Below are 56,204 nucleotides of genomic sequence, written 5' to 3' on the forward strand. Positions count from 1 at the left end.
GAGCTTGCGGCCTTATTTCATCATAGCCGTCCCGGCGATCATGACCCAATTGGCCACGCCGGTCGGAAACTACGTGATGACTGCTGTCATGGCGCAATTTGGCGACGACGCAATGGCCGGATGGGCGGTGGTCGGGCGGCTGACCGTGGTGGCCTTTGGCGGCATCTTTTCGCTGGCAGGGGCCATTGGTGGCATTTTCGGTCAAAACTTTGGCGCACGGAATTACGAGCGGGTGCGGTGCACCTATCGCGACGCGGTGATCTTTGGCCTGATCTATACGATTGTAACCTGGGCCATACTGGCCCTGAGCGGACCCATGATCGGGCGGGCGTTTGCGCTGGAGGGGCTGTCGATGCAGGTCCTGACGGCCTTTACCACGATGGGGGCAGGCGGGTTTGTGTTTGCCGGCCTGTTGTTCGTGTCGAATTCCGCCTTTAACGCATTGGGCAAACCACGCCGCGCCACGGCGACCAATTGGATACGGGACGGGCTGCTAACCTTGCCGATCGCAATTGGATTGGCGGCCTGGTTCGGCGCAACGGGTGTGATCTATGCCCAAGCGGTGTGCTCGATGCTTGTGGGGCTGGCTGCGTGCTTGTGGGGGTGGCATTATGTGACCTGTCTGAACCGGCAGGCCCTGCCGCCGCTTGACCTTGCCCCGCCGCGTCCTTACGCGAATGCTGACAGATTTCGGAGACGCTGATGCCTACCTTTACTGCTTTGACCACCCTGCCCGGAAAAGCCCCCGCTGAAAAGCTGGGCGAAGCCATGGAGCGCCTGATCCCGGAACCCACCGGAATCGGAGTGTTCGAGGTCGAAGATGGATCAGGTCTGTGGGAGGTCGGTGCCTATTTCACCGAAACCCCTGACGACACCGCGTTGGCGGTTCTGGCGGCTGCCTTTGGGGCCAAACCCTTTGTGGTGTCCGAATTGCCCGAAACCGATTGGGTCGCCCATGTAAAGCGCGAATTGGCTCCCGTGGAGGCCGGTCGGTTCTTTGTCTATGGCAGCCATGATGCTGACAAGGTGCCCGCCGACAAGATCCCGTTGCTGATCGAGGCGGCCATGGCATTTGGCACCGGGCACCACGGCACGACATTGGGCTGCCTCCTCGCGCTCGATCATCTGATCGACCAGGGGTTCAAGGCCGACAGGCTGGCCGACATCGGATGTGGTACAGCTGTTCTGGCCATGGCTGGTGCGCGGGTGTGGGATGGGACGTTCCTTGCGTCCGACATCGACCAGGTCGCCGTCGATGTCGCGGTGGCGAATTTGGACGCCAATGGTATGGCCGGAGCCGTGCAATGTCTGGAGGCGGCAGGCTTTGATCACCCGGATCTGCAAGCCCATGCACCTTATGATCTGGTCTTTGCCAATATTCTGAAAGGCCCACTGGTCGCATTGGCACCGGACCTCACTGCGCATCTGCGCCCGGGGGGATATGCCATTTTGTCAGGGATTCTGAACGAACAGGCCGAAGACGTGACAAATGTCTATATTCAGAATGGAAACAATCTTGTCCGTTCTCAGGAAATTGGTGATTGGACGACGCTGCTTTTGCAGAAGAAGGCATGATTTAGGCAAGTTTTAGGGGCATTTTAGGCACTTGCCCCATTTCTGCCACAATTCAATCTCAGTTTTATGCATCCACTGGTGGGGGCCAGTTTGGAGGCTGCCATGAGCGAGGAAGCTCTTCAGTTCAAAAATCGCTTGCGTCGTCTGGAACGCAAGCACACTGCAATGTCCAACGGGTATCGCGCTCAGCTGCGATCCGATGGCCTGATCATGATGACGCCTCAGCGCAAGAAGTCTGCGATTTCCGGCCGGGCTGTCATTATGTTTGTTCTGGCGTTTCTGGCATTCAAGGGATTCTTGATCGCCAATATCGGGATTGAGGGATATCAGGATCGAGTTGATCGCCTGCGATCCGGAAATGCGGTGGAAGCTGCCGGATCCTGGGTCATGCAGATTGACCCCGCATCAGAGCTGATCGCTGAAAAGATTGGACCCGTGCTGCGCTGAGCCCTGCGACGTACATGTTTTGTACGGACTGACACAAGGGATCGCACAATTTGTGCGGTCCCTTGTCTGTGTTTGCCCGGTTTCTTGTCGGGCAAGACGCGCCGATGCACCCTGATCCAGGCACCTTTCGGGCGCTTCTACGTGATTTGAAATCAGGTGCCCAAGGCGGTTCGAGCGGACTTGGCTCGTGGCAATGAAAAACGCCGCACAACTTGCGTTGTACGGCGCTCTGAATAACCCCGAGGGAGGAATTGGGGTCAGGAATGTATCCTGCTCAGAAAACCCGGTTCGATTGCGAAACATAGTCGATATCGCCGCGGATCATGCCGATATCTTCCAGTTCGCGATCCGTCAGGTCAGACAGTGCGTTGCGTGTGACGCGGGCGTCATTCCATTCAACAATCGCCGCTGCAATTGCCGAGAAAGTCGCGCCGATACGACCGGCGAAGCCCAACGAGCCATAAGTACGAGTAGTGTCGAATGCAGCCATATCCTCTGTCCTTTTATTTGAGTTTCAGTTTTGCGTTTCGATGAGGGGCATGTAGGGCTGTCTTTTGGCATGAGCAAGGGATGAATATGCAAGGGTCATATGCATTTTCAGCATAGCTCGGACCCTATAATATTAAGGCTGAAACACTTGTGATCGCGGCACAGGGAAAATGTCGTTTTCGCGCTCGGAATGGGTCGAATCCAGACCTCTTGCAGAGCTGTTTGCTACAAAATGGATCACGGCAAAAGCTTTGGACATGTTCGCGTTTTGTGCTATTGGGTCGAAAACAATCGAAAAAAACTGGCGGGCGGGGTCTTGTATGCGAATTTTGGGCATTGATCCGGGGTTGAGAACCCTGGGATGGGGCGTCATCGAATCGCGCGGAAGCAAACTGAGCCATGTCGCCAACGGGCTGTGCAAGTCGGATGGGGACGATTTGGGCGAACGCCTGTTGTCGCTTTATAACCAAGTGAAAGAGGTGATCGACGCCTATCAGCCCGATCAGGCCGCGATTGAACAGACATTCGTCAACAAAGATGGCGCTGGCACCCTGAAGTTGGGTCAGGCGCGCGGGGTGGCCTTGCTGACATTGGCGCAGGCCGGATTGCCCGTCGGAGAATACGCCCCCAATCGGGTCAAGAAAACGGTTGTCGGCGTCGGCCACGCGGAAAAGGAACAGGTCCTGCATATGGTCAAGCTGCAATTGCCCGGGTGTGAACCAAAGGGGCCCGATGCCTCGGATGCGCTCGCCATTGCGATTTGCCACGCCTATTATGGGGCGGTTCAAACGATGCGGATCAAGGAGGTCGGGGCATGATTGGCAAGCTCATCGGTCGGCTGGACTACCGGACGCAGGACCATGTGCTGATTGATGTGCGTGGGGTCGGCTATATCGTCTATTGCTCGGATCGCACCATGGCGAGCTTGCCCGGGGTGGGCGAAGCTGTAGCGCTCTATACGGATATGGTGGTGCGCGAAGATCTGATGCAGCTGTACGGTTTCACGTCGCTGGTCGAAAAGGAATGGCACAGGCTGCTCTGTTCGGTGCAGGGGGTTGGGGCCAAGGTGTCTTTGGCCATTCTCGGGACATTGGGCACCGACGGGGTCAGTCGCGCCATCGCATTGGGCGACTGGGCGACCGTCAAGGCGGCCAAAGGCGTTGGTCCCAAAACCGCGCAACGGATCGTGCTGGATCTCAAGGACAAGGCACCGGGTGTGATGGCGATGGGCGGGACAGTTGCCGAAGCCCTGGATGGGCCGGAATTGTCCGTTGTCGAGGATTTCGACGCACCCAAACCCACAAAGGTTTCCCAGCCACGCAAGCCATCAAAGCAGGCGCAGGACGCCCAGGCACAGGCGGGTGCCTTGTCGGCTCTGTCCAACCTCGGGTATGGACCCAGCGAGGCAGCGGCGGCCGTGGCAGAGGCGGCGGCGACAGAGACTGATGCTGGCGAGACGGATCTGATCAAGGCGGCGCTGAAATTGTTGGCACCCAAGTCGTGAGCTGCACATGCTCCATCCCGGCGTCCATCCCGGCCAGCGTGCGCGCAGGAGATGAGAGATGATTGACGCAGATCCCGCCCTGAGGCCAGCCCCTTTGCCCGAAGACAATGACCGTGCCTTGCGACCTCAGGGGTTGGACGAGTTCATTGGCCAGGCCGAAGCGCGATCGAACCTGCGGGTGTTCGTGCAATCAGCACGACAGCGTGGCGAGGCCATGGACCATACTTTGTTTTACGGCCCGCCAGGGTTGGGCAAGACCACTTTGGCCCAGATCATGGCGCGTGAATTGGGGGTGAATTTCCGCATGACCTCGGGGCCGGTTCTGGCCAAGGCGGGGGATCTGGCGGCCATCCTGACCAACCTGGAGGCGCGGGACGTTCTGTTTATCGACGAAATTCACCGCCTGAACCCGGTGGTCGAAGAGGTGCTTTATCCAGCGATGGAGGATTTCGAGCTGGACCTGGTGATTGGCGAAGGTCCGGCGGCACGGACCGTGCGAATTGAACTGCAGCCCTTTACGCTGGTCGGGGCCACAACGCGGATGGGCCTGTTGACCACGCCGTTGCGGGACAGGTTCGGCATTCCGACGCGGCTCCAGTTCTATACGGTGGACGAACTGCACGAAATCGTGCGCCGCAATGCCCGCAAGCTGGGCGCACCGGCGGATGATGATGGCGCGCGTGAGATCGCCCGCCGCGCCCGCGGCACACCCCGGATTGCCGGGCGGTTGCTACGTCGCGTGGTCGATTTTGCTGTGGTCGAAGGCGACGGGACGATCACCCGTGCTCTGGCGGACAGTTCGCTGAGTCGACTGGGTGTGGATCATTTGGGGCTGGACGGGGCCGACCGGAGGTATCTGCATCTGATCGCTGAAAACTATGCCGGGGGACCCGTTGGGGTGGAAACCATCGCTGCGGCCCTATCTGAAAGCCGGGACGCCATCGAGGAAGTGATTGAACCCTTTCTGTTGCAGCAGGGGTTGGTTCAACGCACGCCGCGGGGGCGGATGCTGGGGCAGAAAGCCTGGGATCACATGGGGCTGCCCATGCCACGCAAGTCGCGGGACCTGTTCGAGTAGCGCAACGCGATGCACCCGTGTGCGGCCCTGCCTCTTGTCGGGAGCGGGCTTTGCAGGCATAGACGCGGCACATTTTTGCCAACAGCCGGACGATCCGCATGACACCTGAGAATATCGAACGCTTGTTCACTGGCCGCGATGGGAGTTATCGGTTTGCCCGCTGGGGGCGCCCGATTGCCCCGATTGCCTTTGGCGTCGAAGAGCAGACGCTGGGCGTTGTCAAAGGTGCTCTGGAAGCGCTGGTGGGTATGGCAGGTCATGAGCTGACGGACATGGACCCCGAATTGGGGTCGAACCTGATGTTCTTTTTCTTTCGGGACTGGGACGAACTGCTGGATGTGCCGGACCTGGGGCGTCTCATTCCGGGGTTGGGACCTTTGGTCGACCGGCTCAAGGCCGCGGATGCGAGCCAGTATCGGGCCTTTCGGTTTGACGATCACGGTGCCATTCAGGCGGCCTTTGTGTTCCTGCGGATGACTGGGCCATTGGCGGAGATGCCCGCGGAAACGCTGGCCTTGACCCAGGCGGTTCAGGTTCTGTTGGTGTGGGGCGATGCGGCGTTCTCCGAAAGCTCGCCTCTGGCCATCCTGCCCGACAGCGGGGCGACCGTGTTGCGTCCAGACATCGCCAATGTGATTGTCGCGGCCTATGATCCGATTATGCCGTCTGTGGCTCAGGACAAAAGCCACGCGCTCAGGCTGTTTGCGCGGGTGCAGGCCGCACAGAGTGGCGGTGATTGATCCCTGCCGATCCGGCTGTCATGCCAGAGGAGAGACATATGCCCCATGAGTTCCCGGTGAGCGTCTACTATGAAGACACCGACATGGGCGGTATTGTCTATCATGCGAACTATCTGCGTTTCATTGAACGGGCGCGCAGTCATTGGGTGCGCTCCATTGGGCAGGATCAGAACGCGCTGCGCGAGGCTGGATTGATCTTTGCCGTTTCCCGGATCGAAGCTGATTATCTAGCACCGGCCCGGTTTGAGGATGCATTGATCGTCGAAACCACAGTCGCTGCGGTGTCACCCGCCCGGCTGACCCTGCACCAAACCGTGCGCCGTGATGGCACGGATCTGTTTCGGGCTGTGGTCACGGTCATCTGCATGACGCTGGCGGGAAAACCTCAGCGTCTCCCGGCAGAGATTCGCGCATTCCTGTAACAAAACCCGGTTTTGCGGCGGATTGATTGGCTTTCCCCGTTGATCTGCGATAGTTTAAGGCCAACCAAGACCGCATCGAGACGGTCGACAGGCAAAAGAGCAGGCAGATGGAAGCAGAAACTCTGGCTTTGGCACAGGAGATTGATTTCTCCATGTGGGGGCTTTTCGCGCGGGCCACTTTGACGGTCAAGCTGGTCATGGTGGTGTTGGTTGTGGCCTCGACCTGGTCCTGGGGTATCATCATCCAGAAACTCTTGAATTATCACTCGGCCCGGGCCGAGGCGGACAAATTCGACCGGTCCTTTTGGTCGGGCGAGCCTCTGGATGGTCTGTTCGACCAGATTGGCACCCAACCTTCGGGATCGTCTGAAAAGATCTTTGCCGCGGGGATGATCGAATGGCGGCGCAGCCACCGCAACGACGGCGGGTTGATTGCAGGTGCCCAGGCGCGCATCGACCGGTCGATGGATGTCGCAATCAACAAGGAATCCGAAGCGCTGCAAAAGGGGCTGCCGGTGTTGGCCACCGTGGGGTCCACAGCGCCGTTCATCGGCTTGTTCGGTACTGTTTGGGGGATCATGTCGGCCTTTATCGAAATTGCCGAACAGCAAAACACCAATCTGGCCGTTGTGGCACCTGGGATTGCCGAGGCGTTGCTGGCCACAGGGTTGGGGCTGCTCGCAGCGATTCCGGCTGTCATCTTTTATAATAAACTGAGCGCCGACAGTGATCGGATCGTCGCAGGCTATGAGGCCTTTGCGGACGAGTTCGCCACGATCCTCAGCCGCCAGCTGGACGCCTGAGCCATGGGGGCCGGGGTTCAGCAGAACGCTCCCGAGGCGCGACGCCGTGGACGCAGGCGCCACCGATCGCGGCCCATGGCCGAGATCAATGTGACCCCCTTTGTTGACGTGATGCTGGTGTTGCTCATCATCTTTATGGTGGCTGCTCCGTTGATGACGGTTGGGGTTCCGGTCGAGCTGCCCAAAACGGCGGCTGGTGCCCTTCCGGGCGATGATGAGGAACCTTTGACCGTGACCATTACCGCAACCGGGGATGTGCAGATCCAGACAACATCCGTAAACCCCGCCGAACTGGTGGGCAAGCTGCGCGCCATTGCGGCTGAGCGTAGTTCGGACCGGGTGTATTTGCGCGCGGATGGGGGGATCGCCTATGAACAGGTCATGCAGGTGATGGGTGCGCTGAATGCAGGTGGATTTACGAATGTGGGGCTGGTGACGGACACTGGTGGTCCAAAATTGGATGCTGGCACAACCGGCCAGGGTGAGTGAGGCAGCCGCGTGCAGACCGGCAGCAAAATTTCCGTGGCGATCCACCTGGGACTGGTGGGGTGGGCGCTCTTTGGCGGGACGTTTGACAGCGAGCCGTTGCCATTTGATGTACAGGAGGTTGCGGTGATTTCGGCCCAGGAGTTCGAAGCGTTGAGCGCACGACCTGCCACGCCAGAGCTGTCGAACGATCCTGCTGCTTTGGTGCAGCCAACGCCCGTCCCTGACGCACCGACACCGGACCCGGTGGAAGACGTGGCCCCTGTGGTCAAACCGCCGGAACCGACGGCACCTCCGGTCGCGGAACAGACGCCACCGACTCCGCAACTGCCCGATCCGTTGCCGGAACCCGACGTTGCCGACACCACGTCAGTGATTGCAAGCTTGCCCGAGCCAACACCAGAACCCGAGCCTTTGGCCCCCTTGGTGGCCAAACGCCCCAAAACCCGTCCGGCGGACCGGGTTGCGCCCGTGCCCGTCGCCCCGCCGCCGCCCGAGGCCGTCCCAGACCCGGTTCAACAGCCCGAAATTGCGGCAACAGAAGGTGCGGACGCCGAGCGTGAGGTTCAGGAGGCGACAGCCCCCGAAGAAGCCAGCGACCGGATCGAGACCGAAGCCAATCGCGAGGAAGAAACCCAGACCGCGGCTTTGGCCCCGGCACGGTCCTTGCGTCCTCCGTCGAACCGACCGGAACGTCCGACAGAGCGGCCCGCCCAGCCTGCCCAGCGTGACGCTGTCGCAGACGCATTGGCCGAGGCATTGACGGGTGCGCAGACCAGTCCCCAGACCGATGCAACCGAACAGGCGGACATTCCGACCGGTCCTCCGCTGAGTGCGGGAGAGAAAGACGCATTGCGGGTGGCCGTTTCAAGCTGCTGGAATGTGGGGTCCCTGTCCTCGGAGGCGTTGAACACCACGGTCGTTCTTGCCGTGTCTATGAGCCAGCAGGGCAAGCCGGATGTCGGATCCATCCGAATGCTGTCGAGCGAAGGCGGTTCGGCAGCGGCGGCCAAACAGGCCTATGAGGCCGCCCGGCGCGCGGTCATTCGCTGCGGGGCCAAGGGGTACAATTTGCCAGCCGATAAATATGCGCAATGGCGCGACATCGAAATGACATTCAATCCGGAAAGGATGCGGATCAAATGAAGAAAATTCTGTCCTGCCTCCTCTTGGGGCTTTCTCTTGTGGCCCCGGCCGTTCAGGCACAGACTGGTCCCTTGCGGCTGGAAATCACCGAAGGCGTGATCGAACCCTTGCCCTATGCGGTCCCTGACTTCACCGCCTCGGGGTCTGGCGGGGCCGAGATCGCCAACCAACTGACACGGGTGGTTGCCGCTGATCTGTCTGGCACCGGATTGTTCCGCGAAGTACCGGTGGATGCACATATCAGCCGGATCACGGATTTCAACGCTCCGGTGCGTTATGCGGATTGGAAAGCGATCAACGCACAGGCGCTGATCACCGGTTCGGCGCAAGTTACAGGCAATCAGCTGACGGTTCAGTTCCGTGTTTATGACGTGTTTTCCGGTGCCGAGTTGGGCAATGGACTGCAGTTTGCTGGCACAACTGCCGGATGGCGCCGGATGGCGCATAAGGTGGCGGATGCTGTTTACAGCCGGATCACCGGCGAGGGCGGCTATTTCGACAGCCGCGTGGTGTTCGTTTCGGAAAGCGGACCCAAGAACGAACGTCGCAAGCGGCTGGCGATCATGGATTACGATGGGGCCAACGTGCAGTATCTGACAGACAGTTCAGCCATCGTGCTGGCACCGCGGTTTTCGCCCACCGGCGATCGGGTTCTTTATACCAGTTACGAAAGCGGCTTTCCCCAGGTGCATGTTCTGGATGTGGGCAAGGTGCAGCGCCGGGTCATTTCTTCGCGCGAGGGCGTCATGAGCTTTGCGCCACGGTTTGCGCCGGATGGGCGCACAGTCGTCTATTCGGAAACTCAGGGCGGCAATTCGGATATCTTCACCATGGATATCAATGGCGGCAGCCGCAAACAGTTGACCAGCGCCCCCTCGATCGAAACCGCACCATCGTTCTCTCCGGACGGGCAGCAGATTGTTTTTGAAAGCGACCGCTCCGGGACACAGCAATTGTATGTCATGCCCGTCGGCGGCGGCGAGGCGAAGCGGATCAGCTTTGGCAAGGGGCGCTATGGCACCCCGGTCTGGTCCCCGCGCGGTGATCTGATTGCCTTTACCAAACAAAGCAAAGGCCGGTTCCACATCGGTGTCATGCGTGTGGACGGCAGCGAAGAGCGCCTGTTGACCGCATCGTTTCTGGACGAAGGTCCAACTTGGTCTCCGAATGGGCGGGTGATCATGTTTGCACGTGAAACTCAGGGTGCCAGCGGGCGGGCCCTGTTGTATTCTGTCGACATCAGCGGGCGAAACCTGCGTCCTGTCCGAACTCCTGACGGAGGGTCAGACCCTGCCTGGTCACCCTTGCAAAAGTGAGAAAACAGCGAATACTGACGGTATGTTTCTCGCAATGAATAGACGCAAAATTAATACCTGGCGGCAAAATAGGGCTATGAGCATGAAACTCTCAACGAAACTGATGATGATTTGTGCCGGACTGGCGCTGTCGGCCTGTACCAATGCGGCGGGCTGGAACGATGATGATGGGGCCAATGCGGTGGATTTGAACCAGCCTGGATTGGTAAACGATATCACCAGCCCGGCCTATTTTCAGCAGGCCATTGGGGACAGGGTGCTGTTTGCCGTGGACCAATCCACTCTGAATGCAGAAGCGCAGACACTGTTGGCCGCGCAGGCACAATGGTTGATCGACAACCCGTCCTATACGGCGACCATCGAAGGACATGCCGATGAGCAGGGTACGCGGGAATACAACCTTGCGCTTGGGGCTCGTCGCGCGAACGCGGCGCGCGAATATCTGGTGACGCGCGGGGTTGCTGGCAATCGGGTCAAGACATTGTCGTACGGCAAGGAACGCCCGATCGAAATTTGCAGCGAAGAAAGCTGTTATTCCCGAAACCGTCGCGCGGTTACGGTTCTGGCTGCCGGTTTGACAGGATAAGACCATGCGCACACTCGCTTTGGCTGTGATTTTTTCGGTTTTTTCTGCCGGGACAGCGGTTCAGGCCCAGGATCAGCAGACACTGGCGGATATCCGCCAGGAGTTGACGGTGCTGCATGTGGAGATTCAGCGGCTCAAGCGGGAATTATCGACCACGGGCGCGCCTTCGACCAATCTGTCCGGCACCAGCGTGCTGGAACGGGTCAATGCCATCGAAACCGAATTGCAGCGCCTGACATCGCAGACCGAACAGTTGGATTATCGGATCAAGCGGGTGGTCGCTGATGGCACCAATCGGATCGGAGATCTGGAATTCCGTCTGGTCGAACTGGAAGGCGGAGACGTCAGCACGTTGGGGGAAACATCAACCCTGGGGGGCGTCACTGACGCACCATCTGGGACGACGGTTGCACCACCGACGGGTGGCACCACAGGCGGCGAACTGGCCGTCGGAGAAAAAGCTGATTTCGACGCGGCCCGTGCGGCCCTGGAAAACGGCGACTACCAGACGGCCGTTTCCGGTTTCGCGGCTTTTGATCAGGCCTATCCCGGCAGCCCGCTGGCGGCCACAGCGCATCTTTTGCGCGGGCAGGCGCTGGACGGTATTGGCGACACCCGCGAAGCGGCCCGCGCCTATCTGGCCAGTTTCACCCGCGATTCAACCGGAGCGACCGCGCCACAGGCTTTGGTCGAATTGGGGGCAGCCTTGGGACGGTTGGGACAAACCGAACAGGCCTGCGTGACTTTGGGGGAAGTGCGGGTCCGGTTCCCGGTGTCCGACGCGGTTGCAAAGGCTGACCAGGAATTGACCGCACTGGGCTGTTCTTGACCATCCCCGACGCCGATATCCTTTCGGCGGTCCGGGCGCAGTTCAAGGGCGTCCTGCCTGACCAGTTGGGCGTGGCGCTGTCGGGTGGCGGCGATTCAACGGCCCTGCTGCACATCCTGCATCAATGTCTGAAACCCGAAGGCACGGTGATGTTTGCCGCGACCGTGAACCATGGTCTGCGCGAAGGTGCCGAAGCCGAAGCCCGCCAGGCGGCGGTTTTATGCGACTCTCTGGGGATCGAACATACGTTGTTGTATTGGCGGGGCTGGGATCTGCAAGGCAACTTGCAGGATCAGGCACGCCGTGCCCGGTATCGGCTGTTGACGGATTGGGCCAAGAGCAAAGGCATCCCGGTTTTGGCATTTGGTCACACTGCGGACGATCAGGCGGAAACGGTTCTGATGCGCATGGCGCGCGCGTCTGGTGTGACGGGTCTGTCTGGGATGCCGGTGCAACGGACCGTGGATGGCGTCACCGTGTTCCGGCCGTTGCTGGGGATCAGCCGAAAGATGCTGCGCCATTATCTGGAGCAACACGACATTGGCTGGTCTGAGGATCCATCGAACGACGATCTGCGATTTGAACGGGTTCGCATTCGCAAGGCGATGGAGGTCCTGGAGCCCCTCGGTCTGACCGCCATGTCGATTTCGCAGGTGGCTGAAAACGTCAGCAAGGCGCGCGAGGCGCTGGATTGGTACACGTTTCTGGCGGCCCGCGACATGACCGTTGTCACCGCAGGCAGCCTCATGCTGGACATGCGCAAGTTTCGGACCCTGCCGGTAGAAACTGCACGGCGTCTGTTGGTGCGAACGATGAACTGGATCAGCGGTGCCGACTACCCGCCACGCCGGACCGCGGTCGGCGATGCGCTCGAAGCGATTCGCGGCGGGCAATCGCTGACGTTGCATGGTTGCCGGGTTTTGAGCCGCGGAAACCACAGTTGGATTTGTCGCGAATTGCAGGCCGTGCGCGATCTCGCGGTGCCGGCGGGCCTGAAATGGGACGGGCGTTGGCACCTGCATGGCGGGGATGTCACAGGGTGCGAAATCCGCCCATTGGGCGAATTAGGGCTCCGAGAATGCAAGGAATGGCGTGAAATGGGCCTTCCACGTGAAGTTTTAATGGTGTCACCGGCCCTGTGGAAAGGCACCGAATTGGTCGCCGCACCCTTGGCTGGATGGGCCAACGGGTGGGATGCGCAACTGGACGGAGGGCACGAAGAGTTCTTTGCATCGCTTTTATCGCATTGAACCTGCCCCAATCATCTCTATTTTAGTTGTCTGAGCCAAGCTGACTGTTGATCAGCCTCGAATTTGGGAGAGTTTCCTTTGGGCAACGTACGAAATATCGCCTTCTGGGTTGTGTTGTTTCTGTTGATCCTTGCCTTGTTCAACCTGTTCAGCGGGTCGGGCAGCACATTGCAGAGCCGCGAAATCACATACTCGGATTTTGTGAACTCGGTGAATGAAGGCGAAGTGACGCAGGTGACGCTGGACGGCGAACAGATCCGGTTCCGCGGATCCGATGGTCAGGACTATGTCACGATCAAACCGGGAGACGCCGAAGTCACCGATCTGTTGATCGGAAAGAGCATTCCGATCCGCGCAGAAAAACAGCAGCAATCGGGGTTCCAGTCCTTCCTGGTCACCTTGTTGCCCTTCCTTCTGTTGATCGGTGTCTGGGTCTACTTCATGAACCGGATGCAAGGCGGCGGCAAAGGCGGTGCCATGGGCTTTGGTAAATCCAAGGCCAAGATGCTGACCGAAAAACATGGCCGCGTCACCTTTGACGATGTTGCCGGTATCGATGAAGCCAAGGAAGAGCTGGAAGAGATCGTAGAATTCTTGCGCAACCCGCAGAAATTCAGCCGCCTGGGCGGCAAGATCCCCAAGGGCGCATTGCTGGTTGGTCCTCCGGGTACGGGTAAGACGCTGCTGGCCCGCGCCATTGCAGGCGAGGCGGGTGTGCCGTTCTTCACCATTTCAGGGTCTGACTTTGTCGAAATGTTCGTGGGTGTCGGCGCGTCTCGTGTGCGCGACATGTTCGAACAGGCGAAAAAGAACGCGCCCTGCATCGTCTTCATCGACGAAATCGATGCCGTGGGTCGTCATCGTGGTGCCGGTTATGGCGGTGGCAACGACGAACGCGAACAGACGCTGAACCAGCTGTTGGTCGAAATGGACGGTTTTGAGGCCAACGAAGGCGTCATCATCCTGGCCGCGACCAACCGCAAGGACGTGCTTGACCCTGCGCTGCTGCGTCCGGGCCGGTTCGACCGCAACGTCACCGTTGGCAACCCCGACATCAAGGGCCGCGAAAAGATTTTGGGCGTGCATGCGCGCAAGACCCCGCTGGGCCCTGACGTCGATCTGCGCATCATCGCGCGTGGTACGCCGGGTTTCTCTGGTGCCGATCTGGCCAACCTGGTGAACGAAGCCGCTCTGATGGCTGCCCGCGTCGGTCGCCGCTTTGTCACTATGGAAGACTTTGAGCAGGCCAAGGACAAGGTGATGATGGGGGCCGAACGCCGGTCCATGGTGCTGACACAGGACCAAAAGGAAAAAACCGCCTATCACGAAGCCGGTCATGCGGTTGTTGGTCTGAAGTTGCCGGAATGCGATCCGGTCTACAAGGCGACGATCATTCCACGCGGCGGTGCCCTGGGGATGGTGGTCAGCCTGCCAGAGATGGACCGTCTAAACTATCAAAAGGCCGAATGTGAACAGAAACTGGCCATGACCATGGCGGGCAAGGCGGCGGAAATCATCAAATATGGTGAAGAAAACGTCTCGAACGGCCCTGCCGGTGACATCATGCAGGCCAGCCAACTGGCGCGGGCCATGGTGATGCGTTGGGGCATGTCGGACAAGGTCGGAAACATCGACTATGCCGAAGCGCACGATGGATACAGCGGCAATACTGCCGGTTTCTCCGTCTCGGCCCACACCAAGGAAATGATCGAGGAAGAGGTCAAGGGATTTATCCAGAATGGATATGACCGTGCCTTTAAGATCCTGACCGATCATCACGACGAATGGGAACGACTGGCCGAGGGCCTGTTGGAATATGAAACCCTGACCGGTGATGAAATCAAACGGGTGATGAAGGGTGAACCGCCTCACGAAAGTGACGATGAGGATGGGTCGGACGAGGGAAGCGCACCATCGGTGACGGCAATCCCGAAAACCAAACCCAAGAAATCTCCACCCGAAGGCGGGATGGAACCAGAACCCACGGCCTAAGCTGCCTCAGTGAAGGACCAAGGCCCGGAGACTCCATGTCGCCGGGCCTTTTTTTGTGATTGTAGCTGCAGTTTGCCGCGGACAGGTCTGTCTGGATGGAACGAGCTGTGGCAAAGGTGAACGGAGGACACAGCCATGCCCACATTGATCGAAACCGAATACACCGGTGAAATTGTCTGGCTGGGCCACGTGGCGCAGGGGGAAAGCCTTCGCTCCGTGCCGCGCGACAGTCTGACGTTGGGCTTTGACGGCGTCGCGCGCGAACAGCACGAGGGCTTGACAGCACCGTCCTGTGTGCGGGTGCGAAACCTGCACCCCGAAGGCACCAAAATTGCCAATGTTCGGCAATTGTCGATTCTGTCCCAGGAGGAATTGGACGTCATTGCCGCCGAGATGGAGATGGAAACATTGGACCCGTCGTATTTGGGGGCCACAATGGTGGTGCGCGGAATTCCCGATTTCACCCATATTCCGCCGTCCTCACGTTTGCAGGGCCCGGATGGCTGTACGCTGGTGGCGGATATGGAAAACCGTCCCTGCATCTTTCCAGGCCGCGAAGTTGAGGCCGACTCGCCCGGGCATGGACCAAAATTCAAACCCGCAGCGACGGGTCGGCGAGGAATCACCGCCTGGGTACAACGTCCCGGGGCGTTGAAACGGGGGGACAAGATCCGGCTTTTTGTTCCGGACCAACGCGCCTGGGCCCCCTGAACCCCTCTTAGGTTTCCGATCTGAAACAGCATCTGACCACTACGCCGCTTCACGGCGTAGAAATGTCGGAAATCACGCGCTTGCGACACGCAATGGCGGATACACACTGGGCCAGTGTCGGCAATGGTATGCCGAAATTCCGTCAACACGACAGATCAGGGATCTACCCATGAGCTATAAGAGCGACATTGAGATTGCGCGCGAGGCGCAGAAGAAGCCTATTCAGGAGATTGGTTTAAAGATCGGGATTGGGCATGAGGATTTGTTGCCTTATGGTCATGACAAGGCGAAGGTATCGCAGTCTTTCATCAACTCTGTTCAGGGCAATGATGATGGCAAGCTGATCCTGGTGACGGCGATCAACCCGACGCCTGCGGGCGAGGGCAAGACCACGACGACAGTTGGTCTGGGTGATGGTCTGAACAAGATCGGCAAGAACGCGATGATCTGTATTCGCGAGGCGTCCCTGGGTCCGAACTTTGGCATGAAGGGTGGTGCCGCAGGCGGTGGTTACGCTCAGGTTGTGCCGATGGAGGAGATGAACCTCCACTTTACCGGTGACTTCCACGCGATCACCTCGGCGCATTCTCTGCTGAGCGCGATGATCGACAACCACATCTATTGGGGCAACGAATGCGAGATCGACACCCGTCGCGTCGCATGGCGTCGTGTTGTCGACATGAACGACCGTGCCCTGCGGGTGATCACCGCGTCTTTGGGCGGCGTGTCCAACGGGTTCCCGCGCGAAGCCGGTTTTGACATCACTGTTGCGTCCGAAGTCATGGCGATCCTGTGCCTGGCCAACGACCTGAAAGACCTGGAAAAGCGTCTGGGCGACATCATCGTTGCCTATCGTCGTGACAAGACCCCGGTTTACTGCCGCGACATCAAGGCCGAAGGCGCGATGACCGTTCTGCTCAAGGACGCGATGCAGCCGAACCTGGTGCAGACCCTGGAAAACAACCCGGCGTTTGTACACGGCGGTCCGTTCGCCAACATCGCCCATGGCTGTAACTCGGTCATTGCCACCAAGACGGCGCTGAAAATCAGCGACTATGTGGTGACCGAAGCCGGTTTTGGTGCTGATCTGGGTGCTGAAAAGTTCATGAACATCAAATGCCGCAAGGCAGGCATCGCACCGTCCGCGGTTGTGCTGGTTGCCACCGTGCGCGCGATGAAGATGAACGGCGGCGTGGCCAAGGCCGATCTGGGCGCTGAAAACGTCGAGGCCGTGAACGCGGGCTGTGCCAACCTGGGCCGTCACATCGAGAACATCAAATCCTTTGGTGTGCCGGTTGTGGTTGCGATCAACCATTTTGTCACCGACACCGATGCCGAAGTTGCTGCGGTCAAAGCCTATGCCGAAACCCATGGTGTCGAGGCGGTTCTGTCGCGTCACTGGGAGCTGGGGTCCGAAGGGTCTGCTGATCTGGCGCGCAAAGTTGTTGAAATCGTTGATGCGGGTCAGGCCAATTTTGCCCCGATCTATCCCGATGAGATGTCTTTGTTCGACAAGATCGACACCATCGCCAAGCGGATCTACCGCGCGGACGAAGTGCTGGCCGACAACAAGATCCGCAACCAGCTGAAGGAATGGGAAGAGGCCGGATACGGCAATCTGCCGGTCTGCATGGCGAAAACCCAATATTCCTTCTCGACGGATCCGAGCTTGCGCGGTGCGCCTGTGGGCCATTCGGTTCCGGTGCGCGAAGTGCGCCTGAGCGCGGGTGCGGGCTTTATCGTTGCGGTCTGTGGTGAGATCATGACGATGCCGGGTCTGCCGCGCAAACCGGCGTCCGAAAGCATCCGCTTGAACGACGACGGCCAGATCGAAGGCTTGTTCTAAGACGGAAATTGCGACATTCAGCGGCCCGGGGAAACCCGGGCCTTTCTGAGTTTTACCCTATGTTTGGGGGCGCAGTGCACATCGGATTGCGCCACCACAAAGACCGGCCCGTTCCCCTTCTGTTAAGACGAAGCAAATTCTGGGGCCGGGGCTATGACAACCATGACGACGATGACGACATCAAAACTGCCACAGGCCAGACCACCCCAAGAGTGTGCCGACATGGGTGCCTTGCGGGCGCAGATTGACCGGTTGGATGGCGATTTGATCGCGATGCTGGCGCTGCGGGCGGGCTATATTGACCGGGCGATTGCGCTCAAGTCCGACAATGGCTGGCCTGCGCGTATTCCGGATCGGGTCGAGGAAGTGGTCGCCAATGCCCGCGCCGCGGCAGAGACCAAAGGTCTGGACCCGGATCTGGTCGAAGATCTGTGGCGGCGGCTGGTGGAGTGGTCGATTGCCCGCGAGGCGCAGGTGATCCGGGAAGTCTGAAGGATACGAGATTAGGCGGATCTTTACCTGTCCGCTGCACAAAGGAAGAGAGAGCAATGGCTGCAAATATCATTGATGGGAAGGCCTTCGCGGCCACCGTACGGGAAAAAGTGGCGGGCCACGTGTCGCGCCTGAAGGAAGAACACGGGATCACGCCGGGTCTGGCGGTTGTGCTGGTGGGTGAAGATCCGGCCTCCCAGGTCTATGTGCGCTCGAAGGGCAAGATGACCGTCGAGGTCGGTATGAATTCGATCGAGCACAAGCTGGACGCGGACACATCAGAGGCGGATCTGCTGGCGTTGGTGGATCAGCTGAACAATGATCCGGCGATCCACGGCATCCTGGTGCAGCTGCCGCTGCCCAAGCATCTGAACGAAGACCTGGTGATCAATTCGATCAGCCCGGCCAAGGATGTGGACGGGTTCCACATCTCGAACGTGGGCCTGTTGGGCACCGGTCAGAAATCGATGGTGCCCTGCACGCCGCTGGGCTCGTTGATGATGCTGCGCGACTATCACGGCAGCCTGTCGGGCATGAACGCGGTTGTGATCGGGCGCTCGAACATCGTTGGCAAACCGATGGCGCAGCTGCTGCTGGGTGACAGCTGTACGGTGACCATCGCGCACAGCCGCACCAAGGATCTGCCGGACGTGGTGCGCGGCGCCGATATCGTGGTGGCGGCCGTGGGCCGTCCCGAAATGGTACAGGGCGACTGGATCAAGGAAGGCGCCACCGTGATCGACGTGGGCATCAACCGCATCCCGGCACCGGAAAAGGGTGCCAATGAAGACGGAAGCCCCAAGATGAAGCTGGTCGGCGACGTGGATTACGCCTCGGCCGCACAGCGCGCCGGTGCCATCACCCCGGTCCCCGGCGGCGTCGGCCCCATGACCATCGCCTGCCTGCTGGCCAACACCGTCACAGCCGCCTGCCGCGCCAACAACCTGCCCGAACCAGAAGGCCTCACAGCCTGATCCGCGGAAAACCAACAAACAAACCATCAAAGGCGGCCCACCTAAAGGGCCGCCTTTGTTGGTTCTACGGGGAGTAGAGGCAAAACTGGAGAATTGGGGGTAATCAGACCGGAATCATCGTGCCCTGCAAAACGGCGATCAAAACCTCCCGATCCCCGGAACGGGCAAACACGTCGGCCGACACGACAACAAGACGACGACCGCGTTTGAGAACTTTTCCTCGCGCGACCAGCCTGTCGCCTTGCCCCGGCGCGAGCAGATTGATCTTGATCTCTGCCGTCATTACCTCGCTGTCTTCTTCCATCACCGAGAGCGCCGCATAGCCTGCGGCAGTGTCCCCCAGGGCGAAAGTCAGGGCCGCATGAGCGACTCCGTGTTGTTGACGACTGCTCTCCAAAATGGGAGCTGACAAGGTGACAACGCCCTTTTCAATCATGTCGATTTCAGCACCCAGAGTTTGCATCATACTTTGTTTTTGAAAACTCTGCCGGATTCTGGATTCTATTGTTTCGGACATTCCATCGCACGCATTCTGTTAAGTTTACTGGATGTTTACAGGCTTTTGCGATCTGTTGTAATCAATAATGGGAATTGTTGTTTTTGATTGCCTAGTTAGACGTGAACGGCATCCAAAGACTTTTGCGTAAATTGAGAAATGAGTTTAGCGTCTGTATGCTGAAAAAGTTAAGCAATTTGACCCTGTCTGCCCCACTCATTGTAAATCTGTTGAGCTATGTGTCATTGGCGCTTTTATTGGCTTATTCGGGGCCCTTTGGAACTTTGAAGCTGGGTCATTTCGGCTATCGATTGGTTTTTTGGGGAACCATTGTCATTGGCGCGGTTTTGGTCGGGCGGTTTTGTCGGCATGTCATTGATCGCATGTCACCCAAAGTTGGTGCATTGCAGCGTGATGCGCTGGTGGTTCTGGCGATGACTGTTCTGGTAACCCCGTTGTTGTGGGGGCTTATTCGGATAATGGCTGGCAATACGCTGATGGTGTCTTTGCTGGGATCGGCGCAATATGTTGTTTTTGTAACGGCAGGGTTTTGCGTATTTCGGAGATCCTTGCCAGGGTCGGAATTGCAATGGTATTTCCCGGTGCGCCCCGAGAGGCAGTTGCAGGAAGACATCAGGCCCCGGATCGCGCGGCGATTGCCTGATGCGTTCGTTTACCCCGTATTGCGTCTGACCGTTGATGATCACATGGTTGAAGTGGTCGGACCGGAAGGGACTCATAAATTGCGCATGCGGTTTGCGGATGCCATCGAAGAGATGGAACCGATCGAGGGCGTCTATACCCACCGATCACATTGGATCACACGGACTGCGATTGCCCGAAGCGTTCGGGAAGATGGTCAGGTGCGGGTGCAATTGGTGAATGGTGATCTGGTGCCCGTCAGCCGAAAACACCGCAAGCAGCTGGAAGAGGCACAGCTACTATAACAGGGGTGACAACATCGGGCACCTCAATTGCATTGGTTGGGTGTGAGTGATGCCTGATTCAATTGTGTCATCCACGAACAGGCAGTTCTGCCAGATGTGGCGGATCACGGTTTATTTTGAAAAGTGGTTGCAGGTGAACCCACGCAACCTGGACCCATGCATCCTGATCTGGTCAGGGTATAAGTCCAGAAGAGCGTCTGTTCCGGGCGAGGCATGTCATCAGGGACGGCGAGGCATTGGGATCGGCAGGGGAGAAGACCCTGTCAGGATCGCAAGCGCAGGCTCTTGCATCAGTTGGACCAGCGGGTCGTCAGTACAACGCAATCCCCCGGTATATGTGCCATAGGCCGGCAGAATGACACGGGCCGTGTCCACCAGAAACGCGGGACGGGCGGTGCCGCGCAATTTTGCTTTGGGATGATAATGGCCAGAGACTTCGCCTTGCGCGTCCGGGTCGGCGATATGTCGAAACACCAAGGGTGCAAGCTTTAGGTCCTGAAGATGGGCCCCGCCAAGTTCAACTGGACCGGGGTCGTGATTGCCTTGGATCCAGATCCAACGCCGCCCTGCCTGTAAGCCGGTCAACTGCATCCGCGCCGTATCGGACAGAGACTGTGCCGACGCGAGATCATCAAAGCTGTCGCCTAGACACACCACTGTGGCAGCATCGGTTTTGGTGATGTCCTGGGACAACCGGTCCAGAGTGTCACGGGTTTCATACGGCGGCAGAACCGGACCGCCGCGTCGGGCCAGGCGTTCCGCCTTTCCAAGGTGGAGGTCCGAGACGCACAGCAAACGCTGATCTGGCCACCACAAGGCACCAGTACCCAGGGCGCACAGGGGCACCCCAGCCAGAGAAAATTGAATGCTGTTCTTGATGTGTTCCATTGTTCCAGTCATGACCGAACCCCGGTTTGGCCGCAAGAGTCAAACCAGAAGATCCTTCAAGCCGGATTTTTGCATCAATTCTTCGGCTTCCTGTGCCATCAATTGCTCGGCCCCGGTCGCTTTGATCGGAACCTTGCCGTGTTCCAGTAACAAGGGGGCCGCCAGCGGAGTGACGCGGGAAACCCGTTTGAGAGTGATGCGACCACCCAGCGTTTCGATCATTGATTCTATTCGACCGAAATCGACCAACCCGCTTAGGGCTTCGGTCCGGGTGATTGACAGCATCAGGTGGTCGGGGTCGTATTTGTGCAGCGTGTCATACAGGATGTCCGACGAAAACGTCGCCTGGCGGCCAGATTTTCGTTGTCCGGCGATATTGCGTTCGATCAGCCCCGCAATGGTCGCACAATTGCGAAAGGTGCGTTTCATGACGGCGTTGCCGGCCAGCCAGCCGTCCAGCCCGTCGCGCAGGGCCTGGATGTCAAACAGCGGCATTGGGTCGATCAGGCGGTCCAGCCCCCAGATGAGTGTGGCATAGTCGGTGGCGACAAATCCCAGCGGCCGCAGGCCCATTTCTTCCATGCGTTTGGTCAGGAGCAGCCCCAGGGTTTGCTGTGCATTGCGCCCTGCAAACCCGTAAACACAACAATGTTCGCGTCCGTTGTGCGGGAAGCTTTCGATCAGCAATTCACCAGTTCGCGGCAATTGGGAAACGGTTTGCTGCAAGGTCAACCATTGGCTGGTGTGGTCTGGCAGGTTGGGCCATTTCGACTGCGCCAGCAATTGCAGGATGCGGTCGCTCAGCTGCGTCGACGTGGCAAATTTGGTCCCGGAAAATACCGCGATCTTGGGCTTTTTATCGGCCCTGCGCGACACTTCGACGGTCATCTCCCGCAGCCCCTCATATCGCACCACACGCCCGCCGATCAGAAAGGTGTCCCCGGCGGTCAGAGAGGCGGCAAAGCCCTCTTCGACTTCGCCCAGGGGCTTGCCGCCCCGACTGTGTTTTAGCCGCACCTTGAGTGTGTCGATGTCCTGAATGGTGCCCAGGTTCATCCGCAGCCTTGCAGCGGCACGAGGGTCACGCAGCTGCCACGTCCCGTCCGGGCGTTGTTGCAGCCTGTTCCACTGATCATAGGCACGCAGGGCATATCCACCCGTGGCGCAGAAATCGAGGCAGGCGTCAAAGTCTTTGCGTTCCAGGTCGGCATACGCGCCAACTGTGGTGACTTCGCCAAACAAGGCGTCGGCGTCAAAGGGGCCGGCACAGGCGGCGATCAGAATATGCTGGCACAACACATCCAGCGGACCCGGACCACGGGTGGCACCGTCCAGATCACCCGCCAGCACCGCTTCCAGCGCGGCACGGCATTCGACGACTTCGAATCGGTTCGCGGGTACCAGCAGCGCCTTGGAGGGCGCGTTGTAGCGGTGGTTGGCCCGGCCTATGCGCTGAACCAGCCGTTTGACATTTTTGGGCGCACCAATCTGGATCACCAGATCCACATCGCCCCAATCGATCCCCAGGTCCAGGGAGCCGGTACAAACAATGGCCCGCAGATCGCCCCGGACCATCGCGGCTTCGACCCGGTCGCGTTGTACCCGGTCAAGGCTGCCATGATGGATCCCGATGGGCAGTGCGTTATCGTTGGCCAGCCAGAGGTTGTGAAAGAAGATTTCAGCCTGTGCGCGGGTATTGTGAAAAATCAGGGTCGTCTTGTGCTGCTGGATCTGTTCCATCACGGCCGGAATCGCATGGGCTGCACCGCCCCCGGCCCAGGGAGGGGCGGCGTCCGTTTCCAGCATGGCAATGTCGGGGGGCGGGCCTGGATCGGCCAGCAGGATGTTGCAGGGATCGGGGTGTCGCGCCAGATAGCTGGCGATCGCCTGAGGGTCATCAACCGTGGCCGACAGACCGACCCGGCGCAGGGTGGGGCAAAGAGCCTGTAGCCGCGACAGGGCCAGCATCAGCTGATCGCCTCGTTTGTTCTCGGCAAGCGCGTGCACCTCATCGACGATGATGCGCTCCAACCCCGCAAAGGTCCGGGCCGCGTCTTCGTAGGAAACCAGCAGTGCCAAACTTTCGGGCGTGGTCAGCAGTATATGTGGCGGATCGGCGCGTTGGCGTTTTTTGCGGCTGGACGGAGTATCCCCGGTACGGTCATCAATCCGAATTGGCAGCCCAATGTCCTCGACCGGGGCGCGCAGGTTGCGTTTGATGTCGGCGGCCAGGGCCTTGAGCGGCGAGACATACAGCGTGTGCAACCCCGTGTGTGTGCCATCGGCCAATTCGGCCAACGTGGGCAGAAACCCGGCCATCGTCTTGCCGCCGCCAGTTGGGGCAATCAAAAGGGTAGAGGGGTCAGTTGCCCGGTCTAGCATGGCAATCTGATGAGAATGCAGCGCCCATCCCTTGGAGCGGAACCAATCGTGAATCGGGGCGGGTAGGGTGGTCATGACTCCAATCTAATCGGTTGCTGCAGATAGGGAAATTAATTTGCAAAAACCGCGACGGAAACCGTGATCATCGGCGTTTAGCGAATGTACAACATTTGATTTCAGGAGCAGATCATGTCTTCGTTACGATCCTGGGCCACCCCTTTGACAATCGGTAGTTTTCTCATCATGGGGGCCACTGGCGTTCTGATGTTTTTCCACATTGAAACCGGATTGAACGGCTTTATCCATGAATGGGCCGGCTGGGCCATGGTGGCGGGCGTTGGAGCCCATCTGGCGATGAATTGGCGGGCCTTCAAAATCTATTTCAAACGACCGCTCGCCAAAGGGATCATGGGGGTGAGTGCCGTGGTGCTATTGGCATCTTTTGTGCCGGTTTCGAGCGGCGGAAGCCCGGTTCAGGTGGTAATGCAGGCGATTGGTCAGGCGGATGTGGAAACAGTGATCGCGTTGAGCGGGCAAGAGCTGGAAACGGGTCTGGCGCGGTTGGCCGACGCCGGATTCTCCACCCAGGCAGACACACGCGTCCAAGAGCTGACCGGTGGCGACCGCGGTCAACAGATGCAGATCATCGAGGTGCTGTTTTCCGAGTAGAGATCTGGGGGCTTAGGCCCCTTATTTGACGATGTCTTCGTCTTTGACGAACATGTTCGCCCATGCACGATCGATAAGGTCGGGGTTCATTTGGTTGGGTATACCTTCAAATTCGCAAATTGAAATCATCTGATCGATCAGGAAGATCGGCTGATAGTTTGCATAAATGTTGTCAATGGTCGGGTATTTCTTCTTTAGGAGATGCACCAATGTCGCTTCGTCCAAGGGGACGCCCTTTTTGCGCGCGACCAGGGCAAAGATCTTGAGAAAGTTTTCCTGGCTGGGGCCGTCGATCTTGATCTTGAAGAAGATCCGGCGCAACGCGGCCTGGTCAAAAATCTTGTTGGGGTGAAAGTTGGTAGAGAAAATCACCAGCGTATCAAAGGGAACTTCGAATTTTTCACCCGATTGCAGTCCCAGGATGTCTTTGCTTTCTTCCAGCGGAACAATCCACCGGTTGATCAGTGCCTGGGGTGGCTCGGCCTGACGACCGAGGTCATCCACGATAAAGATGCCCCCTGTTGATTTCAGCTGGAGCGGTGCCTGATACGTTCGGGCAGTTGGGTTATACACTAGATCCAGCATCGACAATGACAGCTCACCGCCGGTGATCACCGTGGGGCGTTCACATTTCACGTACCGGGTGTCGAACCGCTTGCGACGACGAAGTTGGGTCGGATCGTCGGCCTCTTCTTCGATGGCGGTATGGACGATCGGGTCATAGACGGTGATCACCTGACCTGCGTATTCGATGGCGCGGGGCACATAGACAAAGTCGCCCAAAGCATCGCGAATGCCATTGGAGATCGAAGATTTGCCATTTCCGGGCGGGCCATACATCAAGATCGAACGGCCGGCGCTGACTGCGGGGCCTAGGTGATCCAGCAGGCTGTTGGGCAGCACCAGATGCCCCATGGCATTGTTCAATTGTGCCCGGCTGACCTGGATATTGCGAATTGACTGGCGTTTAACCTGTTCGCGGTAGACCTCCAGCGGCACCGGCATGGCTCCGAAATACTCGGATTGACCCAACGCATCCAGCGCGCGGGCCTTGCCGACGTCGGTCAATTGATAACCCATCTCGTTCCCGGAGGTGGCGCTGAGTGTGCCAGTGGCTTCGAGAAGCTTCTGGCTGCGGGCCAGATCGACGAGCTCCTGTGTAACCGGAATTGGCAAACAGATTGCGCTGGCGATTTCGGAAACCAGATCCAGATTCTTGCGGAAAATAGTTTTCAGCAGAATGTCCCGCATCATCACAATGGGCAATTGCATCTGGCTCAGACCCTTGGGGGGGGGGGGCTCCATTACGGGGGATGCTTGCATATTCATGGCGGGGGTCGATCTCTTGCAACAGGAAGGCGGACGTATCCACGGTTGCAGTGATCATGCAGGGGCAGTGTGGCAAGAGATGGGCAGAAGTCGGGGCGTGACGTGGCAATGGGGACTGATCTTTTGCCGCGTGTTTCAAGGGCCAAGGTGCCAAGGCGTTTACAAACGTCTTCCCTGGTCAACTTCCAAACTGGGTTCCCAGGATGAGATAAAGCGCCAGGGTTCCACCAAGGCTGAGCCCCATGGGAAACTTCCACCCCATGTCCCAGCTTTGCCAGTTGGGAGCGATTTGGCGGAGCGGCGTGTATTTGACCAGCCGATGGGTCACAAATGCGGCAAGCAGGTTGGCGGCAAACAGAGCCAACAGCAGCCGCAGATCGCCCGGCGCAATCAGCGGTGCCGCAGCTGCGGCGAATTTGGCATCACCGGCACCAATGGCCCCTCCGGCATTCAAAAGAATGCCAATGATCAACACGACAATCATTTGCAGAACCCGTGCGCCGTATACCGGCAGCGGCAGGACAAAAAGCCCGACAATCAGGAAAATGCCAGCCAGGACCAGAACGGCCTGATTTGTGATCCGCATTTCGCGCAGGTCGGTAAAGGCCACGTAAAAGCAGATCGGCAGCACAAATGGCAGGAACCACCAGGCCTCAGATGTCGTCAACGCCATCGGGATCAGCCAGCGTCGAGAGCGCGCAGGCTGCGAACCGCTTCTTCAAAGTGCTGCGGGTGGGTGCCGATGGCTTCGCGCAACAGACCTTTGCCGGTTGTGATGTCCCCCTGTTTGACGGCGGACAAAGCCAGGGTGTGCAACAATTGCGCCCGTTCGATCTGATCCATTGGGATCACGGGAAGAGTGTAATTTCGTTGGGCACCACGGGCCAGAACAAGGTTGTTCTTGGCCGTGAACAGGCTTTGATCCTGGCGGATGGCCTCGCCAAACAGGCGTTCGGCGTCCGTATAGTCGCCCCGCGTCAGCTTGGAATAGCCCCAATTGTTCATTACACCTGCTGGGCGTGTGGTCAGGCCAACCGCGATTTCGTAAAAGCTGTCGGCCCGTTTCCATTCCCGGTTGGCATCGGCGACCATGGCCTCCAGCCGGTAACGTTTGAAGGTCTCGTGGGTGGGGGGCACCTGGTCCAATGTTTTTTCCGCGTCGTCCCAATCCCCATTCCGGATCAGGGCGTCTGCATAGTCAACGCTATCATCTGGTGTGGCACCGTCCATTCGGGTCACTTTGGACCAGGCCGATACGGCTTCGGTGTGTCGTTTGGCGCGGACCAGGGATTTTCCCAACCCTCGTTGCAGGTCGATACGACCTGGGCTGGATTTGGTCGCCCGAGCAAAATAGTCCACCGCCTCATTTGGGTCGGCGACGGTCAGCATCACGTCATTCAGGTTGGTTTCATCAATGACGTTTACATCCTGCAAGGCGCGTTCAACGGCCTCTTCTCCCTTGTCGGCACATGCAGACAAGGTCATGGCACACGCCAGACATGTGGATACCAGAATAGAGTGGCGCATTTTTGCGTCCTTTACTGCTCTTGCCTCTCGTCACTGGCTTTTTCGAATCAGGAAATCGCTGTTTCCCCGATGCACCAGCTTGTAATCTTTTTGTTGTCCACCAGTATTATCAGGATTTTCCAATTTTGCGAGCGTTAAGCGCAAATTCTCGCGGATTGAGTCACTTTCGCCATTGTCCAATGCATAGGCCTTGCGAAAAATCTGTTCCGCTTCGGCGATTTTTCCGCGCTCCATCAGGACAACCCCCAGATTGTTCCAGGCACCTGGCCATTCGGGCGCGGCAACAACGGCACGTCGCAGCAGGTCTTCGGCCTGTCCCAGACGGCCCAACCCCAGATTGGCCGACCCCATGCCAGTCAGGATTTCCGGCGTCGATCCCTGTACCAATGCGGCGCGGGTAAAGGCGTCTATGGCAAGCTCATACTGCCCGGCCGCCATCAACCGATGGCCGACGTCTGTGCCGTCGACAGCCTCCTTGGAGAGATCGACACCGGGGGCATAGGGGCCATTTTCGGCCTGTGACAACGACCCGGAATCACAACCAGCCACCAAAGCAAGAGCAATGGTGGCTGCCAAATATTTGCGCGTGATCGCGGGGATCGCCCACTGTCGGGCGTGTCCCGAATACGTCATCTGTTAATTGCTCATGTTGCCCAGGTTCGCGATGCCGTTTGCCGAAGGACCAACCAGAATGATCAGCAAGGGCGGAACCGTCAGCATCATTGTGGCAAGGGTCATTTTGGTTGGCAACTTGTTTGCGGCCTCTTCGGCCCGCATCACGCGTTTGTCACGCATTTCCCCGGCGTAAATCCGCAGTGCGTCGGCTATCGAAGTCCCAAAGGCTGCCGATTGGATCATCACTGTTACAAAGGATGAAATGTCTGTCACGCCGCAACGGGTGCCCATGTCGCGCAGAACCTTGTCCTTGTCTTTGCCTGCTTTCATTTCGTAGGCGACGATTTCGAATTCGTCGGCCAACGAGGGATAAGAGGCCCGGAGTTCCTTGGCGACGCGCACAATGGATTGGTCCAGAGATTGACCGGCCTCTACACAGACCAGCATCATATCCAGGGAATCAGGAAAACCCGAAGTGATCTCTTCCTTGCGCGCTTCACCGCGACGCGTGACCCAATATTTTGGCAACATGTATCCCGCACCGCCAGGGCCAAGCACATACATCAGCTTGTCTTGGGTGGTCATATCGTCACCGGCACCCATCGCAAACACATAGGCCAGCCCGAGCACCAGCCCCAGGATCCCGAGGGCGAATTGAGCAAAGTGGAAAAACCGCACTGCATCTTTGGATTGATACCCGGCCTGGCGCAGCTTGAGCTGAACAGCAGACAATTCGTCGGCGTCCTGTGGTTCCAGAAAAGTCGCGAACTTTTGCAATTGTTCATTGCGACCGCCCTGACGCAAGCGTTCCTTTTGCGGTTTTGCCTGTGTGTCGGGGTTGATATTCTTCTTGAGCTTCTTCAGCGGGTCTTCGGGCTGGTTCAGCAACAACAAAACGGCGACCAGCACCATGAACAGCCCCAGCACTCCAACTACAATCAGGGGACCAAAGTCGCCCAATTGACTGGTAATCAGGTCGTTGATGGCATTCAGAAATTCCATGATGTGCCTCTCATTATACCTTGATGTTGGTCAAAGTGCGCATAACGAACAGATTGGCCGTCAGCAGGATGCCCACAACAAAGCAGGCAGGAATGAAATACGGGTGATCCAGCACTTCGTCGTAATAGTTCGGATCCTGTACCAGAATTACGATCAGTGACAGCAAGGGAAAGGCGGACAGGAATTTTCCGGACCATTGTGCTTCGGCCGTAATCGCCTTGACCCTGCGGAACAGGCGGAACCGGGCCCGGATCACTTTGGACAAACCGTCCAGAACCTCGGCGAGGTTACCACCGGATTGCTGCTGGATCGTCACGGCAACCGAAAGGAACCGCAAATCCTGCATGTCCAGACGTTCTGCCATTTCTTTCAGCGCTTCGCCCACGTCGCGGCCATAGGCGCTTTCATCCGCGATCATGCCGAATTCGGTGGCCAGCGGGTCCTCGGCTTCCTTGGCAACGATCTGGATGGCCGAGGAGAAAGGATGTCCAACCCGCAGCGATCGCACCATCAATTCCACGGCGTCGGGCAGTTGTTCTTCGAGCATGGCCATGCGTTTCTTGGCCTTGCTGTTGATCCAGAAATACACAGCGCCAATACCGATCCCGACAGAGGCCACGATCCGGATTGGAGTTTCGGTTTGAGTGCCGATGCTGAGACCGATGAAGGCCAGAACCGACAGGCCGGCCATGATCATGATCAGCTGTTTGGGCGTAAAGGCAATGGCCGCCTTTTGCGCCTTTTCCGCCAACAGGGAATACAGCGGAATGGACTGGAATTTCATGTGCTGCTGCATTTCTTTGCGCAGCTGTTCCAGGACCTGTTCGCGCCCGGTACCCTTGTCCAACATTTCCAGGCGGCGATTGACTTTGCTGTTGAGGCTGATGGATTTGCCAAAGGCCACCAGATACAGGCCTTCGACCAGTACCAGAACGCCGACAAAGATCAGGCCATAGATGACCGGTTCCGCACTAAGTTGCATTACTGAGCTCCCATCGTGGTCGGTTCATAAATCGAGGCAGGCAAATCATACCCCCACATCCGGAACCGTTCGGAATAATGGCTGCGCACGCCGGTCGCGGTGAAATGACCGATGATCTTGTTGTCCGGTGTCAGGCCGACACGCTGGAAGCGAAAGATTTCCTGCATGGAAATAACGTCGCCCTCCATGCCGGTGATCTCGGTGATCGATGTCATGCGGCGGGATCCGTCCTGTAGGCGCGAGGCCTGAACGATAAGGTTCACAGCAGAAGAAATCTGGGAGCGGACAGCTTTGATCGGCATTTCGATCCCGGCCATTGCGATCATGTTTTCCAAACGGCTGACCCCGTCGCGGGCGCTGTTGGCGTGGATCGTGGTCATGGAGCCGTCGTGCCCGGTGTTCATGGCCTGGAGCATGTCGATAACTTCTTCGCCCCGGGTCTCACCAACGATGATCCGGTCTGGTCGCATCCGCAGCGCGTTCTTCAGACAATCGCGCGGCGAAACCTCGCCCTTGCCTTCGACATTGGGCGGACGGGATTCCATCCGGCCCACATGGGTCTGCTGCAACTGAAGTTCCGCTGTATCTTCGATCGTCAAAATGCGTTCGGCGTTGTCGATGAATGAAGAAAGGGCATTCAGCGTCGTAGTTTTACCCGACCCCGTCCCGCCTGACACGATGATATTCAGTCGGGTTGCCACCGCAGCCTGCAAATAGGCGGCCATCTCTTCTGTAAAGGCACCAAAACCGACCAGGTCATCAATGCCCAGCTTGTCCTTTTTGAATTTACGAATGGACACCAATGACCCGTCCACGGCAACGGGCGGGACCATGGCGTTAAAGCGCGATCCATCAGCCAGACGGGCGTCCACATACGGGTTGGATTCATCAACACGACGTCCCACGGCCGAGACGATCTTGTCGATTATCCGCAGCAGGTGCTTTTCATCCTTGAACGTGATGTCGCTGAGCGACAGCTTGCCTGCGCGTTCGACAAAGATCTGATGCGGGCCGTTGACCAGAATATCGTTGACCGAGTCATCCTGAAGTAGGGTTTCCAGCGGACCCAGCCCCGTGACTTCGTCATAGAGTTCCTTGTTCAGGGTCTGGCGATCTTCGCGGTTCAGCACAATCCCCTTGGTTTCGAGGATCTCTGTCGCGATTGTGCTGATTTCGGTGCGCAGCTCAGCCTCAGAGGCATGTTCCAGGGCGGCCAGGTTCAGCTGATCCAGCAGTTCGCCGTGCAGGATGATCTTGATTTCGCCCAGGCGTTCCTTGCGTTTGCGTTCCTTGTCCATCGTCGCGACATCTGCTGCCGCGCGGGTGGCCATAGGTTTGCGCAACCGGGCCGCAGGCGAGGCCGTTGACATATCGCTGGGTTTTGCTTCGGGCGCGGGGGCCGCTTTGACGGCAACCTGTTTCGGAGCGGATGAAGTCTTTTTATATTTTGAAAACATGGATTAGGCCCCCTTGGATGATCACGCGGCTTTGGCTTCGCTGTGCCCCAGATCGTGCAGGGACTGCGCCAGCTTGGCGATTTCCTTGCGCAATGGGTTCTTGGCAACCGATGCCGCCAACGGCATCCCGTGGTCCCCGCATTGGGTGACCGGTTTACCGCCGTCGGGCAATTGGAGGTCAATTGAAATCCCCAGGGATTCGGCCATCCGCTTGACCCGGCTCTTGCCGCTCAGATCGGTGAATTTTGGTGCTCGGTTCAGCGCAAACCGCAGCTTTTCGAACGGAAGGTCTTCGGATTGCAGCGCCCGCTTCAGGCGCAGAGCATTCTGGGCCGACCGCATGTCCAGTTCGAGCAGGGCAAAATACACATGGGCCTTGCTCAGAACGGTTTCCGTCCACTGCACCAGTGTTTTGGGCATGTCGATCAGAACGTAATCGAAATGGCTGCGGGCCAATTCGATAATACGTTCGATATCTTCAGGCCCAACCAGATCCAGCGGAATAATGTCGCTGGGAGCAGTCAGCACTTGCAGCTTGTCCTGAAAGCTCAGCAACGCCTGGCTGAAGATGTCTTCGTCCATAGTGTCTGTTTCGCTGAGCATTTCGAACACGATTTCGCGCCGTGGCAGATCCAAATAGGTGGAGACCGTGCCAAATTGAAGATCAAGATCAATCAGACAGACCGATGGTTTGTCGCCGTCCTGCAAAAGGGCCAATTCCCAGGCCAGATTGGTGGCCAATGTGGTGGATCCAACGCCGCCAGACAAACCCTGGCAAACGATGACCGCGCCTTCGCGGGATGTTCCAGATTGCAGCTGGTGCGGATTTCGGGCCGGTTCCGGTGCTTCTTCGGGTTTGTTCAGCCGGTCGATTGCGGATTGCAGTTCTTGTTCCGGCAGGGGGTAGGGAACGAATTCATCCGCGCCCTTGCGCAGCAATTGGTGCAGGGACGCCGGGGTGACATCCTCGGCGATCAGGATGACATTGATGTCACGGCCTTTGGCCTGGGTGATGATTTCCCCCATCAGAACCAGGTTGTCTTCGTCGTCCCCATCAATGGCCAGGGCCACAAATTCCAGCGACTCGGCCTCGGGCTGGCTGAAAAAGGCGAGGGCTTCGGCAAAACCAAGGTCACCCCAATTCTCGCCCAACGCGGATTCCATGTCTTCGATCAACAGGTCAAAGTTCTGCACATCACGGCTGATCGTGCAGGCGACGATCGGGTTTGCTTCGGGTTGCGGCATTTCGCTGCTCATTGCCTTCGTCCTCTTTACTGGGGCGGGGCAATGGCTGTGGCCTTGTCCTCACCCGCATGCGACTCGCATTGGTCGCACGTCACCTATTGAGAACAATGTCGGGGGCAATCTGGGCGAGATTTGGGCTAAAACCATCCAATTGTGGGGAATATGGCGACGATCACCGCCAAATGCACCTTATTGTGTGGATGTCGCGAAACTACCGGATTTGCTCAGCTCGCTTTTGGGAACCGCGCTTTCGATGTATTCGCGATAGACCACCTGGGCGTATTTACCGTCCAGCAGCGAGGGGTGGTTTTTCACAAAGCCGTTTACTTCGGTTACGGTACGCCGGTTGCGGCGTTCCCGGTTCGGCGTCTGGATCAGCGGCCGGGTTTCACCAAAGGACACAACAGCTTCGAGCCGGGACCGGCTGATGCCGCGTTGTGTCAGGTAGGACACAACCGTGCGGGCACGCCGCAGGCCCAACCGTTTGTTATAGCCGGATGACCCGACGGCGTCCGTATGTCCGTAAACACGAAAACGGACTTCGGGAAACTGTCGGATCCAATCGGCCTGTTGGTCCAGAACCGCACGGGCATTGGCGTCCAGAACCGTACTGTCAAACGCAAAAGTGATGGTCGTCGGGACCTCGGCGGCGAATTTCTGAGCCAATTGGATGGTATAGTTGCGATCACCGCTGTGAACTTGGGTGTTGTTCAGCGTTGCATTGCCAAATTGGCCGCTGTCCAATGCTCGACCGGCTTCATTTTCACAGGCGGCCAGCGCCAGAATCAGCCCAAGTGCTGTGATCTGTCGGATCATCTGCTTTTCGCCTCTCAATTCAATCCATCACGTAGCCATAGGACCCGCTGAAATCTTGTTTTGCAACCTCGCTGGCTGCGCCTTTTGTGGTCTTGGCAATTTGCCCGTTCAGGAACAGATTGCGTTCACTGGGGGGCTTGATCCGATCCGTCGGCAACGCCAAGGCTTCGCCCCGTGTTGGGGTCACCAGATGCGCAGTGATGATAATCACCAATTCGGTCTGGCTGCGCTGATAGTTTGCGCTGCGGAACAGTGTTCCCAAAACCGGGACGTCCCCCAACCAGGGCAATTGCGACGCATTGTCGAGGAACTCATCTTCGATCAACCCAGCAATGGCAAAGCTTTCTCCGTCGCGCATTTCAACGGTGGTCGATGTTTCGCGGCGGGTAAAGGCGTCAATCTGGAAGCCATTGATATTGATGCCATTATTCTTGTCTATGGCAGATACCGAAGCTTCGAGCTCAAGGTTGATCAGGTCGCTGTCCACCACGCGGGGCACAAATTTCAGCTCGATCCCAAAGGGTTTGAATTCAACTGATATCGTGTTGTTTTCCTGTGCGACGGGAACCGGATATTCGCCACCCGCCAGGAATTTTGCTTCTTGTCCGGACAGGGCCGAAAGGTTCGGTTCGGCCAGGGTGCGCACAACGCCTTTTTGCTCCAATGCTTCGAGCAAGAGGCCGACCTGATACGATCCTGCATTAAATCCAAACAGGACTGCGCCGGTGTTTTCGTTTGTGACCGGGATATTGCCGGTCAAAGCGTTGGTCAGGGCAGGCTGGTTGTTCAGCGTGTTCACGCCGCCGTTGACGCCGAAACTGCTACCGCCAGTGATCCCGAGAGATGTGCTGAGCGATTTGGATACATTACGCTGCATTTCTGCAAAGCGTACTTTCAACATGACTTGCTGAACGCCGCCAACGCTCATCAGGTTGGAAACCCGTTCGGGCGCATAGCGTTCGGCCAGATCCATGGCCCGTTGCAAGCGCGAGGAACTGGAAACGGTACCGGACAAGACGATGCCATCATTGGCGGTGCGAACTTCGATCTTTTCGCCAGGCAGAATCTGACGCAGGCGCTCTTTGAATTCGGTCACATCGGCTGCGACGCGCACATTGACATTGGTGATCAACCGCCCGGTTGCATCCAGCAGGGTCAATGTTGTCAGCCCCGGGGATTTGCCCAGCACATAGATGGTGCGGTCGGACAGAGATGAAATGTCAGCGATCCCCGGATTGGCGATGCTGAGTTCGGCAAAAGGAGTCTCGCTTTCGACCACCACCGCGCGGTTCATAGGAACATCCAGCGTTGCCTGGGTTCCACGGTTGACCACCTTCAGTGAATCGGCCTGTGCGTATGCGCCCATCACTGGTGCACATGCGACCGCCACCCCAAACAGGGCTGCCTTGAAATAATCGTTAATTCCCATGTGACCTGCCTCTCCGATCACGCCTCGGTTACGGGTCTTTTTGCCCGATCTTTGCGCCACTGTGCGGCAATTTCTATTTTTTTGCAAGAATCAAAGACTTCTGGCGCGTCTCTGATGTGGGTAAGTGGCAACACGCAGAACGCAGGCCCGACAAATTGCCGGGCCTGATCGTGAATAACGCGTTGAATTTTCATCAGTTCGTGCAGGGGATCGGAATTTCGATAACCTCGGCACCGCGGCGGTTGCGAATGGTGCAAACCTGTTTTTCTTCTTGAACAGCCACCGCTTCGAGCGTTTCCAACCCCAACAGCGAACGCTGATCGACTTCGATAGACGATGCGATGGTGTCGTCGGTGGCCCCGACAAGCGACAGTGACAACCGCCCGGTTGTTTGGGCCTGGGCAAGTCCGGCAACCTGTTCGGGGCGGGCGGCGACCGTGACAGTGCGTGCAATCACGTTTTCTTCCAGATCGTCGCCTGCGCTTTGGTCGATGGCAATCAGCTGAACACCGGCCTCGATCAGACGGGTCAGATCTCCGCGGTCGTTCCCGGTTTCACGGACTCGACCGGTCCAATAAATATCAACCCGGTCCCCCGGGCGCAGGAAGCCGGACACGCCGGTGGCGACGTCGACCTTGATCGCAAAGGCACGCATGCCCCGTTCCAACTGAGAGGTAATGCCGGCATCTTCGCCGGGCTGGGTCACTTTGATGGCCAGGATTGCCTCGTCTTTTTCCATCGCGCGCAACACTACCCGGTTATCCTTGGTGTCGGTGGGGAACAGGGCGTCGGCCTCTTTGAATGTTCCTTCGGGAATGGCATTGACCGGCCAAAGCACGGTGCGCACATCTTCTTTTGCCAATTCTTCGCCATACCGCAGAGCGCGATTGGCGACAAAAACCTTGACCGTGGGCACGACTTCCTGCCGAGCCTGACGTTCACGTGCCAATTCGTTCTGGTAGGAGGCTATGTATTTCTTTGCCATCATGACCGCGCCCCCTGCGAGGGCAATCCCTACGATCAGCACCAATCCAAAAACAGCTCTCATACCTTCACCTCACTTCTTACCCGCGAATTTTCAAAATCATCGGCGATGCCTGTCGCCGCAGATCAATCGTAGCAACAGATCATGGCCATATTAGGGTGGGCCAGAGTCGCCAGCTGATCGGGATGATTCCGGGTATTGAATTCTTGTTAATCGCCAACAACCGTATCGGTTAAATGATCACCGACATTATTGCCCAGGCCACCTGATGCAGATTGCAAGGATGTGATTGCGACACCGGTCAAAAGCACGACCGCAGCAGTCAGTACAACCCAATCAACTGTCACAGCGCCGTCTTCGTCCTTGCGAAAGGTCTCTTTGATACGCTTGAACATATTACCCTCCCCTATGGGAATATCACTTTGGACAAAAGGCCGTGTCTTTACGCGAAAGACACGGCCTCCTGGCAGTCTTGCGGCTATGGAGCCAGAATTATGCCGGGTCTTTGCCTTCGATGAAGGTACCGGTGGATTCGGTCAGGTTCGACGCGCCGGTTTCGATCGAGGTGTAAGCAGCGCCAGCCAGGGCAACAACAGCTGCGGTCAGAACGACCCAGTCAACAGTCACAGCACCGTTTTCGTCTTTGCGGAATTTGTTGAAGAATTTCATCATGGTTTGTCCCTCCATAGGATCCTGTTTGATTTTCTATCCTCCCCGAAACTCTTTGGTCCTGCTCTCACTCAGGGCCGTTTCAGCTTGGCATGGTTGTATATAACGGGGTGAATGGGGCATCAGTTTGGCAGCGAAAAAGAAAATTATTAAAATTCGCATTATCCCCTCGAAAAGAAGGTAAGATACTGAAAATAAATGAAATATATGAAGAATAGTTTTTGATAGGACGTTGAAATTGGGTTAAATATGGTCTGAATGTGGCGATGCTGCTCTCTCAGGCGCTTACCGAACGTGGCCTTCAATCCAATCAACCCTAAGAGAAGCTCACCCTTCCGTTTGCTTTGGTGCAACCTAGTATGAAATGCGCAATAGGGCGGACGCGAAAACGGGATCAATGGAGAGCCGCCAGGACGGCACCAGAGATGCCCTGGCTCTGATCTTGTGTGGTTTGTGCCCCCCGGTCTGTAAGGCACACGAAAAGAAACCGCGCTTCCCTATTTGGGAAACGCGGCTCAAATCTGGATATCGAAGAAACCCTATTATGCGGGGTCTTTGCCTTCGATGAAGGTGCCGGTGGATTCGGTCAGGTTCGACGCGCCGGTTTCGATCGAGGTGTAAGCAGCGCCAGCCAGGGCAACAACAGCAGCGGTCAGAACGACCCAGTCAACAGTCACAGCACCGTTTTCGTCTTTGCGGAATTTGTTGAAGAAATTCATCATGGTTTGTCCCTCCATAGGATCACAAGATTTTGCCAGTTAACCGTGTCGTCCGTTTGGAACCGTCTCTCTCGTTGGTTCATGTCCGACTTGGTATGAGCATATATAGCCAGCGTCCCGTGGCAGGATTTGGGCGAATTCTGGGAAATGTTTGCCAGATTCTAAATTTTTGACAATAATTCTCTTAGTTATTGATTTTAATGTGAGTTTTTCACTGACGCCGCTGTTGCCTCGTCGATTGGTGCGGCGTGAGGGCATCAATTTGGGCAGAATCGTCACGATTTGGGCTGCATATTCTGGTTTCGCACCGGTTTTTCAGCAAAGATTCACGCAAAACAAAACGAGCAGTACAGTACAATGGTGATCTTGAGGCGAATTTTCATTCTGCTGGCCCTGTTGGCCGTGCCCGCGACCGCGGATACACCCGCTCCGTTTCCTGAATTCAGTGCCAAACGGATAAAGCCGCCGTCGACTGGAACCAAAAAACGGATCACGATCCAGATTGATCCCGAAGAACAACGACCGGTCACCAAGGCTGCCGATCCAGAGGACGATTCTGAAACCCGCACCGCTGTGGTTGGCGCACACAATTGGTTTTGGGATCGGGTATCGCCGGAATTGACCAGCTCTGGTCCCGGACGGTTGAACCAGGCGTTGCAGGCTATTCGCGCCGAGGGCGGTGTTCGGACCCCACGGTTGCAACATCTCCAGGAAATCGCCCAGTCGCGCGGCATTTCGATTCTAACGGCGACGGTCGGAACCAAGGTTTCTCCGGCCTTGGTGCTAGCGGTGATTGCGGTGGAATCCGCAGGTCGCGCGGATGCCCAAAGCGGGGCAGGGGCCCAGGGGCTGATGCAACTGATGCCAGCGACGGCCAGCCGTTTTGGCGTGACAGACAGTTTGCAGCCAGATGAAAACATCAGTGGTGGCGTGAAATATCTGGATTGGCTGATGCAGGAGTTCGGCAATGACCCGATTTTGGTGCTGGCCGGGTATAATGCAGGCGAGGGGTCGGTACGTAATCATGACGGCGTTCCGCCCTTTGCGGAAACCCGTGACTATGTTCCCAAGGTTCTGGCGGCTTTTGACGTGGCGCGCGGTTTATGCGCCACGCCGCCCGAATTGATCAGCGATGGTTGCGTGTTTCAGGTGATGCACGCCGCACAACAGTGAAACTCCGTTTCAGGTGACTCCCTGTGATCTCGGGCACCGGCACAGCATAAAAAAAGCCCCGCCGAAACAGGCAGGGCTTTTGAATTGAACATCAAGCGGGTCAGTTGACCAAAGTGGCCTCGGTCGCAGCGCGGAATTCTTCTTCGGTCACACCGTCGGCCAGTTCGACCAGTTTCAAACCGCCATCGACCACGTCCATCACGCCCAGATTTGTGATGATCCGGTCCACGACGCCCTTGCCGGTCAGCGGCAGTGTGCATTCCTTGAGGACCTTGGAGACGCCATGTTTGTTGGCGTGGTCCATGACCACCACAACGCGTCCCACACCAGCGACCAGATCCATGGCGCCACCCATGCCCTTGACCAGCTTGCCCGGGATCATCCAGTTCGCCAGGTCGCCGTTTTCGGCCACTTCCATCGCGCCCAGAATCGCCATGGCGATCTTGCCGCCGCGGATCATGGCGAATGACTGCGCGCTGTCGAAATAGGCGGTCTGGGGCAGCTCGGTGATGGTCTGCTTGCCGGCGTTGATCAGGTCCGCGTCCTCTTCGCCCTCATAGGGAAAGGGGCCCATGCCCAGCATGCCGTTTTCCGATTGCAGCGTCACTTCGACGCCTTCAGGGATGTAGTTACTGACCAGCGTCGGGATCCCGATGCCGAGGTTCACATACCAGCCGTCCTGCAGTTCCTGAGCCGCGCGTGCGGCCATCTGGTTACGATCCCAAGCCATTATGCGGTCTCCTTCTGACGAACCGTGCGCTGTTCGATGCGCTTTTCATGATCGCCCTTGATGATGCGGTGCACGTAAATGCCGGGCAAGTGGATCGTGTCGGGATCCAGCGAACCGGTCGGCACGATTTCTTCGACTTCGACAACGCAGATCTTGCCACAGGTTGCGGCCGGTGCGTTGAAATTTCGGGCGGTCTTGCGGAACACCAGGTTGCCAGTCTCATCGGCTTTCCAGGCTTTGACGATGGCCAGATCGGCAAACAGCCCTTCTTCCATGATGTAGGCTTCGTCTGCGCCATCAGGGCCGGTCGGGAATGTTTTTTCTTCCTTGCCGTCAGCAATCACCGTGCCCACGCCAGTCTTGGTGTAAAAGCCGGGAATGCCTGCGCCACCGGCGCGCATACGTTCGGCCAGGGTGCCTTGGGGGTTGAATTCCAGCTCCAGCTCGCCGGACAGGTACTGACGCATGAATTCCGCGTTCTCACCCACATAAGAGGAGATCATCTTTTTGACCTGGCGGGTCTGCAACAGGATGCCGATACCAAAATCATCAACGCCTGCGTTGTTGGAGGCAAAGGTCAGATCCTTGACACCGGACTCTTTGATGGCGTCCAGCAGCAATTCGGGGATGCCGCATAGGCCAAAGCCCCCTGCCGCAATGAACATGCCGTCATGAAGCAGCCCATCGAGCGCTTCGGCGGCGTTGGCGTAGACTTTTTTCATGAAACTCTCCCAACAGCATGAAGTTGCTGGCGGTTGTGCCCCCGGTGCGGGGACGAGTCAATGTGCCATACCGGGCATGGGTATTTCTACGGATGGTTCGATGGCGGCGGGCGCAGGTGAGATCTCTCGACCTGATTTGCACAGCTCAGAGCGGGGCCGGCCGTTCGCGCCCTCCGCCCACCCTGTCATTCGGCGAGGAGTCTTCCCCTCGCGCGCGCCGTCTTTCAGCGAGGAGTTTTCCCCTCGCGCGCGCCGTTCTTCAGCGAGGAGTTTTCCCCTCGCGCTCCCCGCCCTTCAGCGAGGGGCCAGCCCCTCGCGCTCCCCGAGGTATTTTCTACCAGAAAGAAACAGGCTCAGCCTTTGCTGGCGGTCTTCTTGGTGGTTTTCTTGGCCGCAGGCTTTTTGGCTGGAGCTTTCTTCTTGGTAGTTTTCTTGGCTGCTTTTTCGGTGATCAGTTGCAGCGCCAGCTCCATAGTGACAGTCGTGGGATCGGTATCTTTGGGCAGGGTCGCATTGACCTTTTCCCATTTGACATAAGGCCCATAACGCCCATCCTGAACGGTGATCGCGCCGCCATCGGGATGATCGCCCAACTCCTTGATCGGTTTTGCAGCCGCGCGCCCGCGTCCGCGTGGATTGGCGCGCTTTTCAGCCAACAGCTCTACTGCGCGGTTCATACCGATCTCCAGAACGTCGTTGGGATCCTTGAGATTGGCGTAGGTCGGTTTTTCCTCGTCCGGAAGCTGGTGCATCAGGAAGGGGCCAAAGCGGCCAAAGTTCGATTTGATCTCTCCACCATCAGGGTGGACGCCGATGACCCGAGGCAGGTTGAGCAGAACCAATGCCTTTTCAAGGTCCATGTCATCTTTGGACCAGCCGCGTGGCAAAGACGCGCGCGGGGGTTTCTTGTTCTCGGGCGTGGGTTCGCCGCGCTGGACGTAGGGGCCGAAGCGCCCGGCCTTGAGGTGGATTTCATCCTCGCCGTCCATGCCAAGCAGACGTTCGTCACCATCGGCTCCTTCGCCTGCGATGGGGCGGGTATAGGTGCATTCGGGGTAATTGCCACAGCCGACAAATCCGCCGGTACGCGAAGTTTTCAGGTGCAATTGACCCTGGCCGCATTTCGGGCAAACCCGGGGGTCGCTGCCGTCTTCACGCGGGGGATAGAGCTGAGGTGCCAGTGCGTCATCCAGCACGTCCAGAACTTCGGTGATGCGCAGTTCGGAGGTCTCTGAAATCGCGGCCGAGAAATCGCGCCAGAACTTGCCCAGGATATCCTTGTAGTCGCCATCTCCCGCGCTGACGTCATCCAGTTGCGCCTCGAGATTGGCCGTAAATTCGTACCCCACATACTGCCGGAAGAAATTCAGCAGAAAGATGGTGACGATACGTCCTTTGTCTTCGGGGTGCAGGCGGTTCTTGTCCTTGCGCACATATTCGCGGTCCTGGATCGTAGTGATGACGCTGGCATAGGTCGATGGACGGCCAATTCCCAATTCCTCCATCTTCTTGACCAGTGTCGCCTCGGTATAACGCGGCGGTGGCAGGGTGTGGTGCTGCAGGGCCAGGACGGATTGGTCTGCGGACAAAACAGCCGTGCCGTTTTTCATCATGTCCGAGGCGGACGGTGCTTCGAGAACGTCGGCGCTGTCCTTGGCCGTCTTTTCGAACTGGCCCCTGAGCGAGTTGCCGGAGAAGCTGGCCGCTTCGCCCTGCATGATCTGGGGCAAGCGCTTGTCATCTTCGTCGGCCACGTCATCGCGGCCTTCTTCGTAGACGCGCATGAAACCATCAAACAGCATCACCTGCCCGGTTGCGCGCAGCACGACCTGTCGGTCATTCGATCCGACGTCGACGGTGGTGCGCTCGAGACGGGCACCCTCCATCTGGCAGGCCAGAGTACGCTTCCAGATCAGGTCGTAAAGCTTGCGCTGATCATCATCCGTGAGCCTCAGGCTGCTCGCATCGCGCGACATGTCGGTCGGGCGAATACATTCGTGGGCTTCCTGGGCGTTCTTGGCCTTGTTCTTATAAATGCGCGGCTTGGATGGCACATAGTTGGCACCATAGCGGGTTTCGATCTCGGCGCGGGCGGCCTGGACCGCTTCGGGGGCCATGTCGATACCGTCGGTCCGCATATAGGTGATATAGCCGGCTTCATACAGTCGCTGTGCCGCGCTCATGGTCTGGCGCGCGCCCATGCCGAATTTGCGGCTGGCCTCCTGCTGCAGGGTCGAGGTCATGAATGGCGCTGATGGGTTGCGCGAGGCGGGCTTGGCTTCGACCGATTGCACGAACAAATCGCGCGAGGCGACGGCCTGGACGGCCAGCTCTGCGGCAGTTTCTGTTCCAAGATCAAATTTGTCGAGCTTGTCACCGCCCAGAACGGTCAGGCGGGCCTCAAAATCCTGACCACGCGGGGTGGTCAAAAGAGCGCGTACCGACCAGTATTCCTGGGCGTTAAAGGCTTCGATCTCCATCTCGCGTTCGACGATCAGGCGCAGGCACACCGACTGCACGCGTCCGGCTGACTTGGCACCGGGCAGTTTGCGCCACAACACCGGGGAGAGGTTGAAACCCACCAGATAATCCAACGCGCGTCGCGCCAGATAAGCTTCGACCAGGGGCATATCAACCTGGCGTGGGTTGCGCATTGCTTCGGCAACCGCGTCCTTGGTGATAGCGTTGAAGGTCACGCGGCTGACCGGCGTGTCCTTTTTGATCGACCGACGTTTTGTCAACGCCTCTTGCAGGTGCCAGCTGATGGCCTCGCCCTCGCGATCGGGGTCCGTCGCGAGGATCAGCGCGTTGTCTTCTTTCAGGGCGTCGGCAATGGCTTTGACATGTTTGCGACTGTCGTTGCCGACTTCCCATTTCATCTCGAAATCATTGTCCGTATCGACGGATCCATCCTTGGGCGGAAGGTCCCGAACATGGCCGTATGATGCCAAAACGGTGTAGTCCGAGCCTAGATATTTATTGATGGTTTTGGCTTTGGCCGGGGATTCTACAACAACTACAGGCATTTACGTTAAAACCTCTTTGGGCGGGTATACTGCGTTCTATGGCCGGGCAAGATGTGGGGTGCAAGTGGTTATTGTCAATCCGCGAGTTTTGGGCGCAGGGTAACGGGGCAAAACAACCCGCAAATCAGGATGTGAACATGGTGGAATGGCGAATTTTCGGGTGGCTGTTGTTGGGATTTTTGGCTTCTGGACAGGGCGCGTTGGCACAGACCTGGCACAGCCCGAACAGGGGCACCGCTGAGCGTGCCGCGCTGATGGATGCCATGCGCCCGCATGCTGAATGGGTGTTGGGCGCGCCAGTGCAATTTGTTGTCGATGATCTTCGGGTTGCGGGGGCGCTGGGTTATGCATCGCTGAGCCCGCAGCGGCCGGGCGGCGGCCAGATTGACATTCGGGCAACGCCGGGGTTTGCCCGGGGGCAACTGGATGCAGACGTCATGGATGGGACTGACATGCATGCCCTTTATCGCAGGTCCGGTTCGGTCTGGGTGGCCGTGTTGTGGTCTGTGGGGGCGACGGATGTTTGGTTTGCCGCGCCTGAATACTGTGGAATCTGGCGCGCGGTCATCCCCGAATATTGTGTAGGGCAATAGGGGGTCAATGCGACAGGCTGAGCAATCCGCCAGGCTGTCGGTTGATCTTGCCGTCCAACTCCAGATCAACCAGCGCAGGGCCGACGTCTCCGGCACGGGCTTGCAGGTCGCGGATCAGCTGATCTTCGGCCAGGGGGGATGGCCCAAGCCGGCTCAGGATCTGTTGGTGCAATTCCGCGGTCTCACGCAGGCTGCGTTTCTCTGGTGGTGGGGCAGGGAGAGCCGAAAGCAGATCCTCTGTCCCGGCCTCTGTTGTTACTTCGTCTTCAACAATCGGGAGCGCCGCAATGATATCGGCCGCCGTGCGCACCAGTTGTGCACCATCCCGGATCAGCATGTTGCAGCCAGCGGCCCGGGCGTCAAAGGGATGACCGGGTACCGCCAGAACCTCGCGCCCCTGATCAAGCGCGTCCCGAGCGGTGATCAAACTGCCCGACTTGGCGGCTGCTTCGACCACGACGACTGCGCGCGACAGGCCCGAGATGATCCGGTTGCGCTTTGGGAAATGGCGGGCAATGGGGGAAACCCCCATTGGTTGTTCGCTCAACCTGAGTCCACTGGTGGCAATGTCGTGGGCGAGTTCGGTGTTTTCCACTGGATAGATTTGGTCGACGCCCCCGGCCATGACCGCAATCGTGCCGGTTTTTAGCGACGCTACATGTGCGGCTGTGTCGATACCGCGGGCCAGACCCGAGGCGATGACATAGCCCTGCTGGCCCAATTCAGTGACCAATGCCCGCGCCATGCGTGTGCCCAACGATGACGCGTTGCGCGCCCCGACCATAGCCACACAGGGGCGCGTTAGCAGGGAAAGATCGCCAATGGCCCACAGAAGCGGAGGCGCATCGCTGATCTGTGCCAAGTCTGAAGGATACTCTGGGGAGCCCAAGCACAAAAGCCGCGCGTTGGCGACTTTTGCAGCCTTGAGTTCCGCTTCGACCACACCGGGCGGGCATATTTCATACCCCGACACCCCGGCTGCACGTGCCACTTCGGGCAGTGCCAAAAGCGCGTTCTGCGCTGTGCCATATTCGGCCATCAGTCGATAAAAGGTCGTGATCCCGACCCTGCGAGAGCGCAACAGACGAAGCCACGAAAACCGATCATCTTCCGTGGTGGGTGGGAGTGGGGGGTGAATGGAAGAATTCTGATCCTCGGTCATCCGTTGCTCCGCCTGCTTGCAGAAACAGGATTAACGTGTCGCGGGTTAACAGCTGGTGAATCAAAGCAAATTAATCGCAGATTTGTTCTAATTCGAGGTCGGTTATTTGTTACCTCATTGTAAATAAAAGGAAAATTTTGGGTGCTGGAATGGTGGCCTTCTAAAGTTCTGCGAAATCAAAACAAAATGGGCGCAAGGATTAACTTGCGCCCAGTCTGAATATTCACTGCGAACAGATCGTTGGGGTCCGAGTGCCTCAGGCGGCTGCCCCCCCGACGGTGAGCCCATCCATCAACACCGTGGGCTGTCCGACACCGACCGGGACCCATTGCCCGGCCTTGCCACAATTGCCCATGCCGGGATCCAGCGCCATGTCATTGCCGAGGCCGCGAATGCGTTTCAACGCCGAAGCACCATCCCCAATCAATGTCGCCCCTTTGACCGGAGCGCCGATTTTGCCGTTTTGAACGCGGTAGGCTTCGGTACAGGAGAAAACAAATTTGCCATTGGTGATATCGACCTGGCCGCCGCCAAACCCAACGGCCCAGATCCCATCCTTGATTTCGGCCACCAAATCATCCGGGTTGGCGTCGCCCCCCAACATATAGGTGTTGGTCATCCGCGGCATCGGCGCATGAGCATAGCTTTGGCGGCGACCGTTGCCAGTGGGGGCGACTCCCATCAGGCGGGCATTCTGGCGATCCTGCATATAGCCGACAAGAATACCGTCTTCTATCAACGTGTTCTTTTGCGATGGTGTTCCTTCGTCATCGATGCTGATCGATCCGCGCCGGTCGGCGATTGTTCCGTCGTCCAACACGGTGACCCCTGGGGCGGCGACCTGCTGACCCAGAAGACCGGCAAAGGCGGACGATCCTTTGCGGTTGAAATCCCCTTCCAACCCATGGCCGATCGCTTCGTGCAGCAGGATACCGGGCCATCCGGGGCCGAGCGCCACTTCCATCACGCCCGCCGGGGCCGGTTCAGCATCCAGATTGACCACCGCGATACGCAGAGCTTCGCGGACCTTGGCCTGCCAATCGGCGGGATCCACCAGCCCATCCAGCCCAATCCGGCCACCGCCCCCGGCGCTTCCGCTTTCGCGACGACCGTTGTGCTCTACAATGACCGACACGTTGACACGGGTCATCGGGCGGGTGTCGCTCAGATGTACCCCGTCTGGGCGCAGGATCTGAATTTCCTGAAGCGAGGCAGCCAGAGTCGCCGACACCTGAACCACTCTTTGATCCAGATCACGTGCGTAGGCATCAATTTCCTTGAGCGTGTCGATTTTCAGCGGGAAATCCATGGCCGCAATCGGATCGGCATCGGTGTAGAGCCTGCGATTGGTGGGGGCCGGGGCAGCTGCCAAGGTTCCGCCGCCGTCGCCAACCGCCAGACGCGCGGTTTCGGCCGCCCGTTTCAGCGCCGGGATCGACACGTCGGTGGAATGGGCATATCCGGCGACTTCGCCACGCACGGCCCTTAGTCCAAAGCCCTCGGAGGCATCATAGCTGGCGGTGCGCAGCCGCCCGTCGTCAAACACCAGCGCTTCGGATTTGCGTCGTTCGACAAAAATCTCTCCATCGTCGGCCCCGTCGGTGGCGTGACGCAGAATCCCTTCGGCCTCATCCAGCGGCAGAGAGGTGTCAAACGGGCGAAATTGGGTATCAGACGTCGTTGTCATGGGGGCGAGCCTCGGATTTTTTTGATTTAGATCAAGAAAGCGTCTGTTTGACGCAAGCATTCCTCTTTATCTGTACTCCGGAATATGGTTTTTAACGCCGTTAAAGACAACGGGGCCGGTGCGTTTTCGTGAATCAGCGATTCTGATGCGATGCGTGTGCCGGTGCGAGGACTAAAACGATCAACCGATCAGGACAGAACATGAAGAACGCTTTGACGCTTTCGGGCCTTTTTGCCGGCCTGCTGAGCTTGCCCGCCGCCGCACAAGACGCCGCGCAATCCATTGGTAAACCTGTTCCCGGCGGACTGGGTTTCCAACCTGCTGCCACGGAATTGGCACGCGATTTGCAATCGCTGGATTATTTGATCCTGGTCATCATTACTGCCATCTGTATCTTTGTGATCGGATTGGTGCTGTGGGTGATCGTTCGCTATAACCAGCGTGCCAACCCGACACCGGCCAGCTTTTCGCATTACACACCTGTAGAAATCGCCTGGACCCTGGGCCCGATCATCATCCTGGTGTTCATCGGTGCGTTTTCGTTGCCGGTGCTGTTCAAACAGCAGGAAATCCCCGAAGCAGACATCACCATCAAGGTGACGGGCTACCAGTGGTACTGGGGCTATGAATATGTTGACGAGGGTTTTGGCTTTGAAAGCTTCCTGCTGCCCAAGGACGAATTGGCCGAAAACGGGTACCAACCTGATGAATATCTGCTGGCCACCGACACCAAAGTCGTCGTGCCGATCGGCAAAACCATCGTGATGCAGGTGACTGCTGCCGATGTGATCCATTCCTGGACCATTCCCGCCTTTGGCGTAAAACAGGACGGTGTGCCCGGACGTTTGGCCGAACTGTGGTTCGCAGCCGAAAAAGAAGGCATCTATTTTGGTCAGTGTTCGGAACTGTGCGGCAAGGATCACGCCTATATGCCGATCACCGTCCAGGTTGTGAGCCAGGAAGCCTATGAGGCCTGGTTGGCAGAAGCCAAAGAAGAATACGCCTCTTTGCCGCAGACCTATCAGGTTGCAATGAAGTGAACCCCGAATGGTGGGCCATGGCCCACCGTTCTCGCAAGACGGATGTAGGGTGCGTGGTTTCACGCACCTTTCGCGCCCAAAGGAAGTCGAAATGAGCGACGCAAGCTTTAATGCCAGCCAGGCCTACGAGGACGAAGCCAGCTTTGGTGACTATTTCGCCCTGCTCAAGCCACGGGTGATGTCGCTTGTGGTGTTCACGGCGCTTGTCGGTTTGGTCGCCGCACCGGTTTCTGTGAACCCATTTGTTGCCTTTTGTGCCATCCTGTTTATCGCCATTGGCGGCGGGGCTTCGGGTGCTTTGAACATGTGGTGGGACGCCGATATCGACGCCATCATGAAGCGGACCAAAAAGCGTCCGATTCCCGCGGGCAAGGTCGGCTCTGAAGAAGCCATGCAGATCGGTCTGGCGCTATCGGCCATGTCCTGTGTGATGCTGGCGCTGGCAACCAATATCTTTGCCGGTCTGTTCCTGGCCTTTACCATCTTCTTTTACGTTGTCGTTTACACCATGTGGCTGAAACGGCTGACGCCACAGAACATCGTGATTGGCGGCGCTGCCGGAGCTTTCCCGCCGGTCATCGGCTGGATCGCGGCCACCGGATCGATGGACGTTGAACCCTGGCTGATGTTCGCTTTGACGTTCATGTGGACGCCGCCGCATTTCTGGGCTCTGGCCTTGTTCATGCGTTCGGACTACGACGATGCTGGTGTGCCGATGCTGACCGTGACCCATGGACGCCGCGCGACCCGCACACATATTCTGGTTTATACGGCACTGTTGGCCCTGTTTGCGGTGGGCGCGGCGTTCTCGGACATTGGCGGGCCGATCTATCTGACCGTCGCCGTGGTGCTGAACGCCCTGTTCCTTCGTGGGGCCTGGAAGATTACGCGCCGTGACGAAGACGCGTCAGAAGCCGACAACTTCAAAGTTGAACGCAGCTTCTTCAAACTCTCGCTTCTGTATCTGTTCCTGCACTTTGGTGCGGTGCTGGTCGAAGCGATCCTGAAACCCTTTGGTCTGGGAGGCTGGTAACATGGCTCTGCAACCAACTCATGAACTGCACAAACGCCGGTTCAGCCGCAATGTTGGCGTCGGTCTCACGCTCGTCGCCTTTATCGTGATTGTGTTCGGCCTGACCGTGGCCAAGGTCACATCGCCTGGTTTTTCCGTGTCTCAGGCCGCGTCGGAGCAAAAGTAATGGCGTTGCAGGGTCCCCAGAAAACCGTAGTGCAATTGGTGGCTGTTGTTGTCACCATGGGCGCTTTGGCGTGGGCGTCCGTTCCGTTTTACGACTGGTTCTGCCGGGTCACCGGATTTGGCGGCGTCACTGGCGTTGCAACCAAAGGATCAGACGAGATCCTGACCAAGACGATCAAAGTGCGCTTTGACGCCTCCAAGGAACGTGATTTCCCATGGGAATTCAAACCGGTCCAACGCGAGATGACCATCCGCATTGGTGAAACCGGGCTGGCCTTTTACGAGGCCTACAACCCCACCGACCGTCCCATTGCCGGGGCTGCGTCCTATAATGTGACGCCTTATTCGGCCGGGGGGTTCTTTGAGAAGATACAGTGTTTCTGCTTTAACGAGCAGATCCTGCAACCGGGGGAGCGGGTGGAAATGCCTGTAACCTTCTTTGTCGACCCGGAAATCGTTGATGACCGGGACGGAAAATACGTGCATACGATCACGCTTTCGTACACGTTCTATGAAATTGATCTGCCCGAGGGCTATGCCGCTCTTGATGGACAGACAGAAAACAAAATGAACTAAGGCCGCTAGGTGAGGGACACTTGAATGGCGCACGCTAAAAATCACGATTTTCACATTCTGCCCCCGTCGATTCTGCCCTTTATGGGCGCGTTGGGTGGCTTCATCATGCTGTTTGGCGCAGTCATGTGGATGCACGATATCACCCCCTACATGTTCTGGATCGGCCTCGCGATGGTCCTGTATGTCATGTATGACTGGTGGTCCAAAGTTGTCGCTGAAAGCAAGATCGGCGATCACACCAAAGTGGTCCGTATCGGCCTGCGCTATGGCTTCATCCTGTTTGTGATGTCCGAAGTCATGTTCTTTGTCGCCTGGTTCTGGTCGTTCTTCAAACACGCCATGTACCCGATGGAGACCTATGCCGGCACCGAATATGTCGCGCCTTATATCCTGCCGGTGGATCCATTCCACCTGCCGCTGATCAATACGCTGATCCTGCTGTTGTCGGGCTGTGCCGTAACCTGGGCACACCACGCGCTGGTACATGGCAATGACCGCAAGGCATTGGTTCAGGGTCTGACCATCGGCATTCTGCTGGGCATCGCATTCACCGGGCTGCAGGCGTATGAATACGCACACCTGCTGCACGAAGGGTGGCAGTTCGGCGGGGACGAATTCTATTCGAACTTCTTTATGGCCACGGGTTTCCACGGCTTCCACGTTCTGATCGGGACTATCTTTCTGATCGTCTGCCTGATCCGTGCAATGAAGGGTGATTTCACCCCTGAACAGCACGTCGGTTTCGAGGCTGCTGCCTGGTACTGGCACTTTGTGGACGTTGTTTGGCTGTTCCTGTTCTTTGCTGTGTACCTGTGGGGCACTGCAGGTCTGTAATCGTGCGAATGTAACCGATACAGGATTGTAGTTGAAAAACACGATCCCGGTTGTCACAAGCAAGGCGCGCGGAAACCCCGCGCGCCTTCTGCGTTATCAAGAGCCCGCACATGCGTCGTTTTCTATTCGTCATCTTTGGCCTGGTTGGTCTGGGTATCCTGCTGTCTCTGGGGACATGGCAGGTGCGCCGTCTGGCCTGGAAAGAGGCTGTGCTGTCCGAAATTGAAACCCGAATTGCTGCCGCGCCAGTTGCGTTGCCCATGACCCTGAACCCCGAAGCAGACCGGTATCTGCCTGTGCAGATCACGGGTGAATTGCTGGAGGGGGAAATTCACGTTCTGGTGTCTCTGAAACGGGTTGGTGCCGGGTATCGTGTCATTGCACCGATGGCGACTGGGGACCGGGTTATTCTCGTGGATCGCGGGTTTATCGATCTCGAAGACAAGGACACCCCGCGCACCCTGGGCGAGGTGGCGGTGACCGGCAATCTGCATTGGCCCCAGGAAATCGACAGCTATACGCCGGATCCGGATTTTGACGCCAACATCTGGTTTGCCCGCGATGTGGACATGTTGTCGGCGGCATTGGGCACCGAACCTGTTCTGGTTATTGCGCGATCCAAAACAGACCCTGCGATCATGCCACTGCCTGTCAGCACGACAGGCATCCCGAATGACCACCTGCAATATGTCATCACCTGGTACGGGTTGGCCCTGGTTTGGGCGTCCATGATGACCTTTTTCTTCTGGCGCACCCGCGCCGCAAAAACGAGCTGAGAGTTGAACCGATGAAATACATCTCGACCCGGGGCCAAGCGCCCGAGCTGACATTCGAAGAGGCCATGCTGACCGGGCTGGCCCGCGACGGGGGGCTGTATGTCCCGGCAGAGATCCCGCAGATGTCCAAGGGTGACATCGCGGCGCTGGCCGGGCTCAGCTATGAGGACACCGCGTTCCGGGTGATGTGGCCGTTTGTCTCTGACAGCTTTACCGAAGAAGAATTCCGTGGCTGTATCACCCGCGCCTATGCCGATTTTGGCCATGCGGCCCGCGCGCCCATGGTGCAACTGGCCCCGAACCACTTTCTGCTCGAACTGTTCCACGGCCCGACGCTGGCGTTCAAGGATTTCGCCATGCAGTTGATCGGTCAGCTGTTTCAGGTGGCGCTGAAACGGCGCGGTGAAACCGTGACCATCGTCGGCGCAACGTCGGGCGACACTGGATCGGCCGCGATCGAGGCGTTCCGGGGGCTGGACGCGGTCAACGTGTTTATCCTGTACCCGCATGGCCGCGTGTCCGAAGTGCAGCGTCGCCAGATGACCACGCCGGGTGACAGCAATGTGCATGCACTGGCAGTGGATGGAGATTTTGACGATTGCCAGGCCCGCGTCAAAGACATGTTCAACGACTTTGAGTTCCGCGATGGCGTCAAATTGGCTGGGGTGAATTCGATCAACTTTGCCCGGGTGCTGGCGCAGGTGGTCTATTACTTCTATTCTGCTGTGGCTTTGGGTGCGCCGGAACGCGAGGTGTCCTTTACCGTGCCCACCGGCAATTTCGGCGACATCTTTGCAGGCTTCATTGCCAAACAAATGGGGCTGCCGATTGATCGTCTGGTGGTTGCCACCAACCAGAACGACATTCTGCACCGCTGCCTGTCCGGGCAGGGCTATTTCAAGGGCGACACCATTCCGTCGATCAGCCCATCGATGGATATTCAGGTCAGCTCGAACTTTGAACGTGCGTTGTTCTATGCCTATGGCCGCGATGGTGCCGCCGTTGCGCAGCTGATGGATGAGCTGGGGCAGGGCGGGTTCAATGTCTCGCAAGGGGCGATGCAGGCGCTGTCCGAGGCCTATGATTCGGGGCGGTGTTCCGAGGACGAGACACTGGCCACCATCAAGGCCCAGACCGCCGCATCGGGTGAATTGCTGTGCCCGCATTCGGCTGTGGGTGTCAAAGTCGCAGATGAGGTCCGCGGGAGCACGCCAATGGTGACTTTGGCCACGGCGCATCCGGCAAAATTCCCCGCTGCGGTGGAAAAAGCGTCCGGCGTGTATCCGGCTCTTCCCACGCGCATGGCAGATCTGTATGACAGGCCGGAACGGGTGACCCGGATCGGCAGCGATCTGGCCACTCTCGAGGATCATATCAGAAAGACAATCGCGAATTGACAGTTCAGCACCACCAGCTTGCCAACGGGTTCCGCATCGTCACTGAACATATGCCGGGGCTGCAATCCGCAGCCATCGGTATCTGGGTGACAGCGGGCGGTCGGCACGAGCGGCTGGAACAAAACGGCATCGCCCATTTCCTGGAACATATGGCGTTCAAGGGCACGACCACCCGGTCGGCCCTGCAGATCGCCGAAGAGATCGAGGATGTGGGCGGCTATATCAACGCCTATACTTCGCGCGAGGTAACGGCCTATTACGCGCGGGTGTTGCAGGCGGATGTGCCGCTGGCGCTGGACGTGATTTCCGACATCCTGATGAATCCCATCTTTGACCCGCGCGAGATCGAGGTCGAACGCGGTGTGATCCTGCAGGAAATCGGTCAGGCCTATGACACGCCGGACGATGTGATCTTTGATTGGTTGCAGGAAGAAAGCTATCGCGATCAGGCGTTGGGGCGGACCATTCTGGGCCCCTCTGAACGGGTGCGTGCGTTCAATCAGGCGGATCTGTCGGCGTTTATCAAAGAGCATTATGGCCCGGGTCAGATGATCCTGTCGGCTGCGGGTGCAGTGGATCACGACCAACTGGTCAAATTGGCCGAAGGTCTGTTTGGCGGTATGACACCCCGGCCCAGCCTGGTGGCCGATCCTGCCCGCTTTACCGGTGGGGGCGAGGCGCGTCACGAAAAGGATCTGGAACAGGCCCATTTCGCTTTGGCGTTCGAAAGCCCCGGGTATCGCGACGACGAAATCTATACGGCGCAGATTTATTCCAGTGCCCTGGGTGGCGGCATGTCGAGCCGCCTGTTCCAGGAGGTGCGCGAACATCGCGGCCTGTGTTACACGATCTTTGCCCAGGCCGGTGCCTATGCGGATACCGGGACCACCACGATTTATGCCGGTACGTCGGCGGATCAGGTTGCTGAGCTGGCGGGGATCACGATTGACGAGATGAAACGCGCCGCAGACGATATGTCGGACGAAGAAGTCGCCCGCGCCCGCGCCCAAATGAAGGCCGGGATGCTGATGGGGCTGGAAAGCCCGTCAAACCGCGCCGAACGTCTGGCGCGACTGGTGCAGATTTGGGGTCGCGTGCCCGATCTGACCGAAACAATCGCCCGGATTGACGCGGTGACCACACAGGACGTGCGTCAATTTGCGGAACGGATCGCGACACAGGCCCCAGCGGCTTTGGCGCTGTATGGTCCGGTGTCACAGGCACCGACATTGGCGCAACTGCAGGAGAGGCGTGCGGCCTGATGCTTCTTGGCAAGCGCAAGATCCGGGTCGAAACCGAGAGGCTGACTTTGCGGCCTCCGGTTCATTCGGATTTTCGCGACTGGGCCAATCTGCGGCTGGACAGCCAGGCGTTCTTGACGCCTTGGGAGCCCAGCTGGGCCGCCGATCATCTCACGCGCAAATCTTTTACCAATCGGGTCTATTGGGCGCAGAGGTCGATTTCAAATGGGTCGGCCGTGCCGCTGTTCCTGTTTCGGCGCAGCGATGAACAACTGATCGGGGCCATAACGCTGGACAATATTCGACGCGGCCCGGCCCAGGCCGGGACGCTGGGCTATTGGATCGGGCAACGCCATGCGCGCCAAGGATATATGCGCGAAGCAATCGAAGCGGTCCTGCATCACGCCTTTACCAAACTGGACCTGAGCCGCGCCGAAGCGGCCTGTCTGCCGGAAAATCAGGCCTCGCGCGGGGTGCTGGAAAAATCAGGGTTCAAATACGAAGGCGTGGCGCAATCCTATTTGCAGATCAACGGCCGCTGGCGCACCCATGTGCTGTATGCGGCCCTGCGCAGCGATCGGCGCGGGCGTACGGGCGCTGGTTAAGCGTTATTTGGCACGCGCGCGGCCTGTCTCTGCCCGATGATCTGCCTGACACCAAAACAGCGACCAACGGCAAACTCGGGGATACGTGCGGTCACTGCACGAGAATGGCTGTCAGCCCTTTAGAGGGCTTGTGATAGGCGTTGGGCTCGGGCATGAAAACGGTATGATATTGAACCCGGCAGATGAAGGCTTTGCCGCGCGGCTGCGCGGACAACTGCCTGAAGACATTCTTTCGCCCCCTACGGCGGGCTATCTCGAAGAGCCACGCGGCGTCTATTTTGGGCAGGGTGGATTGTTGGCGCGTCCTCGTACGACGCAACAGGTGGCCTCTCTGATACGCGCAGCACATGCGGCCAGGGTCGCAGTGGTCCCCTTTGGTGGCGGCACGGGTTTGGTTGGCGGTCAGGTGATGCCGAACGCGGCCCCTTTGATCGTCTCGTTGGAGCGGATGAACAAGATACGAAGCGTACATCCGTCGGAGAATGTGCTGATCGCCGAAGCAGGCGCGGTTCTGGCCGAGGTGCAGCAGGCCGCGCTGGATCAGGATCGGCTGTTTCCCCTGTCACTGGCCGCCGAAGGGTCCTGTCGTATCGGCGGCAATCTGGCCACCAACGCAGGGGGTGTGAATGTGTTGCGGTATGGCAATGCACGTGACTTGTGTCTGGGGCTCGAAGCCGTGCTGCCCGATGGGCGGATCTGGAACGGGTTGACGCGGCTACGCAAGGACAACACCGGCTATGATTTGCGCAACCTTCTGGTTGGGTCCGAGGGCACATTGGGGATCATCACCGCAACCGCGTTAAAGCTGTATCCGGTGCCGGCAGAACGTGGCACAGCGATTTTGACCGTGACCTCACCAGCTGCAGCTTTGCAGCTGCTATCCATGGCGCGGGGGCGGGTAGGCGAGGCGGTCAGCGCCTTTGAGCTGATCCATGCGCAAGGCCTGGCCTTTCTGCAAGAGACCGTTCCAGAGGTACGACACCCGTTTGACACGGCACCAGAATGGTCGGTGTTGATCGAGTTGGGGCTGACAGAGGGACAGCATGCCGCAACGGCACTGGAGGAGCTGTTTAGCCAGGCCTTTGAGGCGGGGGTTGTGCAGGACGGTGTGATTGCCCAATCCGAAGCGCAGCGCCGCGACCTGTGGAATATCCGTGAACATATTCCTGTTGCAAACAAACGGGTCGGATCTGTGTCGAGCCATGACATTTCGATCCCGATCAGCGCGATTCCGGACTTTATTGACCGCGGGCGGACGCGGATTGCCGAATTGGGGACCTTCCGGATCAACTGTTTTGGCCACCTAGGCGACGGCAATCTGCATTACAACGTGTTTCCGCCAAAGGGACACAACCGGGCAGAATATGCAGAGCAAAAGCCTGTGGTGCAGCAGGCGATCCACGACCTGGTGCATGAGTTCGACGGATCAATCAGCGCCGAACACGGCATCGGGCGGCTCAAGGCCGAAGATCTGGTGCGCTATGGTGATCCGGTGCGGCTGGCGGCGATGCAGTCGATCAAGACGGTACTGGACCCGCATGGAATCATGAATCCCGGCGCAGTGTTGAAACCTGCCGGGACCTGAACCATTCTGTCGCGGCGAAAGAGGTTATTCGCCCTCGAATTCGCACAGGACATGTACGTCCATTCCCATGTCTTCGAGTACCTTGCGCCCGCCCAGATCCGGCAGATCGACAATAAAGGCACAAGATATGATTTCGCCGCCCAGGCGTTCGATCAGCTTGATTCCCGCCGACGCTGTGCCGCCCGTGGCCAGCAGATCATCGACCACCAGGATCTTTTCGCCGGGTTGAATCGCGTCATCATGGATTTCGACAATCGCTTCGCCGTATTCCAGCTTGTACTCTTGGCTGATGGTGGTGCCCGGCAGCTTGCCCTTTTTGCGGATCGGTACAAACCCAACGCTCAGCTGATGCGCAATGGCACCGCCCAGGATAAATCCGCGGGCTTCCAGTCCCACCACCTTGTCGATGCGTTCGCCCGCATAGGGGTGCAGCATCTGGTCGATGGCCATGCGAAAACCGCGCGGGTCCGAGAACAGGGTGGTCACATCGCGAAACAGAATTCCTTCGTGTGGAAAATCGACAATGGTCCGGATGTAATCCTGAACGGTTTTTCTTTTGGGCATTTGCAAGACTCCCGATCTGACCAGAGCCCGCGATGACCCGGTTATGGTGAAACATTCCGAACGGCCGCGCGCCCAGAGCAACCCGGGCGGTTTCGCCGATGTCGGCCAATGTTGCAAGGGCCAAGTGGGTGACGGTCGCGTGTCGTGAGGCATCGGGTCGCAGCGGTCGGCAGGAATATCAGGCCGGTCGACACATGCAGGACATTGTATGTACACTTGCGCCTGTAGGACAGGGGCCGAGGCCGGATAGAATGGGCAAGACGGACGGAAAACCAGGGCGCAAGAAAGACAGCCAGTTGGTTCTGAGGCTGGACAAGGCCGAACGTGACGCCTTTGTCGATCTGTGCAAGGCGCGCGACACCAGCGCGGCACGGGAAATCCGGCGCTTTATGCGCCAGTTTGTAAAACAGCACAGCAAGGGCAACTGAGCCGTCACCCGGCCAGTTTGCGCA

Annotated in this window: 60 protein-coding genes (2 of these 60 only partly in view); 35 read left to right on the forward strand and 25 right to left on the reverse strand. The window is 58.1% G+C overall.

All coding sequences use genetic code 11. The features are described 5' to 3' along the window. The 3 genes from K3727_05755 to K3727_05765 all read left to right on the forward strand — a co-directional run. Positions 1–703: the 3' portion of an MATE family efflux transporter gene (locus K3727_05755; protein UWQ93279.1), read on the forward strand. 656 nt of this gene lie to the left of the window's left edge; only the last 703 of its 1,359 coding nucleotides appear in the window; the start codon falls outside the window, past its left edge; it ends in the stop codon at positions 701–703. Then, on the forward strand, positions 703–1,575 hold the full coding sequence (locus K3727_05760) for a 50S ribosomal protein L11 methyltransferase (protein UWQ92303.1): 873 nt from the start codon (positions 703–705) through the stop codon (positions 1,573–1,575). Before K3727_05755 ends, K3727_05760 begins: the two co-directional genes overlap by 1 nt. Positions 1,576–1,677: 102 nt before the next feature. Further along, a complete protein-coding gene (locus K3727_05765; protein ID UWQ92304.1) occupies positions 1,678–2,022 on the forward strand; it encodes a hypothetical protein in 345 nt (114 codons plus the stop codon). A gap of 274 nt (positions 2,023–2,296) precedes the next feature. On the opposite strand, the gene K3727_05770 is transcribed toward K3727_05765, so the two are convergent. Next, positions 2,297–2,512, reverse strand: coding sequence for a DUF1127 domain-containing protein (locus K3727_05770; protein UWQ92305.1), 216 nt, complete (start codon positions 2,510–2,512; stop codon positions 2,297–2,299). A gap of 319 nt (positions 2,513–2,831) precedes the next feature. Between K3727_05770 and ruvC the strand changes: the two genes are divergently transcribed. The 17 genes from ruvC (at position 2,832) to folD (ending at position 18,686) form a co-directional block, all read left to right on the forward strand. Beyond that, entirely contained in the window at positions 2,832–3,329 is a 498-nt protein-coding gene (gene ruvC, locus K3727_05775) for a crossover junction endodeoxyribonuclease RuvC (GenBank protein UWQ92306.1), read from the forward strand. After that, positions 3,326–4,015, forward strand: coding sequence for a Holliday junction branch migration protein RuvA (ruvA, locus tag K3727_05780; GenBank protein UWQ92307.1), 690 nt, complete (start codon positions 3,326–3,328; stop codon positions 4,013–4,015). The genes ruvC and ruvA overlap by 4 nt, the downstream gene beginning before the upstream one ends. Before the next feature lie 58 nt (positions 4,016–4,073). Further along, positions 4,074–5,093 (forward strand): Holliday junction branch migration DNA helicase RuvB, encoded by a 1,020-nt coding sequence (gene ruvB / locus K3727_05785; GenBank protein UWQ92308.1) that lies wholly within the window; start codon positions 4,074–4,076, stop codon positions 5,091–5,093. Between the two features lie 98 nt (positions 5,094–5,191). Continuing rightward, a complete protein-coding gene (locus K3727_05790; GenBank protein ID UWQ92309.1) occupies positions 5,192–5,833 on the forward strand; it encodes a hypothetical protein in 642 nt (213 codons plus the stop codon). 38 nt (positions 5,834–5,871) lie between these two features. After that, positions 5,872–6,255 carry a tol-pal system-associated acyl-CoA thioesterase gene (ybgC, locus tag K3727_05795; GenBank protein ID UWQ92310.1) on the forward strand — a complete coding sequence of 128 codons (384 nt, stop codon included), beginning with the start codon at positions 5,872–5,874 and terminating at the stop codon, positions 6,253–6,255. Positions 6,256–6,362: 107 nt separating this feature from the next. Next, positions 6,363–7,058 carry a protein TolQ gene (tolQ, locus tag K3727_05800; GenBank protein ID UWQ92311.1) on the forward strand — a complete coding sequence of 232 codons (696 nt, stop codon included), beginning with the start codon at positions 6,363–6,365 and terminating at the stop codon, positions 7,056–7,058. 3 nt (positions 7,059–7,061) lie between these two features. After that, positions 7,062–7,547 (forward strand): protein TolR, encoded by a 486-nt coding sequence (tolR, locus tag K3727_05805; GenBank protein ID UWQ92312.1) that lies wholly within the window; start codon positions 7,062–7,064, stop codon positions 7,545–7,547. Positions 7,548–7,556: 9 nt separating this feature from the next. Continuing rightward, positions 7,557–8,690, forward strand: coding sequence for an energy transducer TonB (locus K3727_05810; GenBank protein ID UWQ92313.1), 1,134 nt, complete (start codon positions 7,557–7,559; stop codon positions 8,688–8,690). Further along, the gene (gene tolB, locus K3727_05815) at positions 8,687–10,006 is read left to right on the forward strand and encodes a Tol-Pal system beta propeller repeat protein TolB (GenBank protein ID UWQ92314.1); all 1,320 of its coding nucleotides are present in this window, start codon (positions 8,687–8,689) and stop codon (positions 10,004–10,006) included. Before K3727_05810 ends, tolB begins: the two co-directional genes overlap by 4 nt. A gap of 82 nt (positions 10,007–10,088) precedes the next feature. Continuing rightward, complete coding sequence (gene pal, locus K3727_05820; protein ID UWQ92315.1) at positions 10,089–10,592, forward strand: peptidoglycan-associated lipoprotein Pal; 504 nt, start codon at positions 10,089–10,091, stop codon at positions 10,590–10,592. A gap of 4 nt (positions 10,593–10,596) precedes the next feature. Continuing rightward, positions 10,597–11,421, forward strand: coding sequence for a tol-pal system protein YbgF (ybgF, locus tag K3727_05825; protein ID UWQ92316.1), 825 nt, complete (start codon positions 10,597–10,599; stop codon positions 11,419–11,421). After that, on the forward strand, positions 11,412–12,671 hold the full coding sequence (gene tilS, locus K3727_05830; GenBank protein ID UWQ93280.1) for a tRNA lysidine(34) synthetase TilS: 1,260 nt from the start codon (positions 11,412–11,414) through the stop codon (positions 12,669–12,671). Before ybgF ends, tilS begins: the two co-directional genes overlap by 10 nt. A 78-nt stretch (positions 12,672–12,749) precedes the next feature. Further along, positions 12,750–14,663: an ATP-dependent zinc metalloprotease FtsH gene (gene ftsH / locus K3727_05835; protein UWQ92317.1), complete on the forward strand. Its 1,914-nt coding sequence runs from the start codon at positions 12,750–12,752 to the stop codon at positions 14,661–14,663. Between the two features lie 135 nt (positions 14,664–14,798). After that, entirely contained in the window at positions 14,799–15,374 is a 576-nt protein-coding gene (locus tag K3727_05840; protein UWQ92318.1) for an MOSC domain-containing protein, read from the forward strand. 169 nt (positions 15,375–15,543) lie between these two features. Beyond that, positions 15,544–17,220 (forward strand): formate--tetrahydrofolate ligase, encoded by a 1,677-nt coding sequence (locus K3727_05845; GenBank protein UWQ92319.1) that lies wholly within the window; start codon positions 15,544–15,546, stop codon positions 17,218–17,220. Positions 17,221–17,442: 222 nt separating this feature from the next. Beyond that, positions 17,443–17,712 carry a chorismate mutase gene (locus tag K3727_05850; protein UWQ93281.1) on the forward strand — a complete coding sequence of 90 codons (270 nt, stop codon included), beginning with the start codon at positions 17,443–17,445 and terminating at the stop codon, positions 17,710–17,712. Positions 17,713–17,768: 56 nt separating this feature from the next. Beyond that, a complete protein-coding gene (gene folD, locus K3727_05855; GenBank protein ID UWQ92320.1) occupies positions 17,769–18,686 on the forward strand; it encodes a bifunctional methylenetetrahydrofolate dehydrogenase/methenyltetrahydrofolate cyclohydrolase FolD in 918 nt (305 codons plus the stop codon). Between the two features lie 103 nt (positions 18,687–18,789). Here the strand turns inward: folD and K3727_05860 are convergent, their stop codons facing one another. Continuing rightward, complete coding sequence (locus K3727_05860; protein UWQ92321.1) at positions 18,790–19,203, reverse strand: PaaI family thioesterase; 414 nt, start codon at positions 19,201–19,203, stop codon at positions 18,790–18,792. Between the two features lie 155 nt (positions 19,204–19,358). Here K3727_05860 and K3727_05865 point away from each other — a divergent pair, with 155 nt between their 5' ends. Then, positions 19,359–20,129 carry a LytTR family transcriptional regulator gene (locus tag K3727_05865; GenBank protein ID UWQ92322.1) on the forward strand — a complete coding sequence of 257 codons (771 nt, stop codon included), beginning with the start codon at positions 19,359–19,361 and terminating at the stop codon, positions 20,127–20,129. A 219-nt stretch (positions 20,130–20,348) separates the two neighbouring features. Here K3727_05865 and pdeM read toward each other — a convergent pair whose 3' ends face one another. Further along, positions 20,349–21,017, reverse strand: a complete 669-nt coding sequence (gene pdeM / locus K3727_05870) for a ligase-associated DNA damage response endonuclease PdeM (protein UWQ93282.1) — start codon at positions 21,015–21,017, stop codon at positions 20,349–20,351. 39 nt (positions 21,018–21,056) lie between these two features. Then, positions 21,057–23,474 (reverse strand): ligase-associated DNA damage response DEXH box helicase, encoded by a 2,418-nt coding sequence (locus tag K3727_05875; GenBank protein ID UWQ92323.1) that lies wholly within the window; start codon positions 23,472–23,474, stop codon positions 21,057–21,059. A 114-nt stretch (positions 23,475–23,588) separates the two neighbouring features. On the opposite strand from K3727_05875, the gene K3727_05880 reads away from it, so the two are divergent. Beyond that, a complete protein-coding gene (locus K3727_05880; GenBank protein UWQ92324.1) occupies positions 23,589–24,068 on the forward strand; it encodes a DUF4405 domain-containing protein in 480 nt (159 codons plus the stop codon). 21 nt (positions 24,069–24,089) lie between these two features. Here the strand turns inward: K3727_05880 and K3727_05885 are convergent, their stop codons facing one another. The 14 genes from K3727_05885 to K3727_05950 form a co-directional block, all read right to left on the reverse strand. Continuing rightward, on the reverse strand, positions 24,090–25,397 hold the full coding sequence (locus tag K3727_05885) for an ATPase (protein ID UWQ92325.1): 1,308 nt from the start codon (positions 25,395–25,397) through the stop codon (positions 24,090–24,092). 178 nt (positions 25,398–25,575) lie between these two features. Next, complete coding sequence (locus K3727_05890) at positions 25,576–26,070, reverse strand: prepilin peptidase (GenBank protein ID UWQ92326.1); 495 nt, start codon at positions 26,068–26,070, stop codon at positions 25,576–25,578. A 5-nt stretch (positions 26,071–26,075) separates the two neighbouring features. Further along, entirely contained in the window at positions 26,076–26,924 is an 849-nt protein-coding gene (locus K3727_05895; protein ID UWQ92327.1) for a tetratricopeptide repeat protein, read from the reverse strand. 30 nt (positions 26,925–26,954) lie between these two features. Continuing rightward, positions 26,955–27,557, reverse strand: a complete 603-nt coding sequence (locus K3727_05900) for a tetratricopeptide repeat protein (protein ID UWQ92328.1) — start codon at positions 27,555–27,557, stop codon at positions 26,955–26,957. Between the two features lie 3 nt (positions 27,558–27,560). Continuing rightward, positions 27,561–28,541 carry a type II secretion system F family protein gene (locus tag K3727_05905; GenBank protein ID UWQ92329.1) on the reverse strand — a complete coding sequence of 327 codons (981 nt, stop codon included), beginning with the start codon at positions 28,539–28,541 and terminating at the stop codon, positions 27,561–27,563. Positions 28,542–28,554: 13 nt separating this feature from the next. Next, positions 28,555–29,523 (reverse strand): type II secretion system F family protein, encoded by a 969-nt coding sequence (locus K3727_05910; protein ID UWQ92330.1) that lies wholly within the window; start codon positions 29,521–29,523, stop codon positions 28,555–28,557. Then, a complete protein-coding gene (locus K3727_05915; protein UWQ92331.1) occupies positions 29,523–30,980 on the reverse strand; it encodes a CpaF family protein in 1,458 nt (485 codons plus the stop codon). Before K3727_05915 ends, K3727_05910 begins: the two co-directional genes overlap by 1 nt. Positions 30,981–31,001: 21 nt before the next feature. Continuing rightward, positions 31,002–32,237, reverse strand: coding sequence for an AAA family ATPase (locus K3727_05920; protein ID UWQ92332.1), 1,236 nt, complete (start codon positions 32,235–32,237; stop codon positions 31,002–31,004). A 177-nt stretch (positions 32,238–32,414) separates the two neighbouring features. Continuing rightward, the gene (locus K3727_05925) at positions 32,415–33,041 is read right to left on the reverse strand and encodes an OmpA family protein (protein ID UWQ92333.1); all 627 of its coding nucleotides are present in this window, start codon (positions 33,039–33,041) and stop codon (positions 32,415–32,417) included. A gap of 19 nt (positions 33,042–33,060) precedes the next feature. After that, positions 33,061–34,470: a type II and III secretion system protein family protein gene (locus tag K3727_05930; GenBank protein UWQ92334.1), complete on the reverse strand. Its 1,410-nt coding sequence runs from the start codon at positions 34,468–34,470 to the stop codon at positions 33,061–33,063. Positions 34,471–34,663: 193 nt separating this feature from the next. Next, the gene (gene cpaB / locus K3727_05935; GenBank protein UWQ92335.1) at positions 34,664–35,518 is read right to left on the reverse strand and encodes a Flp pilus assembly protein CpaB; all 855 of its coding nucleotides are present in this window, start codon (positions 35,516–35,518) and stop codon (positions 34,664–34,666) included. Positions 35,519–35,664: 146 nt separating this feature from the next. Next, positions 35,665–35,850: a hypothetical protein gene (locus tag K3727_05940; protein UWQ92336.1), complete on the reverse strand. Its 186-nt coding sequence runs from the start codon at positions 35,848–35,850 to the stop codon at positions 35,665–35,667. A gap of 97 nt (positions 35,851–35,947) precedes the next feature. Further along, on the reverse strand, positions 35,948–36,127 hold the full coding sequence (locus K3727_05945; GenBank protein UWQ92337.1) for a hypothetical protein: 180 nt from the start codon (positions 36,125–36,127) through the stop codon (positions 35,948–35,950). A 539-nt stretch (positions 36,128–36,666) separates the two neighbouring features. Then, positions 36,667–36,846 (reverse strand): hypothetical protein, encoded by a 180-nt coding sequence (locus K3727_05950; protein ID UWQ92338.1) that lies wholly within the window; start codon positions 36,844–36,846, stop codon positions 36,667–36,669. Positions 36,847–37,200: 354 nt separating this feature from the next. On the opposite strand from K3727_05950, the gene K3727_05955 reads away from it, so the two are divergent. Further along, a complete protein-coding gene (locus tag K3727_05955; protein ID UWQ92339.1) occupies positions 37,201–38,016 on the forward strand; it encodes a lytic transglycosylase domain-containing protein in 816 nt (271 codons plus the stop codon). A 100-nt stretch (positions 38,017–38,116) separates the two neighbouring features. Here the strand turns inward: K3727_05955 and K3727_05960 are convergent, their stop codons facing one another. The 3 genes from K3727_05960 to topA form a co-directional block, all read right to left on the reverse strand. Next, on the reverse strand, positions 38,117–38,746 hold the full coding sequence (locus tag K3727_05960) for a CoA transferase subunit B (protein UWQ92340.1): 630 nt from the start codon (positions 38,744–38,746) through the stop codon (positions 38,117–38,119). Beyond that, on the reverse strand, positions 38,746–39,468 hold the full coding sequence (locus K3727_05965; GenBank protein UWQ92341.1) for a CoA transferase subunit A: 723 nt from the start codon (positions 39,466–39,468) through the stop codon (positions 38,746–38,748). The genes K3727_05960 and K3727_05965 overlap by 1 nt, the downstream gene beginning before the upstream one ends. 353 nt (positions 39,469–39,821) lie before the next feature. Further along, complete coding sequence (topA, locus tag K3727_05970; protein ID UWQ92342.1) at positions 39,822–42,494, reverse strand: type I DNA topoisomerase; 2,673 nt, start codon at positions 42,492–42,494, stop codon at positions 39,822–39,824. 137 nt (positions 42,495–42,631) lie between these two features. Between topA and K3727_05975 the strand changes: the two genes are divergently transcribed. Further along, positions 42,632–43,087, forward strand: a complete 456-nt coding sequence (locus K3727_05975; protein ID UWQ92343.1) for a hypothetical protein — start codon at positions 42,632–42,634, stop codon at positions 43,085–43,087. 4 nt (positions 43,088–43,091) lie between these two features. Here the strand turns inward: K3727_05975 and dprA are convergent, their stop codons facing one another. Both dprA and tldD read right to left on the reverse strand, forming a co-directional pair. Then, positions 43,092–44,249: a DNA-processing protein DprA gene (gene dprA, locus K3727_05980; GenBank protein ID UWQ92344.1), complete on the reverse strand. Its 1,158-nt coding sequence runs from the start codon at positions 44,247–44,249 to the stop codon at positions 43,092–43,094. Between the two features lie 256 nt (positions 44,250–44,505). Then, on the reverse strand, positions 44,506–45,936 hold the full coding sequence (gene tldD / locus K3727_05985; protein UWQ92345.1) for a metalloprotease TldD: 1,431 nt from the start codon (positions 45,934–45,936) through the stop codon (positions 44,506–44,508). 200 nt (positions 45,937–46,136) lie between these two features. Here tldD and coxB point away from each other — a divergent pair, with 200 nt between their 5' ends. The 10 genes from coxB (at position 46,137) to K3727_06035 (ending at position 55,188) form a co-directional block, all read left to right on the forward strand. Continuing rightward, entirely contained in the window at positions 46,137–46,976 is an 840-nt protein-coding gene (gene coxB, locus K3727_05990; protein UWQ92346.1) for a cytochrome c oxidase subunit II, read from the forward strand. Positions 46,977–47,067: 91 nt separating this feature from the next. Then, on the forward strand, positions 47,068–48,009 hold the full coding sequence (cyoE, locus tag K3727_05995) for a heme o synthase (GenBank protein UWQ92347.1): 942 nt from the start codon (positions 47,068–47,070) through the stop codon (positions 48,007–48,009). Position 48,010: 1 nt separating this feature from the next. Continuing rightward, positions 48,011–48,175 carry a hypothetical protein gene (locus K3727_06000; GenBank protein ID UWQ92348.1) on the forward strand — a complete coding sequence of 55 codons (165 nt, stop codon included), beginning with the start codon at positions 48,011–48,013 and terminating at the stop codon, positions 48,173–48,175. Further along, positions 48,175–48,750 (forward strand): cytochrome c oxidase assembly protein, encoded by a 576-nt coding sequence (locus K3727_06005; GenBank protein ID UWQ92349.1) that lies wholly within the window; start codon positions 48,175–48,177, stop codon positions 48,748–48,750. The genes K3727_06000 and K3727_06005 overlap by 1 nt, the downstream gene beginning before the upstream one ends. Before the next feature lie 24 nt (positions 48,751–48,774). Further along, positions 48,775–49,584: a cytochrome c oxidase subunit 3 gene (locus K3727_06010; GenBank protein UWQ92350.1), complete on the forward strand. Its 810-nt coding sequence runs from the start codon at positions 48,775–48,777 to the stop codon at positions 49,582–49,584. Between the two features lie 110 nt (positions 49,585–49,694). Beyond that, a complete protein-coding gene (locus K3727_06015) occupies positions 49,695–50,360 on the forward strand; it encodes an SURF1 family protein (GenBank protein UWQ92351.1) in 666 nt (221 codons plus the stop codon). An 11-nt stretch (positions 50,361–50,371) separates the two neighbouring features. Then, the gene (gene thrC, locus K3727_06020; GenBank protein ID UWQ92352.1) at positions 50,372–51,757 is read left to right on the forward strand and encodes a threonine synthase; all 1,386 of its coding nucleotides are present in this window, start codon (positions 50,372–50,374) and stop codon (positions 51,755–51,757) included. Further along, on the forward strand, positions 51,754–53,019 hold the full coding sequence (locus tag K3727_06025) for an insulinase family protein (GenBank protein UWQ92353.1): 1,266 nt from the start codon (positions 51,754–51,756) through the stop codon (positions 53,017–53,019). The genes thrC and K3727_06025 overlap by 4 nt, the downstream gene beginning before the upstream one ends. Further along, the gene (locus K3727_06030) at positions 53,019–53,603 is read left to right on the forward strand and encodes a GNAT family N-acetyltransferase (GenBank protein ID UWQ92354.1); all 585 of its coding nucleotides are present in this window, start codon (positions 53,019–53,021) and stop codon (positions 53,601–53,603) included. The genes K3727_06025 and K3727_06030 overlap by 1 nt, the downstream gene beginning before the upstream one ends. A 163-nt stretch (positions 53,604–53,766) precedes the next feature. Further along, the gene (locus K3727_06035) at positions 53,767–55,188 is read left to right on the forward strand and encodes an FAD-binding oxidoreductase (protein UWQ92355.1); all 1,422 of its coding nucleotides are present in this window, start codon (positions 53,767–53,769) and stop codon (positions 55,186–55,188) included. Between the two features lie 24 nt (positions 55,189–55,212). On the opposite strand, the gene K3727_06040 is transcribed toward K3727_06035, so the two are convergent. Further along, positions 55,213–55,752 carry an adenine phosphoribosyltransferase gene (locus K3727_06040; protein ID UWQ92356.1) on the reverse strand — a complete coding sequence of 180 codons (540 nt, stop codon included), beginning with the start codon at positions 55,750–55,752 and terminating at the stop codon, positions 55,213–55,215. Between the two features lie 251 nt (positions 55,753–56,003). Between K3727_06040 and K3727_06045 the strand changes: the two genes are divergently transcribed. Then, positions 56,004–56,180 carry a hypothetical protein gene (locus tag K3727_06045; protein ID UWQ92357.1) on the forward strand — a complete coding sequence of 59 codons (177 nt, stop codon included), beginning with the start codon at positions 56,004–56,006 and terminating at the stop codon, positions 56,178–56,180. 4 nt (positions 56,181–56,184) lie between these two features. On the opposite strand, the gene K3727_06050 is transcribed toward K3727_06045, so the two are convergent. Beyond that, positions 56,185–56,204, reverse strand: partial view of a heparan-alpha-glucosaminide N-acetyltransferase domain-containing protein gene (locus K3727_06050; protein ID UWQ92358.1) — the end only. 982 nt of this gene lie beyond the right edge of the window; only the last 20 of its 1,002 coding nucleotides appear in the window; the start codon falls outside the window, past its right edge; it ends in the stop codon at positions 56,185–56,187.

It is taken from the genome of Rhodobacteraceae bacterium M382, from assembly GCA_025141015.1.
GTDB classification, from domain to species: domain Bacteria; phylum Pseudomonadota; class Alphaproteobacteria; order Rhodobacterales; family Rhodobacteraceae; genus Aliisedimentitalea; species Aliisedimentitalea scapharcae.

Excerpts from the sequence above, each read along its gene's own strand:
- K3727_05760 (UWQ92303.1), top strand. The coding sequence starts at position 703 with ATGCCTACCTTTACTGCTTTGACCACCCTGCCCGGAAAAGCCCCCGCT.
- K3727_05765 (UWQ92304.1), top strand. The coding sequence starts at position 1,678 with ATGAGCGAGGAAGCTCTTCAGTTCAAAAATCGCTTGCGTCGTCTGGAA.
- K3727_05770 (UWQ92305.1), bottom strand. The coding sequence starts at position 2,512 with ATGGCTGCATTCGACACTACTCGTACTTATGGCTCGTTGGGCTTCGCC.
- ruvC (UWQ92306.1), top strand. The coding sequence starts at position 2,832 with ATGCGAATTTTGGGCATTGATCCGGGGTTGAGAACCCTGGGATGGGGC.
- ruvA (UWQ92307.1), top strand. The coding sequence starts at position 3,326 with ATGATTGGCAAGCTCATCGGTCGGCTGGACTACCGGACGCAGGACCAT.
- ruvB (UWQ92308.1), top strand. The coding sequence starts at position 4,074 with ATGATTGACGCAGATCCCGCCCTGAGGCCAGCCCCTTTGCCCGAAGAC.
- K3727_05790 (UWQ92309.1), top strand. The coding sequence starts at position 5,192 with ATGACACCTGAGAATATCGAACGCTTGTTCACTGGCCGCGATGGGAGT.
- ybgC (UWQ92310.1), top strand. The coding sequence starts at position 5,872 with ATGCCCCATGAGTTCCCGGTGAGCGTCTACTATGAAGACACCGACATG.
- tolQ (UWQ92311.1), top strand. The coding sequence starts at position 6,363 with ATGGAAGCAGAAACTCTGGCTTTGGCACAGGAGATTGATTTCTCCATG.
- tolR (UWQ92312.1), top strand. The coding sequence starts at position 7,062 with ATGGGGGCCGGGGTTCAGCAGAACGCTCCCGAGGCGCGACGCCGTGGA.
- tolB (UWQ92314.1), top strand. The coding sequence starts at position 8,687 with ATGAAGAAAATTCTGTCCTGCCTCCTCTTGGGGCTTTCTCTTGTGGCC.
- pal (UWQ92315.1), top strand. The coding sequence starts at position 10,089 with ATGAAACTCTCAACGAAACTGATGATGATTTGTGCCGGACTGGCGCTG.
- ybgF (UWQ92316.1), top strand. The coding sequence starts at position 10,597 with ATGCGCACACTCGCTTTGGCTGTGATTTTTTCGGTTTTTTCTGCCGGG.
- K3727_05840 (UWQ92318.1), top strand. The coding sequence starts at position 14,799 with ATGCCCACATTGATCGAAACCGAATACACCGGTGAAATTGTCTGGCTG.
- K3727_05845 (UWQ92319.1), top strand. The coding sequence starts at position 15,544 with ATGAGCTATAAGAGCGACATTGAGATTGCGCGCGAGGCGCAGAAGAAG.
- K3727_05850 (UWQ93281.1), top strand. The coding sequence starts at position 17,443 with ATGGGTGCCTTGCGGGCGCAGATTGACCGGTTGGATGGCGATTTGATC.
- folD (UWQ92320.1), top strand. The coding sequence starts at position 17,769 with ATGGCTGCAAATATCATTGATGGGAAGGCCTTCGCGGCCACCGTACGG.
- K3727_05860 (UWQ92321.1), bottom strand. The coding sequence starts at position 19,203 with ATGTCCGAAACAATAGAATCCAGAATCCGGCAGAGTTTTCAAAAACAA.
- K3727_05865 (UWQ92322.1), top strand. The coding sequence starts at position 19,359 with ATGCTGAAAAAGTTAAGCAATTTGACCCTGTCTGCCCCACTCATTGTA.
- pdeM (UWQ93282.1), bottom strand. The coding sequence starts at position 21,017 with ATGGAACACATCAAGAACAGCATTCAATTTTCTCTGGCTGGGGTGCCC.
- K3727_05875 (UWQ92323.1), bottom strand. The coding sequence starts at position 23,474 with ATGACCACCCTACCCGCCCCGATTCACGATTGGTTCCGCTCCAAGGGA.
- K3727_05880 (UWQ92324.1), top strand. The coding sequence starts at position 23,589 with ATGTCTTCGTTACGATCCTGGGCCACCCCTTTGACAATCGGTAGTTTT.
- K3727_05885 (UWQ92325.1), bottom strand. The coding sequence starts at position 25,397 with ATGAATATGCAAGCATCCCCCGTAATGGAGCCCCCCCCCCCCAAGGGT.
- K3727_05890 (UWQ92326.1), bottom strand. The coding sequence starts at position 26,070 with ATGGCGTTGACGACATCTGAGGCCTGGTGGTTCCTGCCATTTGTGCTG.
- K3727_05895 (UWQ92327.1), bottom strand. The coding sequence starts at position 26,924 with ATGCGCCACTCTATTCTGGTATCCACATGTCTGGCGTGTGCCATGACC.
- K3727_05900 (UWQ92328.1), bottom strand. The coding sequence starts at position 27,557 with ATGACGTATTCGGGACACGCCCGACAGTGGGCGATCCCCGCGATCACG.
- K3727_05905 (UWQ92329.1), bottom strand. The coding sequence starts at position 28,541 with ATGGAATTTCTGAATGCCATCAACGACCTGATTACCAGTCAATTGGGC.
- K3727_05910 (UWQ92330.1), bottom strand. The coding sequence starts at position 29,523 with ATGCAACTTAGTGCGGAACCGGTCATCTATGGCCTGATCTTTGTCGGC.
- K3727_05915 (UWQ92331.1), bottom strand. The coding sequence starts at position 30,980 with ATGTTTTCAAAATATAAAAAGACTTCATCCGCTCCGAAACAGGTTGCC.
- K3727_05920 (UWQ92332.1), bottom strand. The coding sequence starts at position 32,237 with ATGAGCAGCGAAATGCCGCAACCCGAAGCAAACCCGATCGTCGCCTGC.
- K3727_05925 (UWQ92333.1), bottom strand. The coding sequence starts at position 33,041 with ATGATCCGACAGATCACAGCACTTGGGCTGATTCTGGCGCTGGCCGCC.
- K3727_05930 (UWQ92334.1), bottom strand. The coding sequence starts at position 34,470 with ATGGGAATTAACGATTATTTCAAGGCAGCCCTGTTTGGGGTGGCGGTC.
- cpaB (UWQ92335.1), bottom strand. The coding sequence starts at position 35,518 with ATGAGAGCTGTTTTTGGATTGGTGCTGATCGTAGGGATTGCCCTCGCA.
- K3727_05940 (UWQ92336.1), bottom strand. The coding sequence starts at position 35,850 with ATGTTCAAGCGTATCAAAGAGACCTTTCGCAAGGACGAAGACGGCGCT.
- K3727_05945 (UWQ92337.1), bottom strand. The coding sequence starts at position 36,127 with ATGATGAAATTCTTCAACAAATTCCGCAAAGACGAAAACGGTGCTGTG.
- K3727_05950 (UWQ92338.1), bottom strand. The coding sequence starts at position 36,846 with ATGATGAATTTCTTCAACAAATTCCGCAAAGACGAAAACGGTGCTGTG.
- K3727_05955 (UWQ92339.1), top strand. The coding sequence starts at position 37,201 with ATGGTGATCTTGAGGCGAATTTTCATTCTGCTGGCCCTGTTGGCCGTG.
- K3727_05960 (UWQ92340.1), bottom strand. The coding sequence starts at position 38,746 with ATGGCTTGGGATCGTAACCAGATGGCCGCACGCGCGGCTCAGGAACTG.
- K3727_05965 (UWQ92341.1), bottom strand. The coding sequence starts at position 39,468 with ATGAAAAAAGTCTACGCCAACGCCGCCGAAGCGCTCGATGGGCTGCTT.
- topA (UWQ92342.1), bottom strand. The coding sequence starts at position 42,494 with ATGCCTGTAGTTGTTGTAGAATCCCCGGCCAAAGCCAAAACCATCAAT.
- K3727_05975 (UWQ92343.1), top strand. The coding sequence starts at position 42,632 with ATGGTGGAATGGCGAATTTTCGGGTGGCTGTTGTTGGGATTTTTGGCT.
- dprA (UWQ92344.1), bottom strand. The coding sequence starts at position 44,249 with ATGACCGAGGATCAGAATTCTTCCATTCACCCCCCACTCCCACCCACC.
- tldD (UWQ92345.1), bottom strand. The coding sequence starts at position 45,936 with ATGACAACGACGTCTGATACCCAATTTCGCCCGTTTGACACCTCTCTG.
- coxB (UWQ92346.1), top strand. The coding sequence starts at position 46,137 with ATGAAGAACGCTTTGACGCTTTCGGGCCTTTTTGCCGGCCTGCTGAGC.
- cyoE (UWQ92347.1), top strand. The coding sequence starts at position 47,068 with ATGAGCGACGCAAGCTTTAATGCCAGCCAGGCCTACGAGGACGAAGCC.
- K3727_06000 (UWQ92348.1), top strand. The coding sequence starts at position 48,011 with ATGGCTCTGCAACCAACTCATGAACTGCACAAACGCCGGTTCAGCCGC.
- K3727_06005 (UWQ92349.1), top strand. The coding sequence starts at position 48,175 with ATGGCGTTGCAGGGTCCCCAGAAAACCGTAGTGCAATTGGTGGCTGTT.
- K3727_06010 (UWQ92350.1), top strand. The coding sequence starts at position 48,775 with ATGGCGCACGCTAAAAATCACGATTTTCACATTCTGCCCCCGTCGATT.
- K3727_06015 (UWQ92351.1), top strand. The coding sequence starts at position 49,695 with ATGCGTCGTTTTCTATTCGTCATCTTTGGCCTGGTTGGTCTGGGTATC.
- thrC (UWQ92352.1), top strand. The coding sequence starts at position 50,372 with ATGAAATACATCTCGACCCGGGGCCAAGCGCCCGAGCTGACATTCGAA.
- K3727_06030 (UWQ92354.1), top strand. The coding sequence starts at position 53,019 with ATGCTTCTTGGCAAGCGCAAGATCCGGGTCGAAACCGAGAGGCTGACT.
- K3727_06035 (UWQ92355.1), top strand. The coding sequence starts at position 53,767 with ATGATATTGAACCCGGCAGATGAAGGCTTTGCCGCGCGGCTGCGCGGA.
- K3727_06040 (UWQ92356.1), bottom strand. The coding sequence starts at position 55,752 with ATGCCCAAAAGAAAAACCGTTCAGGATTACATCCGGACCATTGTCGAT.
- K3727_06045 (UWQ92357.1), top strand. The coding sequence starts at position 56,004 with ATGGGCAAGACGGACGGAAAACCAGGGCGCAAGAAAGACAGCCAGTTG.